Raw genomic sequence first — 57,671 nt, forward strand, 5'->3', positions numbered from 1 at the left:
TTAGATATTACGGAACACCTTAAGAAAGGTAAGCATGCAATTGGTGTGGTATTAGGGAATGGGCGTTTTTTTGCCATGCGACAGGCTAAACCTTATAAAGTTAAGACATTTGGTTTCCCTAAATTATTACTGCAGGTGGTTATTAAATATACCGATGGCTCCACATCATCTATAAAAACCGATCACAGCTGGAAAGGAACTGCAGATGGACCAATTTTGGCCAATAACGAATACGACGGCGAATTTTATGACGCCCGTAAGGAACTTAAAGGCTGGGCTGAACCAGGATATAAGGAAGATAAATGGTTAACGGCAGAGTATGTGCAGGAACCGGGAGGTACTTACCAGGCACAGCTGAATGAACACATGAAAGTGATGAAAAACATTGCTCCTGTATCAATAACCAAACGAGGGAATGGTAAATATATCATTGATTTCGGACAGAATTTTGCGGGATGGGTAAAGTTTAATGTAAAAGGACAGGCCGGAACAAAAGTATCGTTAAGGTTTGCAGAGTCGCTGGAACCAAATGGTGAGTTGTTCAGAACAAATCTGCGTGATGCCAAAGCTACAGATACTTATATTCTTAAAGGTGAAGGTTTAGAAACCTGGGCCCCAAGGTTTTCTTACCAGGGTTTCAGGTATGTGGAGCTGAATGGTTATCCAGGTATTCCACAGAAAAGTGATTTTACAGGCTGCCTTGTTTATGATGACATGAAGACTGTGGGAACTTTTGAATCATCTAACGCATTACTGAACCAAATTTTTAAAAACTCATGGTGGGGGATAGCATCCAATTATAAAGGGATGCCAGTTGATTGTCCGCAACGTAATGAGCGCCAACCATGGTTAGGGGATAGAACTGTTGGTGCTTACAGCGAAAGTTTTTTATTTGATAACACAGCCATGTATAAGAAATGGCTGCAAGATATTCGTTATGCCCAAAAAGATGATGGAGCAATTCCTGATGTGGCTCCTGCATTTTGGAGGTATTATAGCGATAATGTGAGCTGGCCAGCTACTTTACTGATGGTTTCTGACATGCTGTACAAGCAAACAGGTGATTTAGCGGTATTGCAGGAAAACTATCCGGCAGTAAAAAAATGGATGGCTTATATGAAAGGCAGGTATATGAATGCTGAGGGGATTATAACCAAGGATAGTTATGGTGACTGGTGTGCGCCACCTGTGACTGCAGAAGATGGTAAAGGTGTAATAGCAGACCAAAAGCATCCTAGTGCATTAATTGCTTCAGCTTACTACTATCATCTGACAACCATGATGATCCGTTACAGCACCTTAACTGGAAATGGAGGAGATAGTGCAGGGTATACAGCACTCGCTTCAGATTTAAAAAAGGCTTTTAATCGTAAGTTTTATAATGCTCAGGGATACTATGGTGATAATAAATTAACAGATAATCTGCTTCCTGTTTACTTTGGATTGGCGGATGATGCTGAAAAAGCTAAAGTATTGAAGCAGATTGAATATATCATTGTAGAGAAGAATAAAGGACATTTAAGTACAGGAGTAATCGGTACTCAATTCCTGATGCGTACACTTACTGAAAATGGCCGGGCTGATCTTGCTTACCAGATTGCTTCGCAAAAGACATATCCTTCATGGGGTTATATGATTGAAAACGGTGCAACCGCGATTTGGGAATTATGGAATGGGAACACTGCTGCTCCTAAAATGAATTCGCAGAACCATGTGATGATGCTGGGTGATTTGCTGATCTGGTATTATGAAAGCCTTGCAGGAATTAAAGCCGCAGAGCCCGGATATAAAGAAATTATAATGAAGCCTGAAATGATTAAGGGATTGGATGCTGTAAATGCATCATACAATTCTGTTCATGGCCTGATTAAAAGCAATTGGAAGAAGTCGGCAAAGGATTTTAAATGGGAAATTACTATTCCTGCGAATACCACAGCGAGGATTAGCATCCCTGCTAAATCTGCTAAGCAGGTAAAAGAAACTGGAAATAAGATTGTAAAATTTATACAAATGGAAGACAACAGAGCGGTATTTGAACTTGGATCTGGTAATTATTCATTTGTAGCTGAACTATAAAAGGAAGATGATGAACAAAAAAATATATATACTAACTATTTTGATTGCCTTATTAACGTTGAACGTTTCTGCTCAATCGCAAAAATGGCGTTCAGGAATAATAACAGATGAATTTTTATATGAAAAGGCAGGATTTCCGTCCTGTCATTCTGCAACCATTGCCGAAACCCCAACAGGTTTAGTAGCAGCTTATTTTGGTGGTACCAGAGAACGCCATCCTGATGTAGAGATTTACATCAGCAGACAGGTAAACGGTACCTGGTTAGCACCAGTTTCTGTTGCCAACGGCATACAAAATGATAGTTTAAGATTACCTACATGGAATCCTGTTTTATACCAGGTACCAGGTGGCGATTTAATACTTTTTTATAAAATAGGACCTAAGCCTTCTGAATGGTGGGGATTAATGAAAACTTCCAAGGATGGAGGGATTACCTGGTCTGACGCTAAGAAATTACCTGAAGGTTATATCGGTCCTGTTAAAAACAAGCCGGTTTTATTGAGCAACGGTAATCTGTTTAATCCATCAAGCACTGAAGGTAATGGTTGGAAAGTCCATTTTGAAGTAACGAAAGACAATGGTCAGAACTGGCGCACAGTGGGGCCTATAGCTGGTGGTGGGCTAGATGCTATACAACCAAGCATTTTAGATCATGGAAAAGGTAAGCTACAGATATTGGCCAGAAGTAAGAACAGAGCGCTTGTTGAATCCTGGTCTGCAGATAATGGCGAAACCTGGTCGCCCTTAGCTAAAACCAATTTACCGAATAACAACTCCGGGACAGATGCTGTGACCATGAAAGATGGTCGCCATGTATTGGTTTACAATCATGTATTGCCTCCGGGCGATTTGGCCAAAGGCCCAAGAACGCCTTTAAACGTATCGATTTCCAAAGATGGCAAGCAGTGGTATGCGGCTTTAATTTTGGAAGATTCACCAATTAGCCAGTATTCTTATCCGGCAGTGATACAAACATCAGATGGAATGTTGCATTTCATTTATACCTGGAGAAGACAGAAAATCAAGCATGTAGTAGTAGATCCATCGAAATTAAAGCTTAAAAAGATTGTAAATGGTACATGGCCAGTAGTAAAAGGATATAAAGCACCAGTACTTACAGATTTTAAAAACGAGGAATAACATTTAAAACGAGGAGCAGTCCGATGAGACGATATACTTTTTTTCTTGCCATTGGTTTTTCGCTGTTTTTAAGCGCTGCTATGGCGCAAATTCAAAATTCCGACTCCTTATACCGTTTACCATTAAAAAAGGTTATAGAGGAGATAGAAAGCCGTTTTAAAGTAAAGATTAAGTATAACGATGATCAGGTAAAGGATCGTTGGGTAAATTATGCCTTGTGGCGATTCAGACCTGATATAGATGAAACCTTAAGTAATGTGCTTTTGCCGCTGGATATGAAAGTGAATAAAGAGAAGGAAGGTGTTTACAAGTTAAAGGATTATGAATATTACCGCTGGCAGGTGCAGGAGGGACAAAATACACTGGATCATTTGTCTTCCCTTTATCATGATAAAATAAGCTGGGAACAACGCAAGGCATTATTAAAGCCATTGCTGTACCAAGCTCAGCGCTTGTCGCCCTTACCTCCCAAGCCATCATCAAAACCGATTTTAACGCCAAAAAGGGTGATGGACGGTTATACTGTAGAAAATATCGCTATTGAAATATTGCCTGGATTATATATAAACGGCTCTATTTACAAGCCTTTAAAAATTAAAGGCAAAATTCCGGTAGTGTTGAGCCCGGATGGACATTGGGCGCAGCAGCGTTATCGTAAAGATGCACAGATTCGTTGTGCGATGATTGCGCGCATGGGGGCGATGGCAGTCAGCTATGACCTCTTTGCCTGGGGCGAATCTTTACTTCAGTTTAAGTCCGAAGATCACAGGAGGAGCCTTGCGCAAACCATACAAACTTTGGGAGGTATCAGGATCCTGGATTACATGATGTCGCTCAAAGAAACAGATAAGGGTAGGGTAGGAATCAGTGGTGGATCTGGTGGTGGAAGTCATACCGTGTTGATGGCTGCTATGGATGATCGTATTAAACTAAGTGTTCCGGTAGTTTCTTTATCTTCTTCATTTTATGGTGGTTGTCCGTGTGAAAGTGGAATGCCGATTCATCTCTGTGCCGGGGGAACTAACAATGTGGAGATCGCTGCAATGGCTGCTCCGAATCCACAGCTGGTGGTGTCAGATGGTAAGGACTGGACGGTTTCAGTACCAGATCACGACATGCCTTTCCTGAAGAAAATATATGGCTATTATGGTAAGCCAGATCTGGTTCAGAATGTTCATTTACCTCAGGAAGGCCATGACTTTGGTCCTTCTAAACGCAAGGCACTATATGATTTTTTAATAGATCAGTTTAAGTTAAATGCTGCTGCGGTAAAGGATAAAAGTGGTCAATACGATGAAAGTAAATGTACCATAGAAAAGGAATCTGCCATGTATGTATTTGGCGAAAAAGGTGAACGCTTACCATCAAATGCCATAAAGGGATTTGAAAATTTAGAAAAGGTATTTAACAAAAGCATTTCGAAATGAGCAAAATAGACAACAGACGTGCGTTTTTAGGGAAACTAGGCTTACTTACAGGTGGATTGTTGCTGAGCAATAAATATAGTCAGGCTTTTAACCAAATAATGCCACTTGATTATCAGGCTTTACAAGGTAAAAAACAGCGTTACAAGGTTGCTGTAATAGATCTGATGATTTTGAAAAGGCAGAAATTAAGTGCTTTTGAACTGAGTAAAGAAATAGGTGCTGATGGCATTGAGCTGGATATGGGCGGTTTGGGTAACCGGGATACATTTGACAGCAAACTGGCAGATCCTGTTTTGAGACAACAGTTTATGGATAAAGCCAAAGAACTGAACCTGGAAATTTGCTCGTTGGCTATGACAGGGTTTTATGCACAATCATTGGCTACCAGACCAACTTATCAGCAGATGATTGGGGATTGTATTTCTACTATGAAGGCCATGAATGTAAAGGTTGCTTTTCTTCCTTTGGGTGTGCAGGGCGATTTAGTTAAGAACCCAGAACTAAGGCCTGCGATTGTAGAACGACTGAAGGTTGCAGGGCAGATGGCTAAAAAGGCAGGGGTGGTTATAGGAATTGAAACTGCATTGGATGCTCGGGCTGAGCTGCAATTGCTAAAAGATATAGGTTCAGCACATATTAAAAGTTATTTCAACTTTTCAAACGCCATAAAAAATGGTCGTGATATACATCAGGAGCTGAGAATTTTGGGCAAAAAGAATATTGTTCAGATTCATTGTACCAATGATGATGGGGTATGGTTGCAGAATGACCCTAAAATTGATATGAAGGCGGTAAAAAGAACATTAGATGATATGGGATGGAAAGGTTGGCTGGTTGTTGAACGCTCAAGAGATGCTACAAACCCAAGAAATGTGAAATGGAATTTTACTGCAAATACTACTTATGTAAAGTCTGTTTTTCAATAATTTAAAAAAATGAACAATACTTTAAAATCATGCATATGGGCATTGGTTCTGGGATTGCTATTTAATAATTCCGACTTGTATGCTGCAGATATCTATGTTTCTATAAAGGGATCAGATAGCAACGCTGGTACAAAAGCGCAGCCGGTAGCGACCTTGAATAATGCGCTACGTAAGGCTCGTGAAATGAGACGTTTGAATGACCCGGCAATAAAAGGTGGGATTAACATCATTATCGAAAATGGTTTTTACCAATTGGATGAACCGGTAGTGATCAGGCCTGAAGATTCAGGTACAGCAGAGAGTCCAACTATTATCACAAAAGTTGCGGGAACAGAGGTTGTGTTGAGTGGTGGGATTTCAATTTCCGGCTGGAAAAAGCTGACTAAAGGCATGCCCGGTATGCCAAATCATATTAAAGAGAAACTTTTGGTAGCTGATGTAGCTGATCTGGGTAATAGTTATTTAGAGTTTAGGCAGTTGTGGGTTGATGGAAAAAAGGCAATTAGGGCGAGAGATTTCAATTCCGAAAAAATGGGTCGTATTTTGAGTTGGAATTTTCCCGCAAAAACCTGCAAGATCCCCCTGCCGGTCTTAAAAAGTATAGGAAATTTTGAAGAAATTAAAGGAATGGAAATGGTCATCCAGCAATGGTGGGCCATCGCCAATTTGCGTATAAAATCTGTAAAAGTTAAGGGTAACGAAGCTGAGTTAAGTTTTATGGAACCCGAAAGCCGTGTACAGTCAGAACACCCCTGGCCAGCGCCATGGATTTCTGAGAAGACTGGCAACTCGCCTTTTTACTTAACTAATGCCATTCAGTTTCTGGACGAGCCGGGTGAATGGTATGAAGATCTGAAAAACGGTAAGGTTTATTATTGGCCCAGGGCTGGCGAAAATATGAATACAGCTAAAGTGATAGCACCATATCTGGAAACTCTGGTTAAAATGGAGGGTACTATCGATCATCCTGTTTCGCATGTATTCTTTAAAGGTATTTCCTTTCAGCATGCAGGTTGGTTAAGGCCTTCTCATTTTGGACATGTTCCGCATCAGGCAGGCATGTATATGCTGGATGCTTATAAACTTAAAATACCAGGTACACCGGACAAAAGCGGATTGGAGAATCAGGCATGGGTTGGTCGGCCGGCAGCAGCTGTGGAAGTCAGTTATGCGCACCATACAGGTTTTGAACACTGTAAATTTGAGCATCATGCGTCAACCGGACTGGATTATAAAAGAGGTACTTATGGTAATCTAATTAAAGGAAACCTTTTCAAGGATATTGGCGGTAGTGGAATATTGGTAGGGACATTTTCGGACGAAGCTACAGAGGTACATTTGCCTTATAACCCAAAAGATGAAAGGGAGATTTGTATCAATGAAACGATTACCAATAACCTGATAACAGATGTAACCAATGAAGATTGGGGTTGTGTAGGAATAGGGGCTGGTTTTGTAAGGGGTATCACCATTGCTCATAATGAAATCAGTGATGTAAACTATTCTGGTATCAGTATGGGCTGGGGATGGACAAAGACCATCAATGCTATGCGAAACAATACCATCACTGCTAATAAAATTCATCATTATGCAAAATACTTATATGATGCAGCGGCAATTTATACCCTGTCAGCCCAGCCCGGATCAGTGATTTCCAATAACTATATTGATAGCATTTACAAAGCACCATATCCTCATGATCCGGAGCATTGGTTTTACCTGTATACTGACGAAGGTTCATCGTATTTTACAGTGAAAAATAATTGGACACCGGCTGAAAAATATATGCAGAATGCAAATGGCCCGGGCAACGTCTGGTCGGGGAATGGGCCTAAAGTAGCTGACAGTATTAAACTTAAAGCTGGTCTTGAAAAGGATTATATTTATTTGCTGAAAAAGAGTCTGTTAAATAAATATAATCAACCATTGAATAGTGTTGAATCTGGAAATGGAAATGAACTGGCAATAGAGATAATACTTCCATTTGAAGGAGCATCTTCAGCTGAATTGAGTAAGTCTATACTGGTAGAGATATGTAGAGAAAAAGGTGTTTCCGCATCGGCTATTTATCAATGGAATAATCGCTTGCTGGTTTACGCTTCTACTAATGAAGCGAATGGCTTAATGAGACAGATTAAAGCAAGAATTAAAGATGCAGAAGTGAAATTGTATACAGATGTGTTTTACAAGTTTGAGCGTAAGAAACATTGCGGTCAGGAGCCCGTTAAAGAATGGGATAACATCATTTTAAGTACGAATCTGGTGAGTGATACAAAAATGCAGAAGGAATATCTGGATTATCATGCAACTCAGTTTGAAAAATGGCCTGAAGTAGCGAAAGGCTTTTGCAATGCAGACTTTCAGCAATTGAGGATTTTTAAGCATGGAAGGCAGCTGATGCTCGTGATTAGTATCCCTAAAGGTGCAGATTTGGATAAATTAAACCCGCGGACTAGCTTGAATAATCCAAGGGTTGATGATTGGAATAATCTAATGAAGAAGTACCAGGAGGGGATTGAAGGAACCAAACCAGGAGAGGCCTGGGTATTTTTTAAAAAAAATAATTAGAAATATAACATGTTAAAATTAGGAATATTAGGGCTTGGAGAAGGTCGCAGCACCATGTCTGCCGCACTGGCAAGTCATAAATACCAGTTGGTAAAAATTTGTGATGCTAATGAGGAAGTATGTAAACAACGTGCTAAAGAGTTCGACTTCCCACACTATACCACTAGCTATCAGGAAATGCTGAATGATGCATCCATTGATGTAATTGCTATATATACTCCAGATCATTTGCATGCAGACCACGTTAAACAAGCGCTGTTGCACGGAAAGCATGTGGTTTGTACCAAACCCTTTATTGATGATTTAGGTCGAGCTAAAGAGCTGTTAGAGGTTTCCATGCAAAGTGGCAAGAAAGTATTCGTTGGTCAGAGCTCCAGGTTCTTTGAACCTTATAAACGGCAGAGGGCAGATTATACAGAGGGTGTCATAGGAGATTTGATCACAGTTGAATGCCATTACAATGCCGATCACCGTTGGTTTTTAGAAAAGAAATGGGCTTTAGAAGCATCTTTTAAATGGCTTTATGGTGGTTTAAGTCATCCTGTCGACTTCATTCGCTGGTATTTGCCGGAGATAGAAGAAGTGATGGGCTATGGAATGATCAGTGCGAATGGTCAGAAGGCAGGGTTGAAAAATGAAGACACCATGCACTTTATCTTCAAATCGACGGACGGACGTATTGCGCGTGTAAGTGGGGCCTATACTGGTCCGATACAACCAGCTTATCGTGAAAGCGAGATGAGTTGTGTCTTAAGGGGTACTGAAGGCGCAAGTCAGGCCGATTATCATGAGTTGCGTTATGCTGTGACAACCAATACGGGTGAAGAAAAGCTGATTACATGGGGAGATGCTAAATTAAAGCACTTCTTCCGTTTTGAAGGACAGAGCCATCATGCTGGAGAGTATCAGAACTATCTGGAATATTTTGCCGAGAGCATTGAAAATGATACAGTAGCTTATCCCGATTTAAAAGAAGGAATAGGCACAATTGCTTTATTACAGGCGATGGACAGATCATTAAAGACTGGTTTGCCTGTTAAAATCAACGATGTACTAAGCGAATACCAGCTTTCAAGAGCTGATTTCGGACTTTAAAATTAATAGCTTAACCAAATATCAATCAACCTAATTAAACCTGAATGGGAAACATTGTAGAACGCTTAACCGGCCTGGATTACTTTATTGTAATTGCCTACCTGGTTATTCTAATCATTATTGGTTATAGAGCCAGTTTCTCGAAAAAGAAAAATGATGATGAAACCCTTTTTCTGGCTAATAAATCTCTTGGATGGTCAAGTATTGGGTTTAATATGTGGGGAACCAATGTTGGCCCATCAATGCTCCTGGCATTTGCCAGTATAGGCTATAGTACCGGCATTGTTGCGGTAAATTTTGATTGGTATGCTTTTGTATTCCTCTTTTTACTCGCTATTGTCTTTGCACCAAAATACCTTGCTGCCAAAGTAAGTACCATGCCTGAGTTTATGGGTAAAAGGTATGGCGACTCTACCCAAAACATCCTTGCCTGGTATGCTTTGATTAAGATCCTGATTTCCTGGTTATCCTTAGGGCTCTTTGCGGGAGGCTTTCTTGTTCGTCAGATTTTAGGTATCCCCATGTGGCAATCGGTAACAGTTCTTGTTGCTTTTGCAGGTTTATTTACCTTTTTTGGTGGATTAAAAGCTATTGCCAAGGTAAATGTCTTTCAAATGATCCTGCTCATTGCAGTATCCTTGGCATTAACCATTTTAGGCTTGCACAAAGTAGGAGGTCTTGAAGTTTTATACAGTAAAACACCTTCGCATTATTGGAATCTTATCCAGCCTGCCAGTGATCCTAAATACCCATGGTATGCTATTTTATTGGGTTATCCTGTTGCTGCAATTGCATTTTTCTGCACAGATCAGGCTATGGTACAATCGGTACTTGGCGCGAAAAATCTGGAACAGGGTCAGCTTGGGGTTAGCTTCATCGGATGGTTAAAGATTCTTTCACTACCCTTGTTCATTATCACTGGTGTATTATGCTATGTATTGTTTCCCGATTTAAAAGATCCTAATGAGGCATATATGACCATGGTGACTAACCTTTTTCCTCCTGGTATGAATGGGCTGGTGATTGTAGTGCTGATTGCTGTTTTGGTAGGTACCATTGGTTCTTCTTTAAACTCTTTGAGTACTGTATTTACCATGGATGTATATGTGAAAAATATTAATCCAAAAGCTACAAACAAGCAAATCATACGAATGGGGAGGATATCGGTTATTGCGGGATGCGTTTTAGCAGTGATTGTGGTGTTAGCCATAGATAACATTAAAGGCTTAAATCTGTTTGACGTTTTTCAATCCATATTAGGTTTTATTGCACCACCATTATCGGTTGTGTTCTTGTTAACAGTTTTCTGGAAAAGAACCACAAGAAAGGCTGTTAATTTTAGTCTTTCCATTGGTTCGGCAATCAGTTTGGGTGTAGGGGTTGCTTATTTATGGGTATTTCCACCAGGTGAATATGATTTCTGGCCACATTACCTTATGCTATCCTTTTACACTTTTGCAGGCTTGATGATCATTGCAGTATTGATTTCTCTTCTTGATACCAATCCTACAGTTTACACGGTCAACGAACTGGATAAAAGTGCGATCGAGCAACCAACAAAACGGGTCTGGGTTTCCTGGATCGCATTGGCAATTGTCATGATTGCCTTATACTTATTTTTTAACGGACATTAATTTTAGCAGATAATCATGAAACAATCTTTAAAAAAATTAGCTGTTGCTTTTGTTTTGCTCTTTGTTATTCTTACCGATACACAGGCGCAACAGTCTAAAAAGGGCTTGCAAACCACAAAAAACATACAGGGAGCAGCAGTAAATAAAGCCGCCTGGATCTGGTATCCTGGTGATTTAGACATCTGGGTATCCAATAAGATGCAAAATCGCAGAACAGAAAGAGCGGCTTTCCTTCCTCCATTCTGGAAAATGGACAGCCATTATGTTTTGGTAGAATTCCATAAGGAATTTAACCTGGCAGCAGCCGAGGAAGTAAACTTGTATGTAGAGGGACAATACAATGTGAAATTAGATGGACATGCCTTTATGGGCTATCCTAAAAAGATCACTGTTCCGGCTGGTAAACATAAACTAAGTTTAAAAGTATACGGACAGGATAAAGTGCCCGCCATTTTTGTACAAGGGAAAACCATCGTTTCTGATGATACCTGGCTGGCAACATTCGAAGACAAAGAGTGGATTGATGAGAGCGGAAGGGCTTCCGATAATTCTGGAACTACTTATGTATCGGCAGGTTCATGGGATTTAACAGACCCGTTGTCCAGACCTTCGTCTTTTAAATTGTCTACTACCCCAATGGCAGCTGTTAAGACAGAAAAAGTAGGTAAGGGCTTTATTTCCGACTTTGGTAAGGAGACCTTTGGTTTTATTAAGCTGCATGGCTTAAAGGGTAAAGGTAAGCTGAATATCTATTACGGAGAATCAAGAGAAGAAGCTTTGTCGGCCGATAAATGTGAGACACTTGATTTGCTTGAAATTGATATGAAGGGGAAAAGAGATTCATTGATTGAATTGTCTAAAGCTTTCCGTTATGTGAATGTGCAACCAGAAGGAAGTGTAGCGTTAGACAAAGTGAGCATGTTGTATGAGTATGCTCCGGTTACTGAAAAAGGAAGCTTTAAAAGTTCTGATGAACAATTGAATAAGATTTATGATATCTCTAAATACACATTCCATTTAAACACTCGTGAGTTTTTTATAGATGGTATCAAGCGCGACAGGTGGGTATGGTCTGGCGATGCTTACCAAAGCTATTTGATGAATTATTATTCATTTAATGAATCACCCATAGTGAAGAGGACTTTATTGGCGCAAAGGGGTAAAGACCCTGTGACTGCTCACATTAATACAATTATGGATTATTCTTTTTATTGGTTTTTAGGTATTTACGACTATTATCAATATTCTGGCGATCAGAAGTTTGTTCAGGATATTTATCCAAGGATGAAGAGTTTAATGGATTATGTTTTAAATCGCAGGAATAAGGATGGTTTATTAGAGTGGATGCCGGGAGACTGGATTTTTATTGATTGGGCTGATAAGCTGAGTAAAGATGGTGAAGTAAGTTTCGAGCAGTTGTTATTTTGTCGCAGTTTAGAAACTATGGCACTTTGTGCGGAAATGTCGAAAGATAAAGAGGCTGCTACTGAGTATAGAAAGTTAGCTGCTGATTTGAAAGCCAAGATCTTTAAACTGTATTGGGATGAGAGTAAAAATGCTTTGGTTCACAGCAGAATTAATGGCAAGCCGACTGATAATGTAACCCGCTATGCCAATATGTTCGGTATTTTCTTTGATTACTTTAGTCCGTCGCAAAAGGAAGGTGTGAAAAAACATGTATTAATGAATGATAATGTTAAGAAAATCACTACTCCTTATATGCGTTTTTATGAGTTGGAAGCACTTTGTGCAATGGGAGAGCAGTCGTACGTGTTAAAACAGATCAAGGATTACTGGGGAGGTATGTTGGATTTAGGTGCAACTTCTTTCTGGGAAGAGTACAATCCGGATAAGAAAGGTGTAGAGCATTTAGCCATGTATGGTCGTCCTTTTGGCAAGAGCTTATGTCATGCCTGGGGTGCGAGCCCGATTTATCTGTTGGGCAAGTATTATTTAGGTGTGAAGCCATTGACCCCTGGGTATGAGACATATGTTGTTGAGCCTTCTTTGGGCGGTCTGGAATGGATGGAGGGTAAAGTACCTACTCCAGCAGGTGAGATCTCTTTGTATTGCAGCAAGAAAGAAATCAGGGTTAAAGCTGATGAAGGTGTTGGAGTGTTGAGGTTCAAAAGTATTACTAAGCCTGTTGTAAAAGGTGGGGAAGCCGTTGAAGTAGGAAAAAGAACATATGAGATTAAGTTAGAGAAAGGTATTCAGTACCTTGTATCGTACAAAAAGTAATATGCTTTTTGCTTATATAGCAAGCTGTTTAAAATTAAATTAAAGGTCCAGTATCTGTTCGTAGGCTGCGCCGGCGAAGCTTCCTTTGGTCGCAACCCCGCCGAATGCCTCCTCACAGACACTGGACCTTTAATTTTTAGCGATATGCAGAAACCGGTGTTATTTTATGGATTCGCTGTCGATCAGTTCAACCTGTTTGCCCATTTTTTTCTGAATCACTTCAAAATGGTGTAGTTCTGTCTGACTTACTAATGAGATTGCATTGCCATCATTACCTGCACGACCAGTTCTTCCAATACGGTGCACATAGTCTTTTGGAGATCTTGGTAAGTCGTAATTAATTACATAAGGGAGGGCATCAATATCAATACCTCTGGCCATTAAATCTGTAGCAACCAGCACTTTGATTCTGCCTAATTTAAATAGTGATAAGGTGTCAGATCTGTTGCCCTGACTCTTTTTACTATGGATAGGTCTGGCGTCAATGTTGTTTTTATTGAGCTTATTTACAATAGCCTCTACAAGGTGAACAGAAGATGCAAATACCAATACCTGTTTCATCTTCTGTTGTTTAATCAAGTGGCGTAAAAAAGGTCCTTTCTTTTCATTAGAAACAATATAAGCCACTTGTGTAATCCTATCCAGCGATTCTTCTTCAGCTTCGATTTTAATGACAATAGGCTCATTGAGGAGGATTTGGTTGATGTTTTGAAGATCATTACTCAATGTAGCCGAAAACAAGATATTTTGACGTTTTATAGGTAATAGTGCAATGATTTTATCTAGTTCTTCTTTAAAACCCAGGTTAAGCATTTTATCAGCTTCGTCCAATACCAGTGTTTCTATAGCAGATAGGTGTACCGCATTGTTATCTACCAATTCTAATAACCTTCCGGGAGTGGCAACCAATACATTTATTCCCTGCATCCCCATCATTTGCGGGTTGATAGAAACCCCACCATATACAGCTAAAGTTTTAACAGGTTGCGGAAGTCCTTTGCTGAAAGTATGAAAAACAACTTTTACCTGTTCCGCTAGCTCACGTGTAGGTACCAGTACCAATACATTTGCGTGGCGATTTTTTGGTCCAGCAGTTTGTTGCAAATTCATTAAAAGCGGTAAAACATAGCTGGCAGTTTTTCCAGAACCAGTTTGGGCGATACCTAAAACGTCATTTTTATTTAATATTGCAGGTACAGCACTTTGTTGAATAGGAGTTGGATCTGTGAAATTTTGATCTGCCAGTGTTTTTAATAGAACTGCTGATAAACCCAGGGAGGTAAAAGACATAAGTATTTGAAAATGTTTGGTGCAAAACTACGTAAAAAACGATTGCGATTTTTTGTTATCTTGGTAGTAAGATTCACAGATGTTTTAATCTACCTGTTTAAATTATGCTCCTACTAACTGAAATTGCGGGAATCATTCCTGTCACTAAAGAAATCAAAACTGCTATTCAAAAGCAGTTTGTAAAGCGCGACTGCATCAAATCTGAATGTTTACACGAGGCTGGAAAAGTGGCTAAAGACCTATACTTTATAGAAAAGGGTTTAGTCAGGATGTTTTATCACAATGATGCGGGTAAAGATATTACATATGGTTATTATACCGAAGGCGATTTCATTACTGTTCCAGATAGTTTCTTTACCCAAACGCCTTCTAAATATCATATGGAGATGATGGAAGAAGGCATACTTTATGCCATCACTTTCTCAGATTTTAACCAGATGCTTATTGATCATCCGGTTATGCAGCGATTAGAAAATAAAACTTTGAGGGCCTTTTTATTAAAGGCAGGGGAGCGAATTGCAGCACTTCAGTTTCAAAGTGCACAAGAAAGATATGATACTTTGATGGAGAATCAGCCCAGCATTATCAGAAGAGCATCATTAGGAACCATTGCTTCATATTTGGGGATTACCCAGGAAACATTAAGCAGAATCAGAGCCCGGAAATAAACTACTTTTTGATTAATATCAAACGCAAAGAACTTAATTAACCAGATCTTTGTTATTCGTAAAATCATTGTGTATGAATGCTATTTTAAAACACATTTTTGTACTCCTGATTGGTTTGTTTCCGATACTCTTGTATGCACAGCAACCTGTAGCTCCCGGTTTAACAGAACTAATTGATAGTGCTTTAAACAAAGATCATATGCTGGCCAATAAACGGCTGGATATAGAATCTGTTAAAATCGACAGGAAAAAACTAGGAGAAGTATTTCTCCCTCATGCAGAGTTATCTGGTAAATATGCTTATCTGGCTAATGGAATTAATTTAGAATTACCAGGGACATCCTTTCTGGGATTAATTGATATCCCTCAAATCAATGGTGGTGTAAATTCTACGGCCAATCTGCTGAAGACAGATTTGGGTTTAACCAGCATATTGTATGCCGGAGGAAAAGTAGGGGCTTTGAAAAGTGCAGTAGATGCAAAAAACAGGGCACAGACAGCTATGTTGGAGAAAGATCGCCAGCAGATTATTTCAGAAATATCAAAAGCTTACGATCAAATTGCCTTACTGAAACAGGTAAAAACATTACTCGATAAAAGTCGTGACCGTTACGAAATCAATAAAAAAACAGCTGATAAAGCATTGGGCTATGGTCTGATTACAAAATACGAACATCAGAAAGTAGAACTGGCACAAGTTACGCTGGAATCTAAAATACAAGAATACGAAGGGAAAAGGAATCTTTTATTACACCAATTGGAAACATTAACCGGGATAGATTTGACAAGACTGGACCGAATTGATAATGAACTTTCTCCACTTTTAAATAAAGCTGAAGAGCAACGAATTGAAAACCGGCCAGAGCTTACAGCACTTTCGGAATCTATAATTGCTCATGGCTTTCAGGTAAAAGCCGCGCAAACCTGGTGGATACCTAAAATACAGGCTGCTGCATCTGTAGGTTATTTAAATCTATTTGACATTGATATGAAAGGCAAGCACGATTTACCTGTAATAGGTCGCTTTAGTAGTCATACGAATAAGATAGAAGTGGTACCTAATTTTACGGTAGGTGTAGGCTTTAAATGGGACATTTTTGATGGTAACAAAGGTAAACGTGAAGTACAGCAAGCTAAAATAGAGGTAAAGAAGGCGGAGAATGAAAAAGCAGAAGCTGAAGAAAAGCTAAAGCTGAACCTCATCAAAAGCCGTACGGATTATAACAATTCGAATATGGAGCTGGTAGTGAAAGAAAAGCAGATGAAAATAGCAGAAAATGCTCTTACACAAGCAGGAAAAGAATTTAAAACCGGCCTGATCAAAGCAGCTGACCTAATTGGAGCAGAAAGTGATTATCAAACTGCTTCACTGGATTATTATCAGGCTGTCTTTAATCAACGTAGAAACGCAATAGAATTATTAAAAGCTACAGGTAGTCTGAGCCGTACTTCCATCCAATAAATTAGAAACTATGATGAATACTTTATCTAAAAGCGTATTATTTATCCTTATTCTGGCTACCTCTGCCTGTTCCAAGCCTGAAAGGATTACCGAAGGTAAAATTAAACGCGAAACGCTGGCATTTGCACCAAAGGTAACAGGTCGTATTTTAAAGGTTTATATTAAAGAAGGAGATTTTGTGAAGCGCGGTGATACTTTAGCAATGCTTGATGTACCTGAGGTAAATGCGAAACTCTCACAAGCCAAAGGAGCAGTAAAAGCTGCCGGGGCACAGCGCGATATGGCCAAGCACGGGGCTACAGCCAACCAGCTGACTCAGTTAGGGGCAAAGAAAATGGGCATCACCGAACAGTTTAAATTTGCAGAGAAATCTTTCAGCAGAGCTAAGGCCATGTTTGCTGATAGTATGATGACCCCGCAGGCATTTGATGAAGCCCTGGCAAAATATAACGGAGCTAAAGCACAACTTACGGCTGTAAATGCAGAGTATAACGAAGCTGTAAATGGAATTCGTCCGGAAACCCGTACTGCTGCCCAGGGACAAGCGGAACAAGCTTTGGGTGTATTGCAGGAGGTGGAAGTAGCTTTGTCTGAGAAATATATTATTGCAACGAATGACATGCAGGTGGAAACAATCAGTTTAAGAGTGGGAGAGTTGGCTACCGCAGGATTTCCTTTATTTAATGGTTATTTGCCTAATACCACTTATTTCAGGTTCACCATTCCCGAAAGTAAAATCGGCAACTTTAAAAAAGGGGAGAATATTGAAGTGAATGTGCTTTATAATAAAGAAAAATTAAAAGGTAAAATTCAGACAGTGAAGCAGCTAACCCGTTATGCAGATGTTACGGCAGCTTATCCTAGTTATGAGATTGAGGAAGCGGTATATGAAGTGAAAATTATACCGGATGATATGAATGCAGCTGAAAAATTATTGGTGAATGCTACAATTATACTGTAAGGAGGGATTATAAATGATGAAGAACTTCTTTGCATTGATAAAAAGAGAATTCGGATTGTTTTTTGCCGATAGCACATTACGTTCTGTATTTCTATTAGCTCCAATTGTTTACGCTTTGCTTTTTGGTTTTGTTTACCAAAAGGGAAAAGTAGAACATTTACCTATATTGGTAGTAGATCTGGACAATACGCCCTTAAGCAATCAGCTGATTGATATGCTTGGTGAAAACGAAAAGCTACAGGTAGTAAGTGTTAGAAAAGAGAATGTAGGTACAAGTAAAGCAATGCGACAAATGAATGCTGTTGTAGCGGTTGTTATTCCTGAAAGGTTTGAAGCTTCGGTATTGCAGAAGCGCTATCCGGAATTAAATACCTATATCAATACTACTAACCTGCTAACCGCAAATATGGCCTCTCAGGGTGTACAAACCACATTGGGTACTTTCAGTGCAGGAATCAATATGCAAGGTTTGAAGAAAAAAGGGATGAGTTCAGAACAGGCTGCTATGCAGTATGAGCCATTTAAAGTCAACTATATCCGCTTGTATAACGAAACAGGTAACTATTTTACTTATATGTGGCCTGGCGTACTGGCTGTGGTATTGCAGCAGGTATTGCTATTGGGACTAGCAGTGAGTTTTGCCAGGGAGTATGAAAATAAGACACTGGAAACAGAATTCCTTGGGCGATCAGGATCAGCATTTTCAGCTATTTTAATTAAGGTTCTTCCATTTTGGATTTTAAGCGTATTCATATTAGCTATCTACTATGCTTTTCACCATATTTTCAGAGCACCAATACCTAGTCCGCTGTTAAATTATGCAGTTACTACGGGGTTATTTATTATGGCTACAACCTTTTTAGGTGTATTTATCAGTGCATTATTACCTAGTGCTTTGAAAGCTACACAAGTATTGATGCTCCTGGCTACACCTGCTTTTATTATAGGTGGATATTCCTGGCCATTAGAAGCTATGCCAATAGGGGTACAGTGGCTATCATCTATATTACCGCTTACTCCATTTTTAAATGCACACAAAGTGATGCTTTTTCAGCATGGTTCATTGGCCGATGTACTACCTTCAATCATACATATGTGTGTGTTAGTTGGCGTGTACGGATTATTGGCCTTAATTACGGTCTGGATTAAGATCTATCAAATGAAGAAGAAAACCAGGGAGGCACGACAAGCTAAAGATTCTGCTTGATCCATCGGGATTTCGCTGTATTACTTATTGTTCAACAAATTTGTTTTTGGAAGCATTTAGACCGGAGTAAATAAGTACTGCAACACCTATAATCAGTAAGTAGAATGAGTAGATCCAGTTGCCGGTGAAGTCGTAAATCAATCCAAATGCCGGAGGCCCAGCTGCTGCGATCAGATAACCGAAAGATTGTGCCATACCAGATAAACTAGCAGCCATAGCCGGATTTTTAGTTCTTAATACAAAGAACATCATGGCTAAGCCGAAGGCTAATCCACCAGCAACTCCGATTAGGATAGTGGCAAGTATAATGAACTCACTTTTAAAAATGATGATCAATAAAATGCCTGCCAACATGAGCAAACCTGTAATCCATACCAATATGCCTTGATTTTTCATTCTGCTTACAATAACAGGGCCTACGAAGGTAATCGGTAGTTGAGCTAGTTGAACGTAAGAAAGTACCCAGCCTGCATCTTCTTTAGACATTCCCCAGTCTTGCAATACCGCAGGCAGCCAGGCAGCGATACAATAGAAAAGCAAAGATTGTAATCCCATGAATATGGTAACATTCCATGCAAGTCTGGACTTAAACATAGATTTAAATGAAGCTTTAACCGGAGTCTCAACTTGTCGTTTGCGTTTTAAAACCTGAGGAAACCATACTAAAAGAGAGAGAACAGCAACTATGGCCCACACACCAATCGACCCTTTCCATCCCCAGCCTGTAGCTGTTCCTATTGCAATACTAAATCCTGCAGCCATGGCCGAGGTCAGGTTCATTGATACCGCATAAATTCCGGTCATAATTCCAGTATGATTAGGGAATTCTTTCTTGATCACTGCTGGCATAATCACATTACCAACTGTAATGGCTGCACCAACCATAGCTGCACCAATGAAAAGAAAGTAAACCTGTCCGGTTATTCTGATTAATAAACCTGATGTTAAAAGTATTAAGGAGAATAAAAGGAGTTTTTCCATGCCGATTTTATTGGAAATGCCTGGTGCAAATCCTGATAACAGGGCAAATGACATTAAAGGAATCGTAGTGATTAGTCCGGCTTGTATATTTGATAAGTTAAAATAGGCGGTGATTTCGTTGATGACAGGACCAACTGATGTAATTGGTGCTCGTAAATTGGTAGCAATAAAAATGATGCCCAAGGCCATCAATAACATTTCTATACTTTTTTTGGGATTCCCCTGCGTCTGATCTTCTAACTCCATTATTTGATATAAAGTTGCAAAAATACGCATTAAACCCTTCTAAATAAAAGGAGAATGGCTTATGTATATCATATTGCTATCATAAATCATGGTCTTTTCTATACTTAGAAGATTTGAATTATAGAATTAATATTAGCTTAATGTTGTAAGGCTAGATTTGCATTCAATATGGATAGTTCGAAATGATTATGTAGTTTTAACGTAATTAAACAGAATGCGGTTATATAAAAGTCTTAATGATACTGAATTGACTTCCTTTTTAAAACAGGGAGACAGGGAGGCTTTTTCTGAAATTTATGACCGTTATTGGGGATTGCTTTACCGTCATGCCAGACGTATGACGAGTGATGATGAATTGGCAAAAGATATTGTTCAGGATGTATTTGTATCATTATGGGATAGAGGAGCTGAGATTCATTTTAGCCACTCCTTGAGTGCCTATTTGTATTCGACCACAAGAAATAAAGTGATCAATTTGTATGATAAGGAAAAGGTGAAAACAAAGTATATTGCTTCTTTGACTTCATTTCTCAAAAATAGCGAAAATGTGACTGATCATCTTTTAAGAGAAAGATTGTTTTCTGCATTAATAGAGCAGGAAGTCTCCATGCTGCCTAAAAAGATGAAAGAAATTTTTGAGATGAGCCGTAAAGCCAATATGTCCGCCAAAGAAATTGCTGCAAATCTGGAGCTCTCTGATAAGACCGTAAAAAGGCAAATTAGCAATGCCATTAAAATATTGCGTTTAAAATTTGGCTGTTTGATCATTTTGATGCAGTTTTTCTCCTTTTAATTTCTGTTGTTTTTTTATTTAAATTTTTTCTACATCCTTCGCAGGAGTAAACTGTCTTAACTTAAATGCGTCACTATTTGGCGCTTCAAGTATATGGAAGACGAGATTGCAAAAAGGCTGATAAAGAAGTATAACGAGGGAACATGTACTCCTGAGGAAAAGGAGCTATTAGAAAGCTGGTACCTGAAGGCTGCCTCTGAAAATGAAGATGAACTTCATGAACCCAATTATCAAGATGCAAAACGTGAAATTTGGGCTAAGATCAGTTCTGAAAGACCTGTTCAGGTTAAAAAGAGGCTTTTAGTTCCAGCTATTGCCGCTGCTGCAGTCCTTGTCCTTACTGTTGGAATTGCACTTTTTGTAAATCAAAAGTATCATGAAACTGAAGTGGAAGTAGAGACACTTAAAGTAAATAACGTAGAGCCTGGTGGTAATAAGGCTTTTCTAATATTGGCTGACGGTAGAAAAATCAGCCTGACAGATGTTGAAAATGGAAACCTTGCTGAGCAGTCAGGAATCCGTATCAATAAAACCGCAGATGGACAGTTGGTTTATGAAGTTGCTGCTGCAACTTCCAAAAATGGTACATCAGCTGAGGCGGTTTATAATACAATCGAAACTCCGTTGGGTGGGCAATATCAGGTGAAGTTGAATGATGGAACAAAGGTATGGCTTAATGCAGGATCTAAACTACGTTATCCGGTTCTTTTTGCAGGTAATGAACGTAAGGTTGAACTTATAGGCGAAGGATATTTTGAAGTAACACATGATCAAAGAAAACCTTTTAAGGTTATTTCTGCTGAGCAGACAGTTGTGGTATTGGGCACTCGCTTCAATGTGAACAATTATCAGGATGAAGCCGTTGTTAAAACAACTTTATTGGAAGGTAGCGTTCGTGTAACAGCTAATCAGCTTACAAAGCTGTTGAAGCCGGGAGAGCAAGCATCGCAAAGTGGAAAGGAAATCAAGGTAAGAACAGTTGATGTAGAGCAGGTAATGGCTTGGCACAAAGGAGATTTTGCTTTTGAAGGAGTAGCATTGAAAAGTATCATGCGACAAATCAGCAGATGGTATGATGTCGATGTGGTATATCAGGGAGAAATTGCGGATGTAGAATTTGGAGGTTCTATTTCCCGCAGTAAAAATATTACAGAAGTATTAAAAGTGTTGGAGATGACGCAGGGGGTACATTTTAAAATAGAAGGAAGGAGGGTCTTGGTTATGCCATAAAAATACCTTTCCTGGACTAAAAAATAATCGGGAACGTTGGAGCGTCCCCGATAAGTTTTGGGTCCTTTAATAAACATTGTGTCGAAACAATAGTATCAAAAAATAAAACCCTAACAAATGTATAAATTTTATGCTAAGAATGGTTATTGCATAACCAGTAGCGCCATATACCCACTTTCAGAAAAAAGATGGCTCACATTTATAAAAAATCCGGACTTTAAAAAATGGCTTATGCGGATTAAACTCACTTGCATTTTTCTAATGGCATTTTTCCTGCAGATTTCATTGGCCTCACGAGGCCAGCAGGTATCAATGATGAAGAAAAAGGCATCTTTGACAGAAATATTCAAGGAAATAAAAAAGCAAACGGGCTATGATTTTGTATATAAATACGAATTGCTCAAAAAAGGTAAATCAATAGATATTGATGTAAAAAACAGGCCCTTAAAAGAAGTGTTGAATAAATGCTTTGATGAGCAGCCTTTTACTTATTCTATTGAGAACAAAACTGTAATCATTGTTCCGGCGAATAAGCCAGTCAATGTTATTGTTGCTCCAATTAATATTAAGGGACGTGTGAACAGTGATTCCGGACAACCTTTACCAGGTGCATCTATACAGGTAAAAGGATCTTCAAAAGCGACAATGACCGATGTCAATGGTGAATTTACTCTGGCTGGGATTGAAGATAATGCTATTCTTGTTGTAAAATACCTCGGGTTTATCAGTCGCGAGATTGAAGTGAAAGGGCAGACTACACTTTCTATCAGTTTATCGGAAAACACCCAACTATTAGGAGGCGTTACGGTGGTAGGCTACGGTACTCAAAAAAGAAGTGATATCAGTAGTTCCATAGGCACCTTTAAACCAAACGAGAATAACACCAGGCCAGTATTAGGCCCCGACGAGATGATGCAGGGAAGAATCGCCGGGGTGGTTGTTACCTCTTCTTCAGGGATACCCGGAGGTAAAAACAGGGTAAGCATCAGAGGGATTGGTTCACTTTCGGCCAGTAATGAACCTTTATATGTAATTGACGGGATCCCCGTAACTCCTTCAGATGCAGATTTAGGTAATTTTGGACAAAGCATGAATGCTTTGTCAGAGTTGAATCCTAATGATATTGAATCTATAGATGTTTTAAAAGACGCGGCATCGGCCTCTATTTATGGTTCAAGAGCTACAAATGGGGTGGTACTGATTACAACAAAATCAGGAAGTAAAGGAAAAGGGCAAATTACTGTAACCGGATATACAGGAATACAAGAAATGGCCAGGCTTCATAAACTAAAAATGGCTGACCCGGATTTATATGTAACTGTCATCAACGAAGCTGTAGATAATTATAATATGCAAAATGGCTTTGCACAAGGGGATGGTAAATATGTAAACTCCATTAGTAACCCTTATCCAAATAGACCAGCCACGGATTGGCTTGATTTGATAACCCGTACTGCTCATTCCAGTAATTTAAACCTTTCTGTTTCAGGTGGAACTGAGAAAAGTAAGTATTATATATCAGGTGGGTATACAAATCAACAAGGTACCTTTATAGACAATGAATTAAAAAAGTACAATGCGAAGGTGAACATCTCTAATGAGATAAACTCCTGGTTGGATATCGGATTGAATACAAACTTTAGTTACTCCAATAATAATCGGGTTCCTTCGGGATATAACCTGGGAACCAATTTGATTCCGAGAGCATTGGAACAGCGGACTTTTGATGTCCCTTATAAGCCAGACGGCTCTTATTACGTAGGTGGTACAAATGAATTGTTAAATCATAACCCTGTTCAGGCCATCATGGAAGAAAAGGTATATCTGGATAACTACAGATTGCTTGCTAATGCTTATGCCAATATCAAAATAAGTAAAGATCTCAGCTTTAAAACATCATTCGGCTCTGATTTGATCCATACTCAGGATTATGTGTATTATACTAATAGTCATCCTTATGGTGCAGGAGTAGGTAAGTTATACGATGACAGAAAATTACAGACCAATATCATTCTTGAAAATACTGCAAATTATAAAAGGAAATTTTCAGATCTGAATGTAGATTTTTTACTGGGACATTCTTATCAAAAGGTTAATAATTCACTGATAGGGGTAGAAGGTATAAAGTTTCCATCCCCATCATTTGATGTGAATGTTGTAGCTGCTGAGTTTACAGAAGCAATGACCAATCTATATGCAACCAGCATGCAATCATTTTTTGGTCGTGCAAATTTCTCCTGGAAAAATCGATATCTGTTAAACTTATCATTAAGGTCAGACGGATCATCAAGATTTGCTCCTGAAAATAGATATGGATACTTTCCGGCAGCTTCTGCAGGCTGGACTATTTCCAATGAACCATTCTGGAATAACTCCAAGAGTGACTTAAAGTTAAGGGCCAGTTATGGATCAACCGGAAATATCGAAGGGGTAAATGCTTTTGCTTATCAGGCTTTGACTGGTGGTGGATATAACTATAACAACCAAAGTGGTATTGCCATTACCAGTTTTGGAAACAGACAGCTAACCTGGGAAAAAGCAAATCAATTTAATGCTGGTTTTGATTTAGGGTTGTTTGGTGGTGCATTAAACTTCACTGCAGATTACTTTATTAAAAATACCAATAACTTATTGTATAGCAAGCCTACCCATGGTACAACTGGTTTTACCAGCATCATTAGTAATATTGGTTCGATGCGCAATAATGGATTTGAGGCTGCTATTAGTGGGAATGTAGATCTTGGGAGTGTGAAATGGAAATCAGATTTTAACATTTCATTCATTAAAAATAAACTAACTGCTCTTTTAGATGACGAACCGTTATTAATTGGCCGTACTCATGTATTAAAAGTGGGAGAAGAGGTTGGAAGTTTTTATATCTATAAGCAACTAGGTATTTTTCAGTCGGACAGCGAAGTGCCAAAAGCACAGTACGATAAGGGAATCAGGGCTGGTGACGTTAAATACGAAGATGTGAATGGTGATGGTAAGATCGATGTGAGCGACCGGCAAATACTGGGCTCTGCGAACCCTGATTTTACCGGAGGATTTAACAATACATTTATCTACAAAAACTTTGATTTAAGTGTATTTATGACTTTCTCCTACGGTAACGAAGTGTATGAAACATGGGCAGGTGGCTATCGCTTAGGCAATGGATTATGGCCTATGTTAGAGTCTGAAGCTTTAAATCGCTGGACAGGTCCAAATACAAGCAACACTACACCGAGGGCAATATGGGGAAATACCGTTAACTCATCTTCAAGTTATTCAACCCGATTTTTACATGATGGTTCTTACCTGAGATTCAGAACGGTTTCATTGGGTTATACTTTACCTGAAAGCTTTTTGAAGAAAATCAAAGTGAGCAAAATGAGGGTTTATGTACAGGCTGACAATCTTTTCTTAGTTACCAAGTATCCATTGCTAGATCCAGAAGTAAATATCAGCCTTTCTCCAACTACGATGGGTGAAGATTTCTTAATGTCTCCACAACCGCGTACTATCAATTTTGGTGTCAATTTAAATTTTTAGAAAATGAGTATTCGTTATAAAATATTGAACGTAATTATTGCAGCATCAGTTTTATTTTCTGGCTGTGGTAAGCAACTCGACTTATATCCCCACTCTCAGGTTGCAACAGAGAGTCTAACTGAAAAAGATATCGAAGCCTTTTTAAATGGGGTTTATAATATGGTACAAAATACACCTACCAACTCTTCCTATGTGATGTTTGATATCATTGGAGGTAATCTTGTTAGGGGTGGAGCATCAGGTTTAGGTGGTTATGGAGAGATGATCAATGACATTCTTCAACCTGAGAATGGAAACATTGCTGCACAATGGAATGGTTACTATTCTGCCTTATATCAGGTAAACAATCTCTTGGTATCCGCATCAAAACTTGAGAATGCACAGCGTAAAGCAGAAATAACCGGAATCTCGCATTACTTTAGAGCTTACATTTATTACAATCTGGTTACTCGTTGGGGAGGTGTTCCGATATTGAACGAGAATACGACTGAGAAGAAAGCGAGAAACAGCGAGGCTGAAGTATGGAGTTTTATTGAAACGGAACTGACAGCGGCTATTGATAACGCACCTGCTTTTTCAAATTATTATTATGTTTCAAAAGACGCGGCAAAAGCATTAATGTCAAGGGTAAAGTTAGCACAGGGCAAAAAATCTGAAGCTGCGGTTTTAGCAGAGGAGCTCATTACCTCAGGAAGGTATCAGTTGGATGGGTTTGAAAAGATTTTTCGTGCACAACAGAATTCTGAAGTTATCTTTTCCTTGTTGAATCAAACTGTCGAATCTGGTATCAACTTAAGTGTTTTGTTTTATACTTATGCACATCCGGTAAGTGGAAGTTATAATTATAAACCAACCCCAGAAGTTATGAACCTTTTTGGTGCAACAGATACCAGGAAGGCTATTTCTGTAGATACTTATTCTGGCTTAGATGTGATCAATAAGTATCCGAGTGGACAGACAGGTACAGATCCAATCATTGTTTCACGTTTAGCAGAGATGTACCTGATCAGCGCAGAAGGGCAAGGCTTGGCTGGATTGAACAGATTAAATGAGCTTAGAGCTAAGCGCGGGCTTACAGCTATATCTCCTGTTGGAGAACCAGCTTACCTGGATGCAGTGCTTTTAGAGCGCCGAAGAGAATTGCTTGCTGAAGGCTTTAGATGGTATGATCTGGTGCGGTTAAATAAAGCAAAGCAGGAAATTGGATTAACAGAAGCGCAGCTGAAATTACCAATTCCAACGAGAGAATTGCTGTTAAACACTTTACTGGAACCTAATGATGGTTACTAATCAGGTAATAGATTTCAATATAATATTTAGAGAATGAAACAAATTAGAAATATAGTTTTACTGCTTCTGAGCTTTTCTATTGCAGTAGGATGTAAAAAAGATGCTGAACCAAAAAAGGTTTTAGATCATAGTTTTTCAGTCATCACTAAACTGCTGCTTGAAAAATCAGGAATTGTAAGCGAGGTATATAAAGATACAACCATTGTAATTGCAAAAGGAGTAGAAGAAACAGAAGTCCACTTTTTAAAAATGGATGGTTATACGACTCATGCTTATATTTTAAAAGTGGATCTTAAAACACCAGGCTTATCAGCTAAAGTCGCAACTCCCTATGACTCCCCTGCATATGGTGGGCAAACCATACCTGAAATGGCTAAATATCTTGAAGATGCAAATCATAAGGTTTTAGCAGGCACAAATGGCGATTTCTACGATATCGCTAACTTCGTTCCAAGAGGACCTTTGCATAAAAATGGAGTAGTATTAAAAGGTACATTTACTGGAACTGCTGCACTGGCTCAACAAGCACTTAGCTTTATTGGTATTCTGGATGATGGGAAGCCATATATAGGTTATAAGCAGGAATACGATACTTATAAAAGCCGACTAAAAGAGGCTACTGGAGGTGGCGTATTATTGATGAAAAATGGCGAAAAAGTTAACAATAGTCAGTTCGGTGCATTGGATCCGAGGATAGCAATAGGTTATACTTCTGATCAGATCATGTATTTTGTGGTGGTGGACGGACGTGATTTTTACCATTCTAGTGGAGCAACTTATGCGGATTTAACGGGTATTTTCTATGCTTTGGGAACTGAAGCAGCTCTAAATCTAGATGGTGGGGGCTCAGCGACAATGATGATCAGAAACCCATTGGCAGATGTATGGCATGTAAAGAACCATCCAACAGATGGGCGCCCAAGAGCGGTGTCTAATGGCTGGATGATTATAGCTACACCTTAATTGTTTCACTTTAATTTTAAGAACATGAAGAATAAATTTTTATTATTCGCATTAATCATATCTATAGCATTCATTTCTTGTCAAAAGGACAATACCTATCTGGCAACGTCAGATGAATTGCTCATCACATCGATCTTTCCCTCATCAGGTTTGGAAAAGGATGTTATTATTATTACTGGACGTAATTTCTCAAATAAGAATGAAGAGAATGTTGTTAAATTCAATGGAATACAAGCTATAGTATTAGAAGCTAGCAGCTCTAAATTAGAAGTTGTTGTACCTCAAGGCGCAACTACAGGTAAAATCAGCATTTCAGTCAATGGGAAAGAATTAGAAGGTCCCTTGTTCAACCTAATCTCAGCCGTATCTGCTTATATTGTAAGTACTGTTGCGGGCAACACTACTTTTGGTTTTATTGATGGAAATGGTTTAGATGCCAGGTTTAGAAATCCAGACGGTGTATTAATGGATTTAAATGGTAATGTGATCATTACAGATCGTACCAATCACAGTATCAGAAGTATGACACCACTTGGTGTAGTTACTACATTGGCTGGAAACGGACTTTCTGGATACGCTGAAGGAAAACCCGGACAGTTCAAAAGTCCATGGCAGTCAACGATTGATAAGGATGGGAATATCATTGTAGTAGAGAAAGATGGTGCAAGAATTAGAAAGATTGCAGTTGATGGAACGGTAAGCACTATAGCTGGTACAGGTGTTGTTGGTTTTCAGGATGGAGCAGGAGCGAAGTTTAACAATCCACTTGATGCCGTCGTAGATAGTCATGGAAATATCTTTGTAGTTGACAGGGACAATAAAAGGATCAGAAAGATTACCTCATCGGGGATAGTAAGTACATTTATTGGTGATGGTACGACTAATATTCTTAAAAATCCGATAGCACTTGCCATTGATATTAATGACAATATCTTCCTTTCTGATGCTAATATCATTAAGAGGATTACGCCTGCAGGTAGTATGAGTGATGTAGTTGGAAGTGTGAAGGGGTATGATGAAGGAATTGCAGGACAACCATTAACGGCAAAGCTCGGCGATATCTTTGGGCTTAATTTTGATAAGTTTGGAAATCTGATTTTAGCCGATGCTTCCAATCACAGAATTAGAATGGTAAAACCTGGATCTGGTAATGATTGGAGTACTGCAACAGTTTCAACAATTGCAGGAAATGGTATCGCTGGTAAGCAAGATGGTTTGGGTAATGTTGCTGCATTTAACAATCCTTATGATGTTGTAGTAGATACAAAAGGAGATATTTATGTTGCAGACAATCTCAATAATAGCATTCGGAAAATAACCTACAGGTAATCACTTTTTGATACTGGGAACCAATTATTGGTTCCCAGTGTTGTTTCAAACCAAAATTTATGAGAACAAAATTGCTATGCTTGATGCTGTATGGTGTATTCTTATTACCAACCACATATGCTCAGACTACTAAATCCTTGCTTAAAGTATTGTCTTATAATATTCAGGAAGGATTGAAGAAAGACACTGTTAAGAGAAAAACTTTTATTAAATGGGCTAATAAAGTTGATGCAGATGTTATTGCCTTACAGGAGGTAAACCATTATACTAATGCTGATCTGGAAAAACTGGGTAAGGAAATGCGCTATCCATATACTGCTTTATTAAAGGAAAGAGGATATCCCACAGCTCTAATTTCCAAATACCCAATCCACAATGTGAAACATGGTACGGATCAAATGTTGCACGGTTATCTTTACGGACAAATCAAAGGCTATCATTTTATTGTTCTTCATTTAAATCCTTTTGACTACCAGAAAAGAAATAATGAGCTTACCCAGGTATTTACACAAATCAATGCTTTACCTAAAAAGGCTAAGGTGTTGATAATGGGAGATTTCAATAGTTTTTCGCCCCAGGATAGCTTGAATTACAATTATAACCAAAGAAAACTTGAGATGCTGGTTAAGCACGAAGCATCAAGACCAAATATTAAAAATGTTAACAATGGGAAATTTGATTATTCTGTAATTCAGTTTTTACTATCGGGAGGTTTTGTTGATTCCTGGAAACTCATGAATCCCCGATCTTTTGAGAAAAGTGCACCTACGCCAGTTATGAAAGCAGATCCGGATCAATATGTAAGGATCGACTACATCTGGACCAGCAATCAACTTGCAAAAAAAATTGTAAAGGCAAATCTTATAAAAGATGAAGTAACTGATCGGCTATCCGATCATTATCCTATGATATTAACACTAAAAAAATGAAATTATGAAAAAGTTTAACCATTTCTTTTTATTGATGTTATCGATCGGTCTGATGCCGATCTTAGGCTGTGAAAAAATTATTGAGGCGGGTTTGGTTTCTGAGGATACCAGTTTAAATAGATCCGCCTCATTGTTGACAGGCCCTTATAATTCTGATATTACAGGTCAGATTGTTGACTATTCAGGGAAAGTTGCTGAAGTTTATGAAGATGTTTTTACACAGATTGCTAGTGGAGTAGATGAAACAGAAATCAATTTTAAAAACACTGATGGCGACACTATCCGGGCATTTATTACCAGAATAAATCTGAGTACACCCGGTTTGTTGTTACGAACGGCAACTCCTTATGATCGTGAACCGAGTCTTAACACGACAACAGGTAAAAATCATGTTCAGGTAATCACTGGTATGGGCAAACATATTCATTATGGTAGTCAGAAGGTACTCGCTGGCATAAATGGCGATTTTTACGATGTATCGAATAATATTGCCCGTGGCCCGGTACATCGTAATGGAGTAGTCTGGAAAGATAGCTTTACTGGTAGTCCCACACTTCCCCAGCAGGCTTTGTCATTTGTCGGAGTACGTGCTGATGGAACTCCTTTTATTGCAGGTAAAAGCGAGTATTTAGCAAATAAGAGTAGTTTAATGGAAGCTACAGGTGCTGGAGTTTTACTGATTCAGAATGGACTGGTTGTTGACAACTCTGCCTTACCACAATCGGCTGGTGAACCCCGAACAGCAATTGGTTATACTGCTGGAAATCTGGTATACATGCTGGTGGTAGATGGGCGTGCTCCTGGTTATTCCATGGGTGCAAGGTATTCGATGCTCTCTGCAATTATGAAAGCTTTGCAAGTAGAAAATGCAGTTAATTTAGATGGTGGAGGTTCAAGTACTAAAATGATAAGAATGCCTGTCGCAGATACATTGAAAGTAATCAATCAACCATCAGACATTGCTGGTGCAAGAGCAGTTGCCAATGGCTGGATTGTTGTGGCAAATTACCAGGTCAGTACTGTTGCAGGATCAACTACTTATGGTTTTGTTAATGGAACAGGGGCAGCGGCAAGGTTTAGAAATCCAGATGGTGTAGTTATTGATAATCTAGGTGATATCATAGTGACAGATAGAACAAATCACAGTATCAGAAAAATGACCCCTGCAGGGGTGGTTACCACAGTCGCTGGCAATGGTATTGCAGGATATACGAATGGTATACCAGGTCAATTTAATTATCCCTGGCAATCTGCAATAGATGCAGCTGGAAATATAATTGTTGTAGAAAAGGATGGAGCCCGGATAAGAAAAATTGCAACAAATGGGAGTGTAAGTGCAATTGCAGGAACAGGTATTGCCGGATTTTTGGATGGTACAGGAGCAAAGTTTAATAATCCTTTGGATGCTGTGGTTGACAGTTATGGAAATATTTTTGTAGTAGATCGTGATAATAAAAGGATCAGAAAAATCACTACTTCAGGAGTAGTGAGCACATTTGTAGGAGATGGAACAGTCAATATACTTAAGAATCCAATTGCACTGGCAATAGATCTGCAGAACAATCTGTATGTTTCGGATGCCAATACGATTAAAAGGATTACTCCTTCAAAGGTGATTACGAAGATTATAGGTGATGGTATTAAAGGTTTCAACGATGGAAGTAAGGGACAACCTTTAACTGCTCAACTTGGAGATGTTTTTGGTCTTTGTTTCGATACTAAAGGGCGGTTATTTCTTGCTGATGCTTCTAATCATGTTATACGAAAGGTAACTCCAAGTACAACGGGCGATTGGACAGGGGCTATTGTGACAACAATTGCAGGAACCGGGACAGCAGGTAAGCTAGATGGTTTAGCGAATTTGTCGAATTTCAATAATCCATATGATGTAGTTGCTGATGCATCAGGACGAATTTATGTAGCAGATAATTTAAACAATTGCATTCGTAGAATCAGTTATTGAATTTTCTTTAGAATCACGTTTGGATGTTATAATAAGCAACATCCAAATGTGATTATTTCATTTCAATGAGCTGACTAACAACTTTACCATTCCAAAGGTATTTTTCTCGTGTTTTCTTTTCTTTATAAGTCAATTTCTTTTGATCAGGATCAATTACTTCGCCAACTACTATATCTTTAATAATTAGGCTTTGATCAAGGCCATGCTCTGAAGGGAACAACAATTTCTCTTCATGATAAAATACGCCCGCATCACTAACATTACTCTTGCCTGGCAAGTCTACAAATCCACTGCCTGTCCAACCTACATAATGGTAATTGGTAGGGATGCCACAGGCTTCACCAAAAAATCCCATTCTATAAATTGCTAGTAGGCCAGATAATCCCATATTATCTAAAATCTTGGCTTCAGTAAAAGTTTGTCCATTTTTAGTAATTAAAAAAGACGTTTGACCAATAATATTAAAGGGGGTACCAGGCTTTCCAGAGCTGGTTAAAACTTTGATTTCACATTGAGAAAGGTATGTTTCATCATTAGATCGGTTAGGGTATTTGTTTAATCCATACATCCATAACTTACGGTCTTTATCATTGTTAGAGCCCAAAGCTAAAAGACCTAACCAAATAAATCCAGAGCGTTTTTTTTTACCAACAGTATATTCTACTTTATGCCAAGGCGCATAAAAGTCTTTGATCAACATGTTATTGTAACCTTCGCTTTTGATGATTACATTCGTTCCGGCGGTTACAGAATCTAAGATAATTCCTTTTAAACTAGGGTAATCACGTATATACGCTATATCAGCAAAGACCCGTGCTGTATCATTTAATTTTTTATTCCAGAGGTTAAACTCTTCTGCTACAGCATAAGCGGCAGGTCGGTCCTGTGCTTGTACGCTAATAGAAACAATGAAAAGGAAGGCAGCAAATACTTGTTTTAACATGGCGCAAAGAAACAAAAAAAATGAGTTTGTACCATGATCGTCATTCTGAAAGGTATAATTAACCATTTTTGGCGTTATTAATTAAAAACATTGCTTAATATTGAATTTAATTTTTAGTGTTTTTTTAAGGGGTAAAAGGATATGGTTTTATATGGTTCGTATGCAGACGCGCAGCTCGTCAACCTGGTTAAATCGGGAGATGAGATGGCTTTTGACGAGACCTATAAACGATATTGGAAGAAACTTTATAGTGAGGCTTATAAGCGCTTAAGAAATGCAGAGCTTTGTGAAGAAGTGATACAGGATGTATTTGCTGATTTGTGGGTAAAACGCAGTGAAAAACAAATTAATGAATTGTTTCCATATCTGTTGACTGCAGTTCGTTATCAGGTTTATATGCTTTATAAAAAAGGTAAATCCATGCCGGTTTTCGAAGAACCACTCGAATATATGGCACAAGAATCATTGCAGGCAGATTCGTTGTTTTATGAAAAAGAACTGAAATCATCTATTGAGAGCTGGTTGGCCTTACAACCTGAAAAACGTAGGGAAATCTTTAGAATGAGGTTTATGCAGGAGTTAAGTACCCGTGAGATCAGTGAAATCCTTGGGGTATCACAAAAAACAGTGCAAAATCAATTGCTTACCGCTACCGCAACTTTAAGGGCGGCATTGGGTAAAATAATTACGATATCTGCAATTATCATGGCTGTAAAGGCAAATTAAAAAATATTTTCAATAGGCATAGGAGATTAGTCTTTTATGATATACTGTATATAAAAGGTTTTTTGTTTTATGGCACATCCTACAAAAGAGGAATTTCTAGAAATCACTGATAAGTATTTGAACAATACAGCATCTGTAGAAGAAGTTGAAGTTGTTGAGGCTTATTATCAATTATTTTCGACGGAACCTGAAGTTCTGGAAAAGATAGCTGAACTGGGGCTGGATCCACTAGAGAAAAAAATGAGGGCTAAGATTAGTGAAAGGATAAAAGAACTGGAAAGGGTAAATTTACCGGGAACAAGAAGTTATCAGTTATGGTATCGTCTTGCAGGTGCTGCAATTGTATTGATTTCTTTAAGTGTAGGCCTTTATTTTTATGTAAATCGTTCATCACAATACAGTGCAATGAACATTGTAGCAGAAAATGATATTAAACCTGGTAAAAATAGCGCTGTTTTGACACTTGCAAACGGTAAACAAATTTCATTAACAGATGGAATTGATGGTAAGATCGCAGATGAAAAAGGTACTGCAATTACAAAAACAAAGTCGGGACAATTGATATATGATATTTCTGAATTACAAAGAGATAAGCCTGAAGTAAGTTTTAATATGTTGACTACTCCAAAAGGCGGACAGTTTCAAGTTCAACTTCCTGATGGAACTATAGTTTGGTTGAATGCTGCATCAGTAATAAAATTCCCGACTACATTTTCTGGTATGCCAGAGCGTAAAGTCGTGTTGAGTGGTGAAGCGTATTTTGAAGTGGCTAGGGTTGCTGTAAAAGGAGCAGATGGAAAGCATATAAGCATGCCTTTTATAGTGGAAACAGAGAAACAGCGTGTTGAAGTATTAGGTACTCACTTTAATATTAATGCCTATCATGATGAAGGGAGTGACAATACAACCTTATTGGAGGGGTCTGTTCGTGTCGCTATGCTAAATTTGAAAGGAGAAAAGTCTGCTCAGGTTATTTTAAAACCTAATCAGCAATCAGTTTTAACTACTAATGGTATTCGTGTAAATCAGGTAGATGCAGAACAAGCCGTTGCCTGGAAATCTGGTCTTTTTATGTTTGAGGGGGAAAGCCTGGACTATATCATGAAAAAGATTGCAAGGTGGTATGATGTAGATATACATTTTGAAAATGAGGAATTAAAGCAAAAAATATACAGTGGAAGTTTTTCGCGTTTTACCAATGTGTCTCAGGTATTACAAAAGATTGAATTGACCCATACTGCCCGTTTTAATGTTAAGGGAAGAAAAATCACTTTGTATAAATATTAAATATTCACAAAACAAATCATATGAGAGAAAGCTACAAAAGAGACCCTTAACTAAGTTATCAGAAATTCCATATAAAAAAACCAGCATCAGACGGCCATCCGATGCTGGGAAATAGTTTGGAATGTTATCAATAAATTTTCAGGATTATCAACTTAACCAAACCAATCAAATGTATAAAAATTATATCAGAACCTTAAATGGTATGCAGCGTTGCATACCTAAAATTCTGCTTGTTATGCGATTAACCACCATTTTACTTTTTCTAGCTGTAATGCAGGTCAGTGCCATCGGCTTTGCACAAAGAGTAACTCTTAATCAAAAAAGTACGACACTTAATCAGGTGTTTAAGGAAATACGTAAGCAGACAGGGTATAATGTTTTCTGGGAACAAGATCTTTTAAAAAGATCAATACCTATAAAGGTTGAATTTAATAACACTCCGTTACAGGAGGTAATGGAGAAATGTCTGGAAGGAACAAATCTTACCTACGCGATTCAAGATAAAACCATTGTAATTCAGAAAAAGGAAACTTCCGTTTTTGATAAAGTTCTTGATTATCTCAAAAAGATAGATGTAAGAGGTAAAGTAACTGATGAAACCAATAAACCATTACCTGGGGCTACAATTAGGGTAAAGGGAGCATCGAATGTAGTGTTAACTAATAACAATGGCGAGTTTTCACTAAAAGATGTACAGGACAATGCTATTTTAACCATATCTTATCTTGGATATGAACAAAAGGAAGTAGCCGTAAATGCAGGATCTTTTATGTTCGTTAAATTAGTTCCTTTATCACAAAGTCTGGATCAGGTATCTATTATTTCAACCGGTTATCAAAACTTAAAAAAATCACAATTAACCGGAGCTTATTCGACAATTAATAGAAGTACTTATCAGCAAAGTGTTCCTGCCGATGGGAATATCATCAGCAATATGGAAGGCAGACTTGCTGGTTTGATGCTGAATGTCAATCAGTCTAGAAGTTCCTGGGAAGATCCTAATAATACCAGTCCTTTTGCGATCAGAGGAGTATCCACATTTCAGGCCATTAAAAAACCGCTTATTGTGCTAAATGGTTATCCGACTGAAGTTGATATTGAATCTATTAATCCTTACGACATAGAATCGGTAACTATACTCAAAGATGCAGCTTCGGCAGCAATTTATGGCGTTCGTGCCTCTAATGGTGTAATTGTTATAAATACAAGGAAAGGTGTGTTTGGAAGGCCAAAAATTAACTTTACTACTGCTTTGACCTATAAGCCAAAACCCAACTACAATAAGCTTAATTTGTTGAAGGGCCGCGGGTTTATTGATTTCGAAAGTGCATCAGGTTTAAATGATATTGAGAATAATTTCATATCTAAAGACTATATAGATATGGTAAATGGTACATATACGCCTGTTTTTAGTATTACAGACGACCTTTATAATGGTAAAATTACTCAAGAGGAAGCTGATAAAATGTACAATGAATTGGCTTCATATGACAATACAGAGGATTATAAAAAACTATTCCTTCAAAACCAGGTTTTTCAAACCTATGATTTGAATGTAAGCGGAGGGGGTACTAATGCTACTTATTTCTTTGGGGTAAATCACCAGGATAACAAGTTTTTACAAAAACGCTCAGGCTTTAATAAAACAAATATTAATTACAGGGGTACATTTGAGTTTTCTAAAAGAATAAATCTGGATGCACAAACAATCTATTCAACCAGTAATTTAAAGAGAGCTAGCGTTCCTGCATATACAGAGTTTAAACCTTATCAACCATTTTTTAATGCTGATGGAAGTCCTGCCTCTTCTTATTTTGCTCCGTTCAATGAAAATTACTATGGTTTTGGCACTAGCTATGGTACAATCAGTGCTGCAAGAAATCAGGAAAACATGGCTTTGGGATTGTATGATCAGACGTATTATCCTTATGAGGAAATGTTTGAAAGCAATTCAGAGATTAAAAGTGAAGTTTATCGTGTTCAAGGTAATTTAAAAATTAATCTTTTGACTGGACTTAATCTGGAATTGGGCGGTGTGTATGAAAGAGAGCAAGATAAAATGACTTCTTCTGCATCAGAACGAGCTTATGGAACAAGGATTATGCTTAATTATTTTGCAAAAAAAGATCCTGTAACCGGAAAACCAATATTTAGTATTCCACAAGGTGGGACAAATAAAATAGAAAATTCAGATATTACTTCTTATACTTTAAGAGCCCAGCTTTCTTACAATAAGGTGGTCGGTAATAGGCATGATCTATCTTTCTTAGGAGGCATAGAACAACGTAAAAATACCAGTTCAACTAAATTGAATACAGTATTCGGTTATAATAGCAATACCTTGACTATTAAACCTGCAGATTTAACGTTATTGGGGAATGCTAATTATTATCCTGAGTTTACAGATGTAATTGTATCAGGCTTGGAAGGGTTTGTATTTGATCAAACTACTTTTGAACAATTTTTCAATGAAATTTATGGTGATGATCGCTTTTTGTCATATTATGCTAATGGAGCTTATACCTATAATGACAAGTATACCCTTACTGGAAGTTTAAGGATTGATCAATCGAACTTGTTTGGTGAAGATCCTAAATTCAAATATACTCCTCTGTGGTCATCAGGTATTTCCTGGAATATCAGGAATGAAAATTTCTTGAAAGATGTAAAATGGATGGACGAATTGAAGTTACGTGTAGCTGCAGGATATAATGGTAACATCAAGAAAGGAAGTGGACCATTTAATTTACTTACAGGTAGCATTAATAATTACGTGCCTAATCCTGTTGTGGGATACGGAATATCTGCACCAAGGAATAATGGGTTGAGATGGGAAAAAACATTTAATTTTAATGCAGGATTGGATTTTGGTTTGTTTAATGGCCGATTAGCAGGTGCTGTAGATTATTACATCAAACGTGGAACGGACATTTTTTCACCGATTGAATCTGATCCAACCAAAGGTTTTACCAATCTGTTAACAAATAACGCAAGTATAGAGAACAGAGGGGTCGACCTGAATATTTCTTCATTGAATGTTAAACAAGGTAAATTTTCATGGAGAACACAGGTTACTGCATCTTTCAATAAGAGCAAAGTACTTAAGGTGAAAAATACATACAGAGGCTTCTTTAATTTTACAAGGGCAGGAGGAGCTGAAAATATTGAAGGTCATCCTATGAATTCAGTATTAACATTGGATTATATTGGTTTAAACGAATTGGGGCAACCAATGGTTAGAGATGAAAATGGTAATCCAGTTGTACTTAGTTTTTCACCACAGGTAGATGTACCGCTAAGCGCTATGAAATTTGCAGGAGTAAATGATCCAAAATATGCGCTGGGTTTTAATAACCAGTTTGGATTAGGAGATTTTAGTCTCTCTGCACTACTAATGTATTATGGCGGACATGTAGGTTTGATCAAACCACCTTCTATTTTTGATAGCAGACCGCAATATGGTACACAAAACTTCTGGAAAAAGGCTGGAGACGAGGCTTATACCAATGTCCCTGGATTTGGTGGCGCTTATGGAACCCCAGAGTACATTGGTACAAGAACTGGTTATGAAAATGGGCAGCAGTTTGTTCGTAAGCTTGATTATATAGCTTTAAGAAACATCACTTTAACTTATAATATGCAAGATAAGGTGTCTCAGAAATTCGGTTTAAGTAATACAAAGCTGATATTTCAAGTACAAAATCCAGGGAAATATGTTTTTAGTGGAAATGATGTAGATCCTGAAACATTGGATTTTATTTCTGGTAGAAGAGGATTGCCCTTAGTGCCATCCTTTACATTTTCATTATCAACCAATTTTTAATTAAAAACTGATGAATATGAAACTTAATAAAATACTATATATACTAGCAATTCCGGTACTGTCAATGGTATCATGTAAAAAGTTCCTTGAAGTAAAACCTAAGGGGGTGATTATAGCTGAAACTCTTAATGATTTTGAAGGCGTTTTAAATGGAGAGGGGATTGTTAATCCTTTTGGACAGAATAATTTGATCATTTACCCTACGGATGATATCAAAGACCTTAGTTTTAATCCGCAGAGCCAATCTTCACCTAAAGGGAATTCTTATTTTTGGGTAGAGTATATTAATAACAATAGTGTACGACCTGATCTTTGGGCAGATTTGTATAGCCGTATTGCCAACCTGAATGTAGTAACTGAAGGTGTTTTATCAGCAACAGATGGTACTGAGCAACAAAAGAAACAACTATATGCAGAGGCTATGGTAGCAAAGAGTTTCAATTACTTTCACCTGCTCTCTTTTTTCTCCCCGGCTTACCACAAGACTACAGCAGCTACGGATTATGGTGTACCTTATGTAAATACTACAGACGTAAGTAAAGATGTACCTGCACGACCTACTTTACAAGTTGCTTATGACCAGCTGATCAATGACCTTATTACTGCCGTTCCTGATTTGCCGGAGGTAAATATTAACAATACCAGGGCAACAAAAGATGCTGCATACGGGATGTTAACTCGTATTTACATGAGTATGGGAGATTACATAAATGCTGAAAAATACGCAAACCTGGTATTAGGCTCTGGAAAAGCTAAAATTGTAAATTATAGTACTTATTCTGGTAGTATTTTACCTGCCACGAACAGTAGTCCCGAAGAATTATGGGTGAGATATGCAAACAATCTTTCTTTTACCTATTCAAATGAACTGTTAGCTAAATATGATTTAAATAATGATTTGAGAATACGTCTGCTTTCTACAAAAAAAACTGATGGATCATACAGTTATGGTAGTCTTCAGGCTTATAATCCAAATCGTGGGATCACTTATGCAGAGATTTACCTTGACAAAGCAGAGTGTCTTGCTCGTGCAGGAGACATCGATGCTGCCCTTGATATCGTTAACAATACCATTAGAAAGAATAGGTTTATGCCTAATCAATACACAGCTTTAAATGCAGGTACACCAGGAGCGGCTTTAACCGCAGTTTTGGAAGAAAGAAGGAGAGAGCTGGCTTTTAAAGGATTGCGTTGGAGTGATATGAAACGTCTGGATAAAGAAGGTAGAATGCCGACAGTAGAACGTGTTGCAAATGACGGAACTACAGTTATTGCTACACTTAAACCCGGGAGTACTGCATATACTTTTCAAATTCCTTTAATGGTACAAAGTTTTAATTCAAACATGCCCTTAAACAAGAGATAAAAATCAATTAAACATAAAACAATCAATATGAAACCAATGAAAATTAAGTGGACTGGCATTGCTTTGTCCTTTTTTTTGCCCACAATAACTATGGCTCAGGCCGTATTTATCCTTTCTGGTAAGGTTGGTAATTTAAATTCACCAGCTAAAGTTTATCTTTCCTATTACTCATTTGAAAATAGTAAGTATATGCAAGAGATCCTGCCTTTGAAAAATGGCACGTTTTATTATAAAGGAACAAATCTTAAACAGCCCTTATCTGTAGAGTTAGTTGTAAGTCATGATGGCAGTAGTTTAAATGATTTAAAGAATAAGTCTTTTAAGCTCGATGAAACACTTGATCATATGGATAAGTTGACGTTTTATGTAGAAAATGGCAAAAATACATTAACTGCAAAAGATTCAATTCGTAAAGCTGAAATAGCTCCTTCCAGGATTGAATTAGAAAGGAAGCAATTTGAGGCCTTTGTTAAAACAGCTCAGGATAAAATGAAAAACTTAAATTCTAGCTGGACAGCACTCTCAGATGCTAAAAGATCGGGGAATCAGATTGACGAATTGAAATATCTAAGTACCTTAAATGATCTGCTTTTAGCTGAGCAAGATTATGCGGGTATATGTGTACTTTATGCAAAGAAATACCCAACTAATTTTTATGCAGGTGTTGCATTGAGAAAGGCCCTGTCAGGTGCAGATAGATTTGGACGCATACATGACCAAAATTTGCAAAATGATGCACTTATGGTAAAAGAGGCTTATCATCTTTTAAGTCCGGCTATAAAGAAAACAAATCCTGCCGAATCCGTAAAGTATAGTCTCGATGATTTGGATGCAAGAAGGGTGAATGTTAAGGCAAAAGATTTTGTTCAAAATACTGTTGATGATAAGCCTGTTGGAATATCTGATTTTAAAGGGAAATATGTGTTTGTAGATTTTTGGGCTTCCTGGTGCGGTCCTTGCAGAGGAGAGAATCCAAATGTATTAAAGGCCTACAATATGTACAAAGATGCAGGTTTAGAGATTTTAGGTGTGTCGTTCGATGATAAGAAAGAGGCTTGGATAAAAGCAATAAAGGAAGATGGAATGCCTTGGACACAGATTAGTGCTTTAAAAGGATTTGAGAATGAAGCAGCTAAGATTTATAAGATACAGGGAATTCCTTCCAGCTTATTGATCAATCCTGAAGGAGAGATTATCGCTTATGATCTGAGGGGGCAGAACCTGGAAAAGAAATTGGCTGATGTTTTTAAAAAATAAAGCGGCCATAATTTCGTAATCCTTTTAAATACAAAGAGCCTTAAAAATGATTTTAAGGCTCTTTGCATTGCATCCAATAATTAATATTTTAAAGCAGGTAAAAAGTCGTCAACTTTCCAATCCTGGTTTGTTTGCAGTTGTTTTCCTTTCTTTACACCAAATGGCATTGTTAAATCGCTGTTGTGTTTAACAGGTGCTAACAAAGCTGGTTTATTTTTTTCGTTTACAAGCCAAATCGAAGCTCCAGCTTTTAAATTGATAAGTATTTCATCATTTCCCCGTTTTTTTATGCTATAATCAGCGGATGCTTTTGCTTTCAATAAATTCGCATCTCGTGTCTTCAATACAAATGCTTCCCCAGTTTTGCTTTTTATGCTAATCCAGTTGGTCTGACCATCTTTAAACACAGCACTAACCAGGTAACCGCCTTCAGCTCTTAAATCACTAAAAGAAGCATCCTTCCAGCTTGAAGGCAATGCAGGGAATACCCTTATCTTACCTTCCCAGCTTTGCAAAAGTAATTCCATTATTGATGTTGCTCCACTTAATGGCGTTTCAATCACTTCGTTCCTGCCTTTACTTTCAGTGTAAAATGTATTGCTGTGGAACTGGCTGATCCCTGTTTTACCAGTTAAAAGCTGTTGCATATTCTTCAATGCATCATCACCTCTTCCAAGAGCAGCAAATAATGAAGCAGCTCCGGTAAAAGAATAACCAGCAAGACCTTTCCCATTTTCGATCTTATGCCAATGGTCTACAGATTTATCCACCAGCAGACTGTCTTCTTTTTTATCCGGGTTTAATTGGAAGAAAGGATATAAAGCCAATAAATGGGAGTAATGCCTATGTGACATTTCCAGAGCCTGATCGCTGCCAATCATTAAACCATTTTCATCAACAGGATAAGCAACCAAATTGGCCAATATCGATTTCCATTCTGCAATTTCTTTGCTATGGCTATTACTATTGGCTGTTGTTTGTATTATTGTGTTTAGTAGCCAACGTAAATTTGCAAGGTTATAGTTGGTGTTTGCAAAAGCAGCACTTTCTTTATACTCCGGAGATTGCATGGCTTTTAATTGGATTTCTCCATTTGCACCTTTTACCATCTGTTCTTTATAACAATCAAGAATACGTAATGCCTTTGGCAACCATTTCTCCTTAATAGCTTTTGTGTCACCAGCATAAGCATATTGCTTCCAGTAATTATGCATAGTCCAACATAAATCGCCCAACTTCTGCCCGCAGAAACGACGAATTAAACTCTCAAAATTTTCGTCAACAATGGTTATCATATTCTCTCCGAGTTCTAAATGATTGCTGGTGTAGACCGGAGAATAAGTGAGCTGTATATTTAAGTTCCACCACATACCTGGCCATGCCGATGTTTTGTAATAAGGGCCGAACAGATCAAGTGCCGGACCATCTGGTCTTGATGCAGTAGCCATTTTATACAATTGTATCCAATAAAATGCCTCTAGTCTTGCATCTGGAATACTTAAAAAAGATTGTTTATAAAAGTCATGCCACCAACTATAATGCTCCTTTTTTACAACAGGTACTGCAAGTTTTTTTATGGCTTTAATGTTATCCATAGCAGTTTTTGCCGATTGGTTAGTATTTGGAATGTCATTAGCTATACTTACAAATAATGTACTGCTATTATTTGTGTTGTTCTTTAGCTCATTCCAAACAGTTGCATAGTCGCCACCCGCCAGTAAAGGCTGAGTACAAATTTTAAAATCATCTTTAGTACTCAGCTTTGGATCAGGATTCTTTTTATAATTCAACGATTCTTTAGCCGTTGGATGTGTGAAAACTCTTGGTGAAGTGGGGTTGCCGGGAATAAAAGCCCATTTGTAGTCTAAACTTGATTTTTCATCTTTTTCAGTAGACTTAACTTCAATAAGCTGAACCTCATGCTGGTGGGGAACCAATGCCTTAAAATGAATCTTACCAGCTGTTGTTTCAATATCACCTATTATTTCTGCATTCCAAATATCTTGTTTAATCGTTCCGGAAATAATTTTGCCAGCAGGTTTTAACAATAGTTTACCTATTGGAAGTCTGCAGAAATCATAGACAACTAGTGCTCCTTCTACACCAAAAGATGTTTTTTTATCAGGAGCTTTTCTGTGGTCGGTAACATCAGTTCGGCCTAAACTAAAAACTACGCTATTATCATCTTTAGAAACATATACCATCATTCCCGTGATTCCATTTCCAGTAAAGGCACCTTCATTCCACTGTAAGGGCAAGTCTTCCCAATAAAGACTTTGTTTAGCCATGAAATCTGGCCAATTAATATTGCTGGTAGGCTTACTTATTTGGGCATAGCAAAGCGTATGTAGCCCACAGAATAACATAAAGAGTATTGCTTTCATATTTATTTTCCGGTTTAATGTAGGTTTTAAAGGTGATGAAGGTACTGAGTTTAATGATTTACGACTTTAGGTTTTGGTGATGTTCATTTAGAAATTGATGAATTATTAAACTTTTTCGTGTAATAGAGGCAAATAAAGGGCTAATCCAAAGTGATAGCATTTTAAACAATACCTAAATCCATATTGATGAAAGTGCTATAAATTAGTTTTTGTCAATGAACCGAATATTAAAACCAGAAAGATTTATGAAACGATTTTTGCTACTATTAATCATTGTTGCGGGTAACCTTACGCTCTACGCCCAAAATACAACTACAAAAGGAATTGTGTCTGATGCCGCAGGTGAGCCACTTGTGGGTGTAAGTGTGTCTGTAAAAGGAACAGAAAAAGGGAGATCAACTGGGGTTGATGGTAGTTATACTATAATTACCACTAATCCCGATGCTATATTGGTTTTCTCTTATATGGGATTTAAAACTACAGAGGAACCTGTGAAGGGCAGGGCTGTTATTAATGTAAAACTTGCTTCCGATACCAAAACCATGAATGAAGTTGTGGTAATTGGTTATGGAACTGTAAAACGTAAAGAGCTGACAGGTGCCATTTCTTCTGTAAAAGGTGAAGAACTGAGCAAGGTGCCGGTACAGAACGTTGCCAGTGCGCTGGCCGGACGTATTGCAGGGGTGCAGGTTGCTGCCTCTGATGGTACACCTGGCTCAAATCCATCCATCACCATACGAGGTGGAGGTTCAATAACACAAAGTAATGAGCCATTATATGTTATCGATGGGATTCCTCAAACGAACGGACTGGGTTTTCTTGATCCGATGGATGTGGAAAGTATGGATGTATTAAAAGATGCTTCTGCTACCGCAATATATGGTGCCAGAGGTGCAAATGGGGTAATTTTAGTCACTACAAAACAACCAAAATCAGGTAAGCTGGCTTTATCCTACGATATGTATTTTGGTGCTAAAAACATCACGAAAACACTTCCTGTTTTAAATCCATATCAGTATACTATGTTGCAATATGAAAAAACGCTGGGTAATCTTACTGAAGAAGCCAAGTTTTTAAGTAATTATGGCGCATTTTCTGATCTGCAAAGCTTATATGGAGATAAAGCTGGTGTAGACTGGCAAGATGAATTATTTGGAGGTACGGCCAATAGCCAATATCATAAATTTGGTGTTGGAGGTGGAAGCAAGGAAACTCGCTTTAATTTCTTTTATTCTCATAATAATGATGAGGGGATTATGCTGAATAGCGGTTCCAAAAAGAATGTTGCCAAATTAAACGTAACGCATAATATTGGTGATAAGTTAAAGGTAACAGGGATTTTAAACTATTCTGATCAAAATACTTTTGGGGTAGGTACCAGGGAAGGCAGTTTTAGGTTTAACCAGTTACAAAATGTTTTTCAATTCCGACCAACATTTGGCCTGAAGGGTACAGATGCAGATCTTATTGGAGCAGAAGAAGATCCTTATTTAGAGGATGATAGTGGTAATGTATTGCAAAACCCAATCGTCAATGCCCTTTCTCAGCAAAGATCCTCAGCAAATAAGATTCTCAATTTAAATGCTTCTCTAGATTACAAGCTGTTTAAGAACATTACTTACCGAGGTTTGGTGGGTTTAAGAAATTCAGGTACAAAAGCTAAAATATTTAATGATTCACGTTCTGTAAATGCGAAACGTTCAGGTGGGCCAAATGGTTCGATTTCTCAATCAGATAGGAATGACTGGAATTACAGCAATACTTTAACTTACTCTAATCTATTTAATAATGTGCACAAACTGGATGTACTGGTGGGACAGGAGCAGTTGTATTCCAAATCAGAAAATTTTAGTGCCAGCTCAAATAGGTTTCCAGAACAGACTTTAGGATTAGATGATTTGTCGCAAGGTGTTTTACCTGGAATCCCAACATCCTTTTTAGAAGATGAAAAAATGTTTTCCCTGTTTTCAAGAGCTAACTATACTTATAAAGGAAAGTATATCTTTTCTGCAAGTTTGAGAGCTGATGGTTCTTCTAAATTTGGGTCAGATAATAAATATGGATATTTCCCATCTGGTGCATTTGCCTGGAGGGTAATTGAAGAAGAGTTTATGAAAAAGATGCCTGTTGTGTCTGATTTGAAATTGCGTTTAAGTGTTGGTGTAGCTGGAAATAACCGAATTCCTAATTATTTGTCTCAGGCACTTTTCCAGTCGGGTTATTATCCTTTGAACAATGAGAATGTAATTGCTGTGGGTTCGAGAACATTGCCTAACCCGGATTTGAAATGGGAAAAAACCCGTAGTCAAAACATTGGTTTGGATGTAGGCTTTTTTAATCAGCGAATACAGCTAACTGTTGACGCTTACGATAACCGCACAAGCGATTTGTTATTGAACGCCGATGTCCCAAATCTTTCGGGTTACAGTTCCATGTTGATCAATGTTGGCTCTACAAGTAACAAAGGGATTGAATTTACTTTGAACACCATAAATATTAAAGATGCGGGCGGTTTTAGTTGGAATACCACATTCAATATGGGCTTTAACAAAAATAAAGTGATTTCATTGACCAGTGGAAGTGAATTTATGTACGGTGCTGCGAGTTGGGGTGGATTACAGGAAAAAGACTATATCATACGTGTTGGTGGTGCAGTAGGGAAAATGTTTGGTTATCAATCTAACGGGTTATATCAGGTAAATGAGTTTGATTTCAATCCTGCTACTAATGCTTATACATTGAAGCCTGGAATTCCTTTTGATGCGAACAACGTTCCAAAACCAGGATTTTTAAAACTGGTTGATCAGAACGGAGATGGTAAGGTAAATTCAGATGATAGGGTAGTGATTGGAAATGCGAATCCAAATTTTATTGGTGGTATGAACAATACGTTTTCTTTTAAAGGTATTGATCTTAGTATCTTTTTAAACTGGTCGTACGGGAATGATGTGTATAATGCAAATAAACTGGTTAATAGTCAAACACATTTGGATTATAGAAATGCATTTGGATATATCACTAACCGCTGGACAAGTATTGATGCAGCCGGACAAAGGGTAACTGATCCGGTGGTATTGGCAGCTCTTAATGAGGGTAAAACAATTCCTGTTTACAATGGTGCGGGTACAGGCTTAAGGCTTTACGACCAGATGATTGAAGATGGCTCATTTCTGCGTATCAGTAACATAAGTTTGGGTTATACCTTACCAAAAACATGGTTGTCTAAAGTGAAAGTTTCAGGGGCAAGAGTCTATGTTACAGGATATAACCTGCATACGTTTACCAAATATTCAGGTTACGATCCAGAAGTAAGTACTGCTAACAGTACTGGCCTTACTCCAGGTGTCGATTTTGGTGCCTATCCAAGAACCCGTTCTTTTGTTGCGGGTGTTAATGTTTCTTTTTAAAATTTAAGACTGTAAGATCATGAACAAATATTATAAAACTACCGCTATCAGAACTGTTAAGTTGATGGTTATTGCTTCAGCTATATTAATTATGCCTACTTCATGCAAAAAATGGCTGGAAGAAAAACCTACTTCATATTATTCTGCTGATACTTTTTTTAAAGATGCTAATGAAGCTAAAATGGCCGTATTAGGAATTTATGAATCGATGTCTAGTCCAACTACTTACGGATTCTATATGTCATTGGTATTCGATATAGACTCTGATATTGCACAAATGGATGGTACGGGCTTAAGCAATGACCCTCGTGTTGCAGCTCATTATGCAATGACACCGGTGCATATTTACGTTGCAGAGTCCTGGAAATTGCTATATCGTGGAATAGACAGAGCTAATCTGGCGATTGAAAGGATTCCAGAGATGGACCAATACAAAAATGGTACAGATGCCCAGAAAAAAGACCTTGCCCGTTTGTTGGCAGAAGCTAAATTTTTAAGGGGACAGTATTATTTTGACCTGGTAAGATTATTTGGGGACGTACCGATGAAACTAAAGCCTACAGCAGCTACAGACGACCTGCAATTGCCAAGAGTAGACCGTGAGTTGGTTTATGATCAGGTATTTAAAGATATGAATGAGGCTATTCTGGATCTGCCATGGGCTTCTCAGAAGCCTGTGGATGAGCGAATCAGTAAAGGGGCAGCAAAGGGGATGTTGGCCAGAGTAGCGCTTTATAGGGCTGGTTACTCTTTACGGGCAAACGAGCAGATGGAGCGCCCTGCTAAATACAAAGACTATTATGCGATCACTTTAAAAGAAACCAAAGAGATTATGGAATCTGGTGAGCATGTTTTAAATTCAAGCTATGAACAGATTTTCAGAAACCATTGTAAGCTGATTTTGGAGCCTAAGGAAAGTATGTATGAAGTAGCTTTGTATAATCTGGATGGTGGCGCTACAAACAGTGGTGTTATTGGTACCTGGAATGCTCCGGTTGCAGCAGATAAAAATCCTTACGGAAGGGCTAATTCATTTTACAAAACTACTGCTTTATTCCAAAAAAGTTATGTGGCTGGTGATTTGAGAAGAGATGTTGCGGTAGCAACCTATCAGCTGGATATAAATGCAAATAAGATAGAGTTTACCGGAACCAATGACTCCAAATGGGCACCGGGAAAATGGAGACGCGACTGGCAGAATACCGGGCCAAAAGATCTTAACAATACCGATATCAACTGGACTTTGTTACGTTACTCAGATGTATTGCTAATGCGTGCTGAAGCTGAAAATGAGATCAATGAAGGACCTAATAACGAAGCTTATCAGGCTGTAAATATGGTAAGAAGAAGAGGATTTGGTAAACCGTTGAACACTATTGATGCTGTGGCTGACCTTCCGGCAGGATTAGATAAAGGAGCATTTCTTGCTAAACTGCAATCAGAACGTGCATACGAACTTTGTTTTGAAGGTACCAGGAAATCTGATTTGATCAGATGGAACATATTGGGTTCAAGCTTAAGGGCTGCACAGGCGGCACTAAAAGTTTACAGAACTAATTATCCTTTTGTAGCTGGAACCAATTTTGTAGACAATAAACATGAGCTTTATCCGATCCCAGCTGGTGAACGTGATTTAAATCCTAACTTGTCACAGAATCCTAAATATTAAAGATAGGTAAGTTAATTTTTTACAGGTTTGCCTTGCTGACAAGACTTAATGATCTTGTTAGTAAGCAAACCTGTTTGTTTTTACGGACTAGTTTAAGGTTTTAACTTTTACATCCTTAAACATATAAGGATTATCACTGATCCTTAATGATTTCTTACTGCTAGTTGTGATATTCTTGAGGATGACTTCCTTGGTTTTGATGTAAGGGAATGCTTCCTGATAGGTGTTGTCTGTCATTTTTGGATTAAAATTGCTGAAAATGGCAGGTCCCTGATAGTTCTCAGGATGATTAGAGTCGTCAATTCGGAGATTTTCAATGGTAATTCGCTCCGGCATATAGCAGGTATAACCAAAATAATGTTGTCCTGGATAAGACCCGTTTATAAGGTTCGCACTAATAGATTTACCACCTGCTGGCACAAAGACACAATTGCGTATCACTAGTTCTCCTTCCCATGTACTGCCGTAGTCTGAGCGTAGGTTAACAAGACTGCGTCCACGGATGGTGGAATTTTCTATTTTTAAAAGTCCGCTGCCAATGGCATTGATCCCTACATGTCCGAGGGTCGAGTTGCGGATGGTGGCATTGGCTACGCCCTGATGGGCATCAAACCGGGAGAATGTACAATTGTCGTAAAGGATATTTTTGCAAAAGTTAGAAGCCATAATTCCCCAGAACTTAGTGTCGTTGATATCATTGGTCTGGCTACAATTCAAGAAAGATATATTTACAGCACGGTTGACAGTAATATCGTATGTGCCCATTGAGACAGGTTTACCAGCCGTACCAATTGTACTGTAGGTACGATGTCCCGTCAGGATGGTGTTTTTTACAGTTACAAAAGCACATTCGCCAATGTTAATAAAGCCTCCATAAGGTGCACCCTTTTCTCCTTCCTCTTTTATATTGTGCTGCAATCCATCAACTAGTACATGAGATCTTCTGATTGCTATGTTTCTGTTATAATAGGTATACTTTGATTCCTCTTTATTGGCAATTGTTGTGAAACGGCCTCCTGTAATTTTTAGTAGATTCTCATCGATTGGCATGGCGGTGATATCAGTGATTTGTTCGAAATCCCATAGGATAGGAGCATTCATATCTACATTGCCATTTTTGTCGACCAGAAAGATGTCCGTTTGCGGAGAACCATTGTTCTTGTTTAGCCCAAAACGAATATATTGTTTTACGTTAGAATTCTTAACTGTGATGAGACATGGGCCGGGAAAGGGGGTATCTATTTTTTTCTGGTTTCGTTTAAGTGAGGATATCGTTTTCAGTTTAAAAGGTTTCAGAGATGTACTCACTGTAAAAATGGATGCATTACGGTTTTTTACCTCCGTATCGTCAATGATGAAGGCTGCTGTGCCAAAATCGGTATCCGTCTGGATGACTGCTGTACGTTCATTTCCACCAATATAATAGGTGGCTTCGGCATCAGCTTTAACCAAAAGTCGGTGGAGGTTAGCAAATGCATGAGTCGCTGCGATTGCATCTATATCATCGGTTTTTCCATCACCTTTAGCACCGAAGGCACTGTAGCTAACTGATTTGGCAGCTTTAAACTTAATGATATCCTTTGGCGATACGTTTAGACACAATTCATTATTATCGTTAGTGTATACCCTGGTTTTTCCATCCTGGGAAGTAATTAATACATTGTTTTTAATTGGGGCTTTCTGTGCATGTGCCACCAATACAGTACTTAAAAACAAGAACATCAGGAGTGTATACTTCATCATAAGGTTTAATTTTTAAATACTAACTTAGGTAAAATCTCTAACGTTGCATCCCTAAATTGTAAATCTGATTGATCCACTTTTGCCTTTGCTCAGGTTTTGCCGTTTTGATGATGCCCAGATAAGTAATCTTTACAGGCTTTATCCCACAGAATTCCAATATACTTTTTTTTAATTGATTGACACTTGGTCTTCCGTACATTAATCTATAATACCATCCGGGCTGATCCAGAGTAGTAATAATTCTTGCTGTTTTGCCAGTCAGCAGTTTATCCCACCAAATGGAATTTTCCCGGTATTGATAGGTAAGGCCTGGAAGAAATAATCGATCTATAAAACCTTTCATGATGGCAGGCATGCCGCCCCACCAGACTGGATGAATCCAAACGAGATGATCTGCCGCTTTTATCTTTTCAAGACTGTCCTGTAAATCTGGCTCCAAGTCCATTCTTTTGCTATAGCCGAATTGTAAATTAGGATTAAATTGAAGTTCGCCTATATGGATAATAGAAACTTCAGCACCTGATTTTACTGCACCATTGCTATAAGCAATTGCTAGTGCGTGGTTAAAACTTTCCTTATTTGGGTGTCCGTTTATGACAAGAATTTTGGTCATTTTGTCCTGATGTTAATTTGTTCAGGGCAAAGGTATGTTCCTGAGGATACCGGTTACAGGACATTTGTCTATAAAACTATTTCTTTTCTTAATCGACTTAGATGTCTTGGCGTGATGCCAAGATAGGAAGCAAGATATAGTAAAGGGATTTTTTGGACAAATTGAAAATTAGACTCTATCTTCTTATTCAGTTGACAAAGGATGGTATAAAGTTATTATTTAATCAGAGGTAATATTTATTTAAACATTAATCTTACTTTACTTAAGCCTTACTAGGGCCTTTTTAGGGTGAATGGCCCTAGCAAGGCCCTAGTAACGCCCTAGTAAGGCCGGTGTAAAGCTTCACTAATAAAAGCATCAGCTTAATGCATATTTTGTATATAGTTCTTATCCAGTATAACTGATATAGCGACTTCATAAGTTGTCTTTTTATCCCAGCGTGCTATCAGCCAGGCGATAAAGCTCAAAGTAAAGATGTCGTTGTTTTCTACCCAACCTAGCTGGTTTAAAACCTTGTTTCTATATGTCATTTCAAAGGCCACATCTGGTTTTAGCAGGTATTTTTCAACTAGTTTTAAATACGACAGCACACGTTCCTCCGAAGTTTTCAACAAGTACTTCTTATATCGTCGTTGGAAGCTGTTTAAGCGAGACATGGCAAGCTCGATGTTAGAGAACTGTGCGTGGACCAAAATTTCCATCAGATTCTTTCGGATGGTCCATAACATGCCCATCCTTTTTTCATACCAGGCATCAGTACGCGTTAGTAAAGTTAGCTGTTTCAAACTTCCCCGGTCATTACAAAGGGCTAGAAACATAGTTAGGCATACCCGTAGGTCCTCGATATCTTCCGGTTTAGACGTTTGCTTTGTATTGGAGAGTGATTCCTGTAACAACGCAATCGCATCGTCAGCAAAGCCTGTGAAGAATAGATTGAGTGCAGAGAGTAACTGATGACGTAAATAAAAGAGTCTGTAATATCGACTATCGGTCATCATTAAATCCATCATTCCTTTAAGATGGGGCCTACTTCCTGCGAAATCTTTTCGCCGTAGATGAAAGTTCGCCATGAAATACAAGATAGATATATGATAAAAGATATAGGGCTGTTTTTTAGACTCCTGATTCTGTATGAATTGATTCGTTCGGTGGATATAGCGCTCTATCAATCCGTAATTCTGTTGTATAGCTGCATATTCGTTCGCAATAAAAAGAATTTGGTAAATGGACTTATATGTCATCAGATCCTGTTTAGAAATCTTGTACTTCCGTATTGTCGTTAGCATCAAGGTTTTTAAATTAACGATCTTGCCTTTCAGGTGTATTTCCTGTAATTCTTGCCTTAAATAGGCATAGGCCATATTGAGCTTCGCTTCCCGCTGCATATCCGACTGGTTTCGTAGGAAACGAGTGGTTAAAGCCTCGAGATCTTCCGCTCCCGGCAAATGGGCATATTGCAGCTTCAACAGCAGTAACTCGTTTAACAAATTAAATTGCTCTAAATGTTCAGCCAGGCGTTCGGCCTTATTCAAACATTTGAACGCTATTTTGATCACATCATTTTCTAATAAAAAACGCCCTACTACGAGCAGGCGCAGGGCATCATAGCTGTCAGAATGATTACTTTCAAAGGTTTTCTGTGATAAGAATAACAGGAGGTTATCCTGCAACCTTTTACGCAAAGCATGGTATGCATCATTATTTTTCTCCGAATTATAGATTTTTTTTAAGCCATTTATATCGTCAGTTTCTATCAAATCAAGTAAGTGCAGGTTTTTAACATCTTCTCTCTTGTTTTTTCGTTGTAAAAATTGTCTGAAAGACTTTTTATCGGCACTATTGAGTAAATTAATCAACTCCTGAATTGAATCCATGTAGCTTTTTGGTTTATATAAAAGTATAAAAATTACAAAAATATATCGTCAGTAATTTATACAATTTGTTTTTTATAGATCTATTTAACATCAGACATTTGCTTTCATATTAATCACTAAAACAAAAAAATATGGAATCGCTACAACACAGAACAAGATAGTTCAACAATTGTAAAACATGATGAGAAGGTTAGAAATCCATTTAAGCCAACTGCCGCATTTATAGGTGCCTCTTGGTTTGCTTTATTAGCAGGAATACTGGGATATTGTATTGGATTATGGAATGCTAGTATGGAGTTGAATGAAAAAGGTTATTATTTCACAATTTTATTATTTGGGCTATTCGCAGTAATCTCCGTACAAAAAAGCGTAAGAGACAGGTCTGAAGGACTTGCTGTTACGGATCTTTACTACGGCCTGAGTTGGTTTGCTACTATTGCGTCAATGATCCTATTGACAATTGGGCTGTGGAATGCAGATATCACACTAAGTGAAAAAGGCTTTTACGCCATGGCATTCAGTCTAAGCATGTTTTCGGCCATTGCCGTTCAAAAGAATACCCGCGACTCAAAAATGTTCGAGGATAAAGAACTGTAACGTAGCGGTTGCCACCCCCGCAGATTCTTGCCTGGCAAGCCTGCGGGGTTTATTTACTTAGCTGATTAGCCGGTTTATTTCTTAAATATTTTTTTAAAAAAGGATTCTTTCTTTTGCGGTTTTAATCCAAGTAGTTCCCGATCAATTTCAATCTCATTTACCTCAGCATATAGCAACCATGCATTAAATTGCACTTCATTCGCTAATTCGGATGCTGATCGATAATGATACAATAATTGCTTTACGGCATGTGGATAATTGTTGATTTTCATTGCTTTTTCATAATAGGAGATTGCTTTTTTAGGGCTTATTTTTAATCCACCCAAACCTAATTCATACATGATCCCGTAATAGATCGGTGAAAATTCTTCCTCATAATCTTTTTTCAGCAGCGGTAAAACTTTTTTGTATTCTTCTTGGGTAAAATAGATATCTGTTATTTTATCTGAATTAAACTGATAAAGTTTTTGTGCTTTCAAATAATAGTCAAGTGCTTTCTCATAATCTTGATCGACAAACTCCCCATAGTAATACAAATCACCCAAATTAGCCCAACCCAGTCCATTTTTCAATGCCCCGGCTTTAGTATATGCTTCAATAGCTTTCGTTACATTTTGTTCACAGCCTATACCATTCTGGTAATGATAACCTAAATTATTCCAGGCATTTCTTTCTCCCAAAGCGGCGGCTTTCTTATACAATTCGATCGCTAAAGGCAAGTTCTCAGGCGGATTATCTTCGGTATTGCTGTAGATAATTCCTAGTTCCGTCATCATTTGTGGATGATTGCGTGCTGCACCTAGCTTGTATACTTCTATACATTCGTCTATTTTGTCTGCTTTAAAGAAGTCTATTCCAAGTTGAAACAAACTTTCATCATCAAAATGTTGAAAATAATCCTGGCCAATTTTTACTTTCCATTGCTCGTAAAATTTATTAAAATGAACTAAATCATGACCTCTTAAATTGTATTTACGATTATATAATTCCCCCATTTCTTCATCCATTACTTTTCTGATTTCTTTATTGGAGTTCAGGCAAAAGAGTTCTTCATTTTGGTATAGGAAAAGTTCATTAACATCCAGATTAATAGCTTCTGATATGTAATCGTAACCTGGGCTTAGTTGATTGTTTTTTCCATCCCAGTAATGAACACCTGTTTTTTGATGTACACTTAAGAAATGTTTTTGCAGGTGCTCGATTTTAAGATAATCGGTATGAGGAGGAAGCAACCAACAATCTTTTTTAGCATCAAATATACCTTTGCCCTCGGAGGTTTCTATGATATAGATATCCTGGAAGAAGTTTGCTAAATAATCGATCCTTATTTTTTGAATATCAAATTCTGGTAAATACAGTTTATGATTTGAGGCATCGAAAAGAAGCCATTTTTCAGCTTTTCTATAAGCAAAAGATTGGTAACCTGATAAGGTAATTACCTGGTCTATTTCGGTGTCCAGCAGTTCACCATTGGGTTGAATAACCACAGTCTTTTTCTGCCATTTATTTGTTTTTACATAGAAAAAATTATGAGGCAACGGTTGTAGCACATCCTCTATATATTCTCCTATAAAAACACCATTCGTATTAAAATATTTGCGTTTTGAAGATCCTTTGACTCTGATAAAGAACAGCTCTCTTCCTTCGAATTCAAATGGAGTTTCACTTTCTTCCTTAATGATTTGTTCATTTTTATGATTGATGAACTGGTAATGATTATCTTTTTTAGCATTGAAATAATTTTCGAAAATAAATGCTAGATCTTCATAAACAGTCGGTATGAGCAATTGATTATCTGTGATGCTTAAAAGTCCAGATTTATTATTATTCGAGGAAACAATCCCTACTTTTTGCGTGAATTCATAATCGTAATTGGTAACCTCACCATAAAATATTTCAAACGCATCAAAAGCATTCTCGTAAATAGGAGGGGCCATCTCGGTTCCTTGTGAATTGAGGTAACCAAACTTGTTATCTTTTTGTATAACTGCAATGCCATCAATAAATTCAAATATTTCGTTGTAAATAGCAGGGACAATGCAATTACCTTTTGCATCTTTTAGTCCCTGCAAATTGTTTTCCTCAAAAATTTCGGTGTAGTTATGTTTGTAGATATCTTCATTCCAATAACCCAAGCCATAATTAATCCAATCAGTTTCTAATGCTTCTAAAAAGGTTTGATAACCGAAAGTTTCCAGTAGTTTTTGCAAAGGTGCCAGACTTTGTGACTTAATCGCTAATTTATATAGCTTAATCTGTTTTTGAATTTCAACCACCCATTCTTTAGCTTGTACCGTATGTCTCTCATCATCCATATTGAACACATCAGTACCATCAATTGAAAAACTATCGTAAGGTAACTCTTCCAAAAATGAAAATAGCTGGTTTACTGGTTCATAATAGGCTTTTTTATAATGTAATTGGTATTCGTCGGCCAATAAATTATAGAATTGCCTTAGCAAAACAATTCCTTGCTCACGATCTGCATAGAGTTGCGTTCCATTTGCTTTAGTTTTGACTCCAAAAAGTGGTATTAGAAGTGGAGGTAATACATAGTTCCATTCGCCTAAATAGTTTGGGTAATTTTCTCCAGATGTTGAATCGATATTATAGATGTAAATGCGGTGTGCCATTGTTAAGAGTAAGTGTTCCTATAATTAATAGTCTTCGAGAGGGCAAAGATAGGATATTCACTTTTTATAACATTAGCTGAAACTGGAGCCTTCAAGGGTATGTATATATTAACTTTGATATCTATCAACCCAGAATTTCATACAAAATTGATACCCTCTAAATGCAAAAATCCTGCTATCGTTAAGATAGCAGGATTTTGTACTTTTTGAGCGGAGAGCGAGGGATTCGAACCCCCGGACCTATGACAGTCAACAGTTTTCAAGACTGCCGCATTCGACCACTCTGCCAGCTCTCCGCGACAAAAGTACAAATACCATCCGGTTTTGCAAATTAAGATTTGCTTATTTTTCGATATTTTTAAGCTGGTTATTTGTCTTTTTTCAAAACAGTTTTGAACTCAGGTATTTAGAGCCTTAACTTCATTCAATTTTTTTTTCATTAGCAGAGAAAAATGCCTGTAATTAGTTATAGAAATCCTTTTTTAGTGAGCCATTTATTGCTCATCTCCATCTCAGCTACTAATTGCAAGTTGCTTTTTAAGTTGTCTGATTTCATCCTGCATTGAACTCACCTTATCTAATAGATGTCTGATTGCATCAATGCCTTCTATATTAATCTGCAGATCATAATGAAAATGAATATATCGATCCATTTCCGGTAGCTGTTCAATATGTATAAATCGTTCCTGATTAATATCCGTTAATATAATAATACCAGACTCTTCTAACGAATTGATAAATGATGGTTCTATATCGTATTTTATGCAATATTCTGTAATTGCGATTAAATCTCTTTCCATGATTTCTGTTCTTTAAGAAAGTTTCTGTAATTCTTCAAATAATTCCTTTTGTTTGCTACTTAATTCTGTGGGTACTTTTATGGTATAAGTGACAAATAGGTTACCGAAATGGTCATCCTTTTTATATACTGGGAAGCCTTTGTTTTTAAGTCTGACTTTAGTGCCGTTTTGAGTTCCTGGATTAACTTTAAGTTTTACTTTACCATCTAACGTGTCAACTGTTGATTCACCGCCCAGAACAGCTGTATACAGGTCTATCTCCTTATTAATATATACATCATCATTTAATCTTTTAAAAACTGGATGCTCTGCAATATTAAGAGTGATGTAAAGATCGCCATTTGGGCCTCCATTCTGGCCAGGGCCTCCTTGTCCACTTAGTTTAATGATTTGACCATCTGCTATACCAGCAGGAATAGTAATACGGAGGTTCTTACCGTTTACCGTTAAAGTTTGTTTATGTGTATGATAAGCTTCAAGTAGATTTAGCTTTAACTCGGCTTGATAATCGTGTCCTTTATATTTCGCTTGTCCACGACTTTGTCTGCCTCCTGCAGAACCAAACATCGACTCAAAGAACTCTGAAAAATCGCCA

General features: G+C 37.9%; 38 protein-coding genes and 1 tRNA gene (2 of these 39 cut by a window edge). 28 read left to right on the forward strand and 11 right to left on the reverse strand.

Translation table 11 applies throughout. The features are described from left to right. The 8 genes in view from WC623_RS17785 to WC623_RS17820 are tightly spaced (at most 44 nt apart) and all read left to right on the forward strand, a layout consistent with a single transcriptional unit that may run on beyond the window. Window positions 1–2,076, forward strand: partial view of a family 78 glycoside hydrolase catalytic domain gene (locus WC623_RS17785; protein ID WP_372853552.1) — the 3' portion only. It extends 648 nt beyond the left edge of the window; only the last 2,076 of its 2,724 coding nucleotides appear in the window; the start codon falls outside the window, past its left edge; its stop codon occupies window positions 2,074–2,076. A 7-nt stretch (window positions 2,077–2,083) separates the two neighbouring features. Beyond that, a complete protein-coding gene (locus WC623_RS17790; protein WP_372853554.1) occupies window positions 2,084–3,217 on the forward strand; it encodes an exo-alpha-sialidase in 1,134 nt (377 codons plus the stop codon). Window positions 3,218–3,240: 23 nt separating this feature from the next. Next, window positions 3,241–4,644, forward strand: coding sequence for an acetylxylan esterase (locus tag WC623_RS17795; RefSeq protein ID WP_372853556.1), 1,404 nt, complete (start codon window positions 3,241–3,243; stop codon window positions 4,642–4,644). Continuing rightward, entirely contained in the window at window positions 4,641–5,570 is a 930-nt protein-coding gene (locus WC623_RS17800; protein ID WP_372853558.1) for a sugar phosphate isomerase/epimerase family protein, read from the forward strand. The genes WC623_RS17795 and WC623_RS17800 overlap by 4 nt, the downstream gene beginning before the upstream one ends. Before the next feature lie 9 nt (window positions 5,571–5,579). Then, entirely contained in the window at window positions 5,580–8,138 is a 2,559-nt protein-coding gene (locus tag WC623_RS17805; RefSeq protein WP_372853562.1) for an L-rhamnose mutarotase, read from the forward strand. 9 nt (window positions 8,139–8,147) lie between these two features. Beyond that, window positions 8,148–9,233: a Gfo/Idh/MocA family protein gene (locus WC623_RS17810; protein ID WP_372853564.1), complete on the forward strand. Its 1,086-nt coding sequence runs from the start codon at window positions 8,148–8,150 to the stop codon at window positions 9,231–9,233. Window positions 9,234–9,277: 44 nt separating this feature from the next. Continuing rightward, the gene (locus WC623_RS17815) at window positions 9,278–10,867 is read left to right on the forward strand and encodes a sodium/solute symporter (protein ID WP_372853566.1); all 1,590 of its coding nucleotides are present in this window, start codon (window positions 9,278–9,280) and stop codon (window positions 10,865–10,867) included. 15 nt (window positions 10,868–10,882) lie between these two features. Next, on the forward strand, window positions 10,883–13,108 hold the full coding sequence (locus tag WC623_RS17820; protein WP_372853568.1) for an amylo-alpha-1,6-glucosidase: 2,226 nt from the start codon (window positions 10,883–10,885) through the stop codon (window positions 13,106–13,108). Window positions 13,109–13,267: 159 nt separating this feature from the next. Here WC623_RS17820 and WC623_RS17825 read toward each other — a convergent pair whose 3' ends face one another. Continuing rightward, the gene (locus WC623_RS17825; protein ID WP_372853570.1) at window positions 13,268–14,398 is read right to left on the reverse strand and encodes a DEAD/DEAH box helicase; all 1,131 of its coding nucleotides are present in this window, start codon (window positions 14,396–14,398) and stop codon (window positions 13,268–13,270) included. 104 nt (window positions 14,399–14,502) lie between these two features. Here WC623_RS17825 and WC623_RS17830 point away from each other — a divergent pair, with 104 nt between their 5' ends. From WC623_RS17830 to WC623_RS17845, 4 genes are all read left to right on the forward strand, one after another. Beyond that, entirely contained in the window at window positions 14,503–15,066 is a 564-nt protein-coding gene (locus WC623_RS17830; RefSeq protein WP_372853572.1) for a Crp/Fnr family transcriptional regulator, read from the forward strand. A gap of 73 nt (window positions 15,067–15,139) precedes the next feature. Continuing rightward, a complete protein-coding gene (locus WC623_RS17835; protein WP_372853574.1) occupies window positions 15,140–16,528 on the forward strand; it encodes a TolC family protein in 1,389 nt (462 codons plus the stop codon). Between the two features lie 10 nt (window positions 16,529–16,538). After that, window positions 16,539–17,489: an HlyD family secretion protein gene (locus WC623_RS17840; RefSeq protein WP_372853576.1), complete on the forward strand. Its 951-nt coding sequence runs from the start codon at window positions 16,539–16,541 to the stop codon at window positions 17,487–17,489. Window positions 17,490–17,502: 13 nt separating this feature from the next. Then, on the forward strand, window positions 17,503–18,696 hold the full coding sequence (locus WC623_RS17845; protein WP_372853578.1) for an ABC transporter permease: 1,194 nt from the start codon (window positions 17,503–17,505) through the stop codon (window positions 18,694–18,696). Between the two features lie 24 nt (window positions 18,697–18,720). Here WC623_RS17845 and WC623_RS17850 read toward each other — a convergent pair whose 3' ends face one another. Next, window positions 18,721–19,923: a CynX/NimT family MFS transporter gene (locus WC623_RS17850; RefSeq protein WP_372853580.1), complete on the reverse strand. Its 1,203-nt coding sequence runs from the start codon at window positions 19,921–19,923 to the stop codon at window positions 18,721–18,723. Between the two features lie 214 nt (window positions 19,924–20,137). Here WC623_RS17850 and WC623_RS17855 point away from each other — a divergent pair, with 214 nt between their 5' ends. The 8 genes from WC623_RS17855 (at window position 20,138) to WC623_RS17890 (ending at window position 31,954) form a co-directional block, all read left to right on the forward strand. After that, a complete protein-coding gene (locus tag WC623_RS17855; RefSeq protein ID WP_372853582.1) occupies window positions 20,138–20,716 on the forward strand; it encodes an RNA polymerase sigma factor in 579 nt (192 codons plus the stop codon). A gap of 93 nt (window positions 20,717–20,809) precedes the next feature. Beyond that, the gene (locus tag WC623_RS17860) at window positions 20,810–21,946 is read left to right on the forward strand and encodes a FecR family protein (protein ID WP_372853584.1); all 1,137 of its coding nucleotides are present in this window, start codon (window positions 20,810–20,812) and stop codon (window positions 21,944–21,946) included. Between the two features lie 231 nt (window positions 21,947–22,177). Beyond that, complete coding sequence (locus WC623_RS17865) at window positions 22,178–25,480, forward strand: TonB-dependent receptor (protein ID WP_372853586.1); 3,303 nt, start codon at window positions 22,178–22,180, stop codon at window positions 25,478–25,480. 3 nt (window positions 25,481–25,483) lie between these two features. Then, entirely contained in the window at window positions 25,484–26,770 is a 1,287-nt protein-coding gene (locus WC623_RS17870; RefSeq protein ID WP_372853588.1) for a RagB/SusD family nutrient uptake outer membrane protein, read from the forward strand. A gap of 33 nt (window positions 26,771–26,803) precedes the next feature. Beyond that, window positions 26,804–27,733: a phosphodiester glycosidase family protein gene (locus WC623_RS17875; RefSeq protein ID WP_372853590.1), complete on the forward strand. Its 930-nt coding sequence runs from the start codon at window positions 26,804–26,806 to the stop codon at window positions 27,731–27,733. A 24-nt stretch (window positions 27,734–27,757) separates the two neighbouring features. Further along, window positions 27,758–29,062 (forward strand): IPT/TIG domain-containing protein, encoded by a 1,305-nt coding sequence (locus WC623_RS17880; RefSeq protein ID WP_372853592.1) that lies wholly within the window; start codon window positions 27,758–27,760, stop codon window positions 29,060–29,062. A 59-nt stretch (window positions 29,063–29,121) separates the two neighbouring features. Continuing rightward, the gene (locus WC623_RS17885) at window positions 29,122–29,991 is read left to right on the forward strand and encodes an endonuclease/exonuclease/phosphatase family protein (RefSeq protein ID WP_372853595.1); all 870 of its coding nucleotides are present in this window, start codon (window positions 29,122–29,124) and stop codon (window positions 29,989–29,991) included. 4 nt (window positions 29,992–29,995) lie between these two features. Then, window positions 29,996–31,954, forward strand: coding sequence for a phosphodiester glycosidase family protein (locus WC623_RS17890; protein ID WP_372853597.1), 1,959 nt, complete (start codon window positions 29,996–29,998; stop codon window positions 31,952–31,954). Between the two features lie 52 nt (window positions 31,955–32,006). On the opposite strand, the gene WC623_RS17895 is transcribed toward WC623_RS17890, so the two are convergent. After that, entirely contained in the window at window positions 32,007–32,963 is a 957-nt protein-coding gene (locus WC623_RS17895; RefSeq protein WP_372853599.1) for a hypothetical protein, read from the reverse strand. A gap of 75 nt (window positions 32,964–33,038) precedes the next feature. On the opposite strand from WC623_RS17895, the gene WC623_RS17900 reads away from it, so the two are divergent. The 5 genes from WC623_RS17900 (at window position 33,039) to WC623_RS17920 (ending at window position 41,356) form a co-directional block, all read left to right on the forward strand. Further along, window positions 33,039–33,623, forward strand: coding sequence for an RNA polymerase sigma factor (locus tag WC623_RS17900; RefSeq protein WP_372853601.1), 585 nt, complete (start codon window positions 33,039–33,041; stop codon window positions 33,621–33,623). A gap of 69 nt (window positions 33,624–33,692) precedes the next feature. Then, on the forward strand, window positions 33,693–34,910 hold the full coding sequence (locus WC623_RS17905) for a FecR family protein (protein ID WP_372853603.1): 1,218 nt from the start codon (window positions 33,693–33,695) through the stop codon (window positions 34,908–34,910). A gap of 169 nt (window positions 34,911–35,079) precedes the next feature. Continuing rightward, window positions 35,080–38,733, forward strand: coding sequence for a SusC/RagA family TonB-linked outer membrane protein (locus WC623_RS17910; protein ID WP_372853605.1), 3,654 nt, complete (start codon window positions 35,080–35,082; stop codon window positions 38,731–38,733). A 16-nt stretch (window positions 38,734–38,749) separates the two neighbouring features. Continuing rightward, window positions 38,750–40,099 (forward strand): RagB/SusD family nutrient uptake outer membrane protein, encoded by a 1,350-nt coding sequence (locus WC623_RS17915; RefSeq protein ID WP_372853607.1) that lies wholly within the window; start codon window positions 38,750–38,752, stop codon window positions 40,097–40,099. 27 nt (window positions 40,100–40,126) lie between these two features. Next, window positions 40,127–41,356, forward strand: coding sequence for a TlpA family protein disulfide reductase (locus tag WC623_RS17920; protein WP_372853609.1), 1,230 nt, complete (start codon window positions 40,127–40,129; stop codon window positions 41,354–41,356). A gap of 80 nt (window positions 41,357–41,436) precedes the next feature. On the opposite strand, the gene WC623_RS17925 is transcribed toward WC623_RS17920, so the two are convergent. Next, window positions 41,437–43,740 carry a glycoside hydrolase family 95-like protein gene (locus WC623_RS17925; protein ID WP_372853611.1) on the reverse strand — a complete coding sequence of 768 codons (2,304 nt, stop codon included), beginning with the start codon at window positions 43,738–43,740 and terminating at the stop codon, window positions 41,437–41,439. Between the two features lie 245 nt (window positions 43,741–43,985). On the opposite strand from WC623_RS17925, the gene WC623_RS17930 reads away from it, so the two are divergent. Further along, window positions 43,986–47,147 carry a SusC/RagA family TonB-linked outer membrane protein gene (locus WC623_RS17930; RefSeq protein WP_372853613.1) on the forward strand — a complete coding sequence of 1,054 codons (3,162 nt, stop codon included), beginning with the start codon at window positions 43,986–43,988 and terminating at the stop codon, window positions 47,145–47,147. A 19-nt stretch (window positions 47,148–47,166) separates the two neighbouring features. After that, window positions 47,167–48,816 (forward strand): RagB/SusD family nutrient uptake outer membrane protein, encoded by a 1,650-nt coding sequence (locus WC623_RS17935; RefSeq protein ID WP_372853615.1) that lies wholly within the window; start codon window positions 47,167–47,169, stop codon window positions 48,814–48,816. 87 nt (window positions 48,817–48,903) lie between these two features. Here WC623_RS17935 and WC623_RS17940 read toward each other — a convergent pair whose 3' ends face one another. The 3 genes from WC623_RS17940 to WC623_RS17950 all read right to left on the reverse strand — a co-directional run bounded on the left by WC623_RS17940 (window position 48,904) and on the right by WC623_RS17950 (window position 53,046). Then, window positions 48,904–50,559, reverse strand: a complete 1,656-nt coding sequence (locus tag WC623_RS17940) for a right-handed parallel beta-helix repeat-containing protein (protein ID WP_372853617.1) — start codon at window positions 50,557–50,559, stop codon at window positions 48,904–48,906. A gap of 37 nt (window positions 50,560–50,596) precedes the next feature. Beyond that, window positions 50,597–51,172: an NAD(P)H-dependent oxidoreductase gene (locus WC623_RS17945; protein ID WP_372853619.1), complete on the reverse strand. Its 576-nt coding sequence runs from the start codon at window positions 51,170–51,172 to the stop codon at window positions 50,597–50,599. A gap of 362 nt (window positions 51,173–51,534) precedes the next feature. Beyond that, on the reverse strand, window positions 51,535–53,046 hold the full coding sequence (locus WC623_RS17950) for a hypothetical protein (protein ID WP_372853621.1): 1,512 nt from the start codon (window positions 53,044–53,046) through the stop codon (window positions 51,535–51,537). A 258-nt stretch (window positions 53,047–53,304) separates the two neighbouring features. On the opposite strand from WC623_RS17950, the gene yiaA reads away from it, so the two are divergent. Continuing rightward, complete coding sequence (yiaA, locus tag WC623_RS17955) at window positions 53,305–53,643, forward strand: inner membrane protein YiaA (protein WP_372853827.1); 339 nt, start codon at window positions 53,305–53,307, stop codon at window positions 53,641–53,643. 74 nt (window positions 53,644–53,717) lie between these two features. On the opposite strand, the gene WC623_RS17960 is transcribed toward yiaA, so the two are convergent. The 4 genes from WC623_RS17960 to WC623_RS17975 all read right to left on the reverse strand — a co-directional run. Then, window positions 53,718–56,276, reverse strand: a complete 2,559-nt coding sequence (locus tag WC623_RS17960) for an SEL1-like repeat protein (protein ID WP_372853623.1) — start codon at window positions 56,274–56,276, stop codon at window positions 53,718–53,720. 211 nt (window positions 56,277–56,487) lie between these two features. Next, window positions 56,488–56,572 (reverse strand) — tRNA-Ser (locus WC623_RS17965). Between the two features lie 216 nt (window positions 56,573–56,788). After that, on the reverse strand, window positions 56,789–57,076 hold the full coding sequence (locus tag WC623_RS17970; protein WP_372853625.1) for a chaperone modulator CbpM: 288 nt from the start codon (window positions 57,074–57,076) through the stop codon (window positions 56,789–56,791). A gap of 12 nt (window positions 57,077–57,088) precedes the next feature. Beyond that, a protein-coding gene (locus tag WC623_RS17975) for a DnaJ C-terminal domain-containing protein (protein WP_372853627.1) crosses the window boundary here: on the reverse strand, window positions 57,089–57,671 show its 3' portion. The gene runs 347 nt beyond the window's last position; only the last 583 of its 930 coding nucleotides appear in the window; its start codon lies off the right edge, out of view; its stop codon occupies window positions 57,089–57,091.

This window comes from Pedobacter sp. (genome assembly GCF_041645105.1).
GTDB lineage: Bacteria > Bacteroidota > Bacteroidia > Sphingobacteriales > Sphingobacteriaceae > Pedobacter.

Bases quoted from the DNA above. Each gene is read 5' to 3' on its own strand.
- WC623_RS17790 (WP_372853554.1), top strand. From the start codon at position 2,084: ATGATGAACAAAAAAATATATATACTAACTATTTTGATTGCCTTATTA.
- WC623_RS17795 (WP_372853556.1), top strand. From the start codon at position 3,241: ATGAGACGATATACTTTTTTTCTTGCCATTGGTTTTTCGCTGTTTTTA.
- WC623_RS17800 (WP_372853558.1), top strand. From the start codon at position 4,641: ATGAGCAAAATAGACAACAGACGTGCGTTTTTAGGGAAACTAGGCTTA.
- WC623_RS17805 (WP_372853562.1), top strand. From the start codon at position 5,580: ATGAACAATACTTTAAAATCATGCATATGGGCATTGGTTCTGGGATTG.
- WC623_RS17810 (WP_372853564.1), top strand. From the start codon at position 8,148: ATGTTAAAATTAGGAATATTAGGGCTTGGAGAAGGTCGCAGCACCATG.
- WC623_RS17815 (WP_372853566.1), top strand. From the start codon at position 9,278: ATGGGAAACATTGTAGAACGCTTAACCGGCCTGGATTACTTTATTGTA.
- WC623_RS17820 (WP_372853568.1), top strand. From the start codon at position 10,883: ATGAAACAATCTTTAAAAAAATTAGCTGTTGCTTTTGTTTTGCTCTTT.
- WC623_RS17825 (WP_372853570.1), bottom strand. From the start codon at position 14,398: ATGTCTTTTACCTCCCTGGGTTTATCAGCAGTTCTATTAAAAACACTG.
- WC623_RS17830 (WP_372853572.1), top strand. From the start codon at position 14,503: ATGCTCCTACTAACTGAAATTGCGGGAATCATTCCTGTCACTAAAGAA.
- WC623_RS17835 (WP_372853574.1), top strand. From the start codon at position 15,140: ATGAATGCTATTTTAAAACACATTTTTGTACTCCTGATTGGTTTGTTT.
- WC623_RS17840 (WP_372853576.1), top strand. From the start codon at position 16,539: ATGATGAATACTTTATCTAAAAGCGTATTATTTATCCTTATTCTGGCT.
- WC623_RS17845 (WP_372853578.1), top strand. From the start codon at position 17,503: ATGATGAAGAACTTCTTTGCATTGATAAAAAGAGAATTCGGATTGTTT.
- WC623_RS17850 (WP_372853580.1), bottom strand. From the start codon at position 19,923: ATGGAGTTAGAAGATCAGACGCAGGGGAATCCCAAAAAAAGTATAGAA.
- WC623_RS17855 (WP_372853582.1), top strand. From the start codon at position 20,138: ATGCGGTTATATAAAAGTCTTAATGATACTGAATTGACTTCCTTTTTA.
- WC623_RS17860 (WP_372853584.1), top strand. From the start codon at position 20,810: ATGGAAGACGAGATTGCAAAAAGGCTGATAAAGAAGTATAACGAGGGA.
- WC623_RS17865 (WP_372853586.1), top strand. From the start codon at position 22,178: ATGCGGATTAAACTCACTTGCATTTTTCTAATGGCATTTTTCCTGCAG.
- WC623_RS17870 (WP_372853588.1), top strand. From the start codon at position 25,484: ATGAGTATTCGTTATAAAATATTGAACGTAATTATTGCAGCATCAGTT.
- WC623_RS17875 (WP_372853590.1), top strand. From the start codon at position 26,804: ATGAAACAAATTAGAAATATAGTTTTACTGCTTCTGAGCTTTTCTATT.
- WC623_RS17880 (WP_372853592.1), top strand. From the start codon at position 27,758: ATGAAGAATAAATTTTTATTATTCGCATTAATCATATCTATAGCATTC.
- WC623_RS17885 (WP_372853595.1), top strand. From the start codon at position 29,122: ATGAGAACAAAATTGCTATGCTTGATGCTGTATGGTGTATTCTTATTA.
- WC623_RS17890 (WP_372853597.1), top strand. From the start codon at position 29,996: ATGAAAAAGTTTAACCATTTCTTTTTATTGATGTTATCGATCGGTCTG.
- WC623_RS17895 (WP_372853599.1), bottom strand. From the start codon at position 32,963: ATGGTTAATTATACCTTTCAGAATGACGATCATGGTACAAACTCATTT.
- WC623_RS17900 (WP_372853601.1), top strand. From the start codon at position 33,039: ATGGTTTTATATGGTTCGTATGCAGACGCGCAGCTCGTCAACCTGGTT.
- WC623_RS17905 (WP_372853603.1), top strand. From the start codon at position 33,693: ATGGCACATCCTACAAAAGAGGAATTTCTAGAAATCACTGATAAGTAT.
- WC623_RS17910 (WP_372853605.1), top strand. From the start codon at position 35,080: ATGTATAAAAATTATATCAGAACCTTAAATGGTATGCAGCGTTGCATA.
- WC623_RS17915 (WP_372853607.1), top strand. From the start codon at position 38,750: ATGAAACTTAATAAAATACTATATATACTAGCAATTCCGGTACTGTCA.
- WC623_RS17920 (WP_372853609.1), top strand. From the start codon at position 40,127: ATGAAACCAATGAAAATTAAGTGGACTGGCATTGCTTTGTCCTTTTTT.
- WC623_RS17925 (WP_372853611.1), bottom strand. From the start codon at position 43,740: ATGAAAGCAATACTCTTTATGTTATTCTGTGGGCTACATACGCTTTGC.
- WC623_RS17930 (WP_372853613.1), top strand. From the start codon at position 43,986: ATGAAACGATTTTTGCTACTATTAATCATTGTTGCGGGTAACCTTACG.
- WC623_RS17935 (WP_372853615.1), top strand. From the start codon at position 47,167: ATGAACAAATATTATAAAACTACCGCTATCAGAACTGTTAAGTTGATG.
- WC623_RS17940 (WP_372853617.1), bottom strand. From the start codon at position 50,559: ATGATGAAGTATACACTCCTGATGTTCTTGTTTTTAAGTACTGTATTG.
- WC623_RS17945 (WP_372853619.1), bottom strand. From the start codon at position 51,172: ATGACCAAAATTCTTGTCATAAACGGACACCCAAATAAGGAAAGTTTT.
- WC623_RS17950 (WP_372853621.1), bottom strand. From the start codon at position 53,046: ATGGATTCAATTCAGGAGTTGATTAATTTACTCAATAGTGCCGATAAA.
- WC623_RS17960 (WP_372853623.1), bottom strand. From the start codon at position 56,276: ATGGCACACCGCATTTACATCTATAATATCGATTCAACATCTGGAGAA.
- WC623_RS17970 (WP_372853625.1), bottom strand. From the start codon at position 57,076: ATGGAAAGAGATTTAATCGCAATTACAGAATATTGCATAAAATACGAT.